The sequence below is a fragment of the Streptomyces corchorusii genome (genome assembly GCF_001514055.1).
GTDB lineage: Bacteria > Actinomycetota > Actinomycetes > Streptomycetales > Streptomycetaceae > Streptomyces > Streptomyces olivaceoviridis.
Genome location: NZ_KQ948384.1, coordinates 1 through 44190, shown reverse-complemented (window position 1 = coordinate 44190; position 44190 = coordinate 1). Strand labels below are relative to the sequence as shown.

The 44190-nt window shown below is 72.1% G+C and carries 39 protein-coding genes; 18 read left to right on the top strand and 21 right to left on the bottom strand.

All coding sequences use genetic code 11. The features are described 5' to 3' along the window. Window positions 1-117: 117 nt before the first annotated feature. The gene (locus AQJ11_RS44040; protein ID WP_059267250.1) at window positions 118-1008 is read right to left on the bottom strand and encodes an NADP-dependent oxidoreductase; all 891 of its coding nucleotides are present in this window, start codon (window positions 1006-1008) and stop codon (window positions 118-120) included. A gap of 134 nt (window positions 1009-1142) precedes the next feature. Here AQJ11_RS44040 and AQJ11_RS44035 point away from each other — a divergent pair, with 134 nt between their 5' ends. The 4 genes from AQJ11_RS44035 to AQJ11_RS50240 all read left to right on the top strand — a co-directional run bounded on the left by AQJ11_RS44035 (window position 1143) and on the right by AQJ11_RS50240 (window position 3146). Then, a complete protein-coding gene (locus AQJ11_RS44035; protein ID WP_014674212.1) occupies window positions 1143-1547 on the top strand; it encodes a winged helix-turn-helix transcriptional regulator in 405 nt (134 codons plus the stop codon). Between the two features lie 251 nt (window positions 1548-1798). After that, window positions 1799-2137, top strand: coding sequence for a YnfA family protein (locus AQJ11_RS44030; RefSeq protein ID WP_059267249.1), 339 nt, complete (start codon window positions 1799-1801; stop codon window positions 2135-2137). 74 nt (window positions 2138-2211) lie between these two features. Then, the gene (locus tag AQJ11_RS44025) at window positions 2212-2988 is read left to right on the top strand and encodes an SDR family NAD(P)-dependent oxidoreductase (protein ID WP_014674209.1); all 777 of its coding nucleotides are present in this window, start codon (window positions 2212-2214) and stop codon (window positions 2986-2988) included. Continuing rightward, complete coding sequence (locus AQJ11_RS50240) at window positions 2985-3146, top strand: hypothetical protein (RefSeq protein WP_014674208.1); 162 nt, start codon at window positions 2985-2987, stop codon at window positions 3144-3146. The genes AQJ11_RS44025 and AQJ11_RS50240 overlap by 4 nt, the downstream gene beginning before the upstream one ends. Before the next feature lie 10 nt (window positions 3147-3156). Here AQJ11_RS50240 and AQJ11_RS44020 read toward each other — a convergent pair whose 3' ends face one another. Beyond that, window positions 3157-4002, bottom strand: coding sequence for an SDR family oxidoreductase (locus tag AQJ11_RS44020; protein WP_059267248.1), 846 nt, complete (start codon window positions 4000-4002; stop codon window positions 3157-3159). An 81-nt stretch (window positions 4003-4083) separates the two neighbouring features. Between AQJ11_RS44020 and AQJ11_RS44015 the strand changes: the two genes are divergently transcribed. Beyond that, window positions 4084-4677: a TetR/AcrR family transcriptional regulator gene (locus AQJ11_RS44015; RefSeq protein ID WP_244218667.1), complete on the top strand. Its 594-nt coding sequence runs from the start codon at window positions 4084-4086 to the stop codon at window positions 4675-4677. Here the strand turns inward: AQJ11_RS44015 and AQJ11_RS44010 are convergent. After that, window positions 4667-5860: an RtcB family protein gene (locus AQJ11_RS44010; RefSeq protein WP_059267246.1), complete on the bottom strand. Its 1194-nt coding sequence runs from the start codon at window positions 5858-5860 to the stop codon at window positions 4667-4669. The two genes, AQJ11_RS44015 and AQJ11_RS44010, sit on opposite strands and share 11 nt — an antisense overlap. A 213-nt stretch (window positions 5861-6073) precedes the next feature. On the opposite strand from AQJ11_RS44010, the gene AQJ11_RS44005 reads away from it, so the two are divergent. The 3 genes from AQJ11_RS44005 (at window position 6074) to AQJ11_RS43995 (ending at window position 9374) form a co-directional block, all read left to right on the top strand. After that, entirely contained in the window at window positions 6074-6961 is an 888-nt protein-coding gene (locus AQJ11_RS44005; protein ID WP_059267245.1) for a hypothetical protein, read from the top strand. Between the two features lie 126 nt (window positions 6962-7087). After that, a complete protein-coding gene (locus tag AQJ11_RS44000) occupies window positions 7088-7987 on the top strand; it encodes a DUF3558 family protein (protein ID WP_175252231.1) in 900 nt (299 codons plus the stop codon). 142 nt (window positions 7988-8129) lie between these two features. After that, a complete protein-coding gene (locus tag AQJ11_RS43995; RefSeq protein WP_208616768.1) occupies window positions 8130-9374 on the top strand; it encodes a DUF2637 domain-containing protein in 1245 nt (414 codons plus the stop codon). Between the two features lie 52 nt (window positions 9375-9426). Here AQJ11_RS43995 and lysS read toward each other — a convergent pair whose 3' ends face one another. Further along, a complete protein-coding gene (lysS, locus tag AQJ11_RS43990) occupies window positions 9427-11166 on the bottom strand; it encodes a lysine--tRNA ligase (protein WP_014674199.1) in 1740 nt (579 codons plus the stop codon). 128 nt (window positions 11167-11294) lie between these two features. Here lysS and argS point away from each other — a divergent pair, with 128 nt between their 5' ends. The 4 genes from argS to AQJ11_RS43970 all read left to right on the top strand — a co-directional run bounded on the left by argS (window position 11295) and on the right by AQJ11_RS43970 (window position 21080). After that, window positions 11295-13058, top strand: a complete 1764-nt coding sequence (argS, locus tag AQJ11_RS43985) for an arginine--tRNA ligase (protein WP_059267244.1) — start codon at window positions 11295-11297, stop codon at window positions 13056-13058. Between the two features lie 226 nt (window positions 13059-13284). Next, entirely contained in the window at window positions 13285-18756 is a 5472-nt protein-coding gene (gene fxsT, locus AQJ11_RS43980) for an FxSxx-COOH system tetratricopeptide repeat protein (protein WP_059267243.1), read from the top strand. Between the two features lie 6 nt (window positions 18757-18762). Next, window positions 18763-20034, top strand: a complete 1272-nt coding sequence (locus tag AQJ11_RS43975; RefSeq protein ID WP_014674196.1) for a CHAT domain-containing protein — start codon at window positions 18763-18765, stop codon at window positions 20032-20034. Further along, window positions 20031-21080, top strand: a complete 1050-nt coding sequence (locus AQJ11_RS43970; protein WP_237280910.1) for a hypothetical protein — start codon at window positions 20031-20033, stop codon at window positions 21078-21080. Before AQJ11_RS43975 ends, AQJ11_RS43970 begins: the two co-directional genes overlap by 4 nt. Here AQJ11_RS43970 and AQJ11_RS43965 read toward each other — a convergent pair. Beyond that, the gene (locus tag AQJ11_RS43965; protein WP_059267242.1) at window positions 21055-22053 is read right to left on the bottom strand and encodes a helix-turn-helix transcriptional regulator; all 999 of its coding nucleotides are present in this window, start codon (window positions 22051-22053) and stop codon (window positions 21055-21057) included. The genes AQJ11_RS43970 and AQJ11_RS43965 overlap by 26 nt on opposite strands. A gap of 73 nt (window positions 22054-22126) precedes the next feature. On the opposite strand from AQJ11_RS43965, the gene AQJ11_RS43960 reads away from it, so the two are divergent. Next, window positions 22127-22516, top strand: a complete 390-nt coding sequence (locus tag AQJ11_RS43960) for a VOC family protein (protein WP_014674193.1) — start codon at window positions 22127-22129, stop codon at window positions 22514-22516. A gap of 80 nt (window positions 22517-22596) precedes the next feature. After that, window positions 22597-23421, top strand: coding sequence for a DUF4253 domain-containing protein (locus AQJ11_RS43955; RefSeq protein WP_059267241.1), 825 nt, complete (start codon window positions 22597-22599; stop codon window positions 23419-23421). A 10-nt stretch (window positions 23422-23431) separates the two neighbouring features. On the opposite strand, the gene AQJ11_RS43950 is transcribed toward AQJ11_RS43955, so the two are convergent. After that, entirely contained in the window at window positions 23432-24844 is a 1413-nt protein-coding gene (locus AQJ11_RS43950; protein WP_059267240.1) for a helix-turn-helix domain-containing protein, read from the bottom strand. 201 nt (window positions 24845-25045) lie between these two features. Between AQJ11_RS43950 and AQJ11_RS43945 the strand changes: the two genes are divergently transcribed. After that, window positions 25046-25771, top strand: coding sequence for a DUF4232 domain-containing protein (locus AQJ11_RS43945; protein ID WP_059267239.1), 726 nt, complete (start codon window positions 25046-25048; stop codon window positions 25769-25771). On the opposite strand, the gene hemB is transcribed toward AQJ11_RS43945, so the two are convergent. The 6 genes from hemB to AQJ11_RS43915 all read right to left on the bottom strand — a co-directional run bounded on the left by hemB (window position 25761) and on the right by AQJ11_RS43915 (window position 32797). Beyond that, window positions 25761-26771, bottom strand: a complete 1011-nt coding sequence (gene hemB / locus AQJ11_RS43940) for a porphobilinogen synthase (protein WP_014674189.1) — start codon at window positions 26769-26771, stop codon at window positions 25761-25763. The genes AQJ11_RS43945 and hemB overlap by 11 nt on opposite strands. A gap of 322 nt (window positions 26772-27093) precedes the next feature. Next, the gene (locus tag AQJ11_RS43935; protein ID WP_014674187.1) at window positions 27094-28803 is read right to left on the bottom strand and encodes a bifunctional uroporphyrinogen-III C-methyltransferase/uroporphyrinogen-III synthase; all 1710 of its coding nucleotides are present in this window, start codon (window positions 28801-28803) and stop codon (window positions 27094-27096) included. Continuing rightward, the gene (gene hemC, locus AQJ11_RS43930; RefSeq protein ID WP_014674186.1) at window positions 28800-29771 is read right to left on the bottom strand and encodes a hydroxymethylbilane synthase; all 972 of its coding nucleotides are present in this window, start codon (window positions 29769-29771) and stop codon (window positions 28800-28802) included. Before hemC ends, AQJ11_RS43935 begins: the two co-directional genes overlap by 4 nt. Beyond that, a complete protein-coding gene (locus tag AQJ11_RS43925; RefSeq protein WP_014674185.1) occupies window positions 29768-31462 on the bottom strand; it encodes a glutamyl-tRNA reductase in 1695 nt (564 codons plus the stop codon). Before AQJ11_RS43925 ends, hemC begins: the two co-directional genes overlap by 4 nt. Beyond that, window positions 31459-32235, bottom strand: coding sequence for a redox-sensing transcriptional repressor Rex (locus AQJ11_RS43920; RefSeq protein WP_014674184.1), 777 nt, complete (start codon window positions 32233-32235; stop codon window positions 31459-31461). The genes AQJ11_RS43925 and AQJ11_RS43920 overlap by 4 nt, the downstream gene beginning before the upstream one ends. Window positions 32236-32515: 280 nt before the next feature. Beyond that, on the bottom strand, window positions 32516-32797 hold the full coding sequence (locus AQJ11_RS43915; protein ID WP_208616767.1) for a glutaredoxin family protein: 282 nt from the start codon (window positions 32795-32797) through the stop codon (window positions 32516-32518). 117 nt (window positions 32798-32914) lie between these two features. On the opposite strand from AQJ11_RS43915, the gene AQJ11_RS43910 reads away from it, so the two are divergent. The 3 genes from AQJ11_RS43910 (at window position 32915) to AQJ11_RS43900 (ending at window position 36368) form a co-directional block, all read left to right on the top strand. Then, window positions 32915-33835: an HAD family hydrolase gene (locus tag AQJ11_RS43910; RefSeq protein WP_078611795.1), complete on the top strand. Its 921-nt coding sequence runs from the start codon at window positions 32915-32917 to the stop codon at window positions 33833-33835. Window positions 33836-34120: 285 nt separating this feature from the next. After that, entirely contained in the window at window positions 34121-34900 is a 780-nt protein-coding gene (locus AQJ11_RS43905) for an ECF subfamily RNA polymerase sigma factor, BldN family (protein WP_014674181.1), read from the top strand. Between the two features lie 235 nt (window positions 34901-35135). Further along, window positions 35136-36368: a DUF5667 domain-containing protein gene (locus AQJ11_RS43900; RefSeq protein WP_014674180.1), complete on the top strand. Its 1233-nt coding sequence runs from the start codon at window positions 35136-35138 to the stop codon at window positions 36366-36368. Between the two features lie 72 nt (window positions 36369-36440). Here the strand turns inward: AQJ11_RS43900 and AQJ11_RS43895 are convergent, their stop codons facing one another. The 9 genes from AQJ11_RS43895 to AQJ11_RS43860 all read right to left on the bottom strand — a co-directional run bounded on the left by AQJ11_RS43895 (window position 36441) and on the right by AQJ11_RS43860 (window position 44179). Continuing rightward, window positions 36441-37505: a lysophospholipid acyltransferase family protein gene (locus AQJ11_RS43895; RefSeq protein WP_014674179.1), complete on the bottom strand. Its 1065-nt coding sequence runs from the start codon at window positions 37503-37505 to the stop codon at window positions 36441-36443. A 14-nt stretch (window positions 37506-37519) separates the two neighbouring features. Then, window positions 37520-38581: an NAD-dependent epimerase/dehydratase family protein gene (locus tag AQJ11_RS43890; protein WP_014674178.1), complete on the bottom strand. Its 1062-nt coding sequence runs from the start codon at window positions 38579-38581 to the stop codon at window positions 37520-37522. A gap of 187 nt (window positions 38582-38768) precedes the next feature. Then, complete coding sequence (locus AQJ11_RS47830; protein WP_003948845.1) at window positions 38769-38867, bottom strand: 30S ribosomal protein bS22; 99 nt, start codon at window positions 38865-38867, stop codon at window positions 38769-38771. A 136-nt stretch (window positions 38868-39003) separates the two neighbouring features. After that, on the bottom strand, window positions 39004-39216 hold the full coding sequence (locus tag AQJ11_RS43885; RefSeq protein WP_121791081.1) for a helix-turn-helix domain-containing protein: 213 nt from the start codon (window positions 39214-39216) through the stop codon (window positions 39004-39006). A 129-nt stretch (window positions 39217-39345) separates the two neighbouring features. Further along, on the bottom strand, window positions 39346-40161 hold the full coding sequence (locus AQJ11_RS43880; protein ID WP_059267238.1) for a phosphatase: 816 nt from the start codon (window positions 40159-40161) through the stop codon (window positions 39346-39348). Window positions 40162-40255: 94 nt separating this feature from the next. Further along, window positions 40256-41428 (bottom strand): acetoin utilization protein AcuC, encoded by a 1173-nt coding sequence (locus AQJ11_RS43875; RefSeq protein WP_078611794.1) that lies wholly within the window; start codon window positions 41426-41428, stop codon window positions 40256-40258. Next, window positions 41379-42596 (bottom strand): MFS transporter, encoded by a 1218-nt coding sequence (locus AQJ11_RS43870; protein WP_107120980.1) that lies wholly within the window; start codon window positions 42594-42596, stop codon window positions 41379-41381. Before AQJ11_RS43870 ends, AQJ11_RS43875 begins: the two co-directional genes overlap by 50 nt. A 132-nt stretch (window positions 42597-42728) precedes the next feature. Continuing rightward, window positions 42729-43442 (bottom strand): VC0807 family protein, encoded by a 714-nt coding sequence (locus AQJ11_RS43865; protein ID WP_059267236.1) that lies wholly within the window; start codon window positions 43440-43442, stop codon window positions 42729-42731. 92 nt (window positions 43443-43534) lie between these two features. Continuing rightward, a complete protein-coding gene (locus AQJ11_RS43860) occupies window positions 43535-44179 on the bottom strand; it encodes an HAD family hydrolase (RefSeq protein ID WP_059267251.1) in 645 nt (214 codons plus the stop codon). Window positions 44180-44190 lie beyond the last annotated feature (11 nt).

Sequence of the window (44190 nt, the reverse complement as noted above, 5' to 3'; positions counted from 1 at the left end):
TGCATGGTCGCTCACCCTCCAGGTTGTTGACCGTTCAACTATACCCCTCCAACGGCCACCCCACCCCGCGTATTCCAGCCCCCTCCCCCGCACCCTCCCGCGCGCCCTCCTCGACCCCTACGGCACCAGCACCACCCGCCCCCGCACCCCGCCCTCCGCGAGCCGGGCATGCGCCTCGACCGCGTCCTCCAGGGCGAAGGTCCCGGCCACCCGCAGGGTCAGCACCCCCTCGTCCACCAGCCGCACCAGCTCCGCGAGCCGGGCCCCGTCCGCCGTCACCGCCACGGCCCCCGTCCGCACCCCGCGCACCGACGCCGGGTACGCCCCGGGCCGCACCCCCATGTACACGCCCCCGTCCCGCACCCACTCCAGCGCCGGCTCACCGAGCACCGCCGCGTCCAGCACCGCGTCCACGCTCCCCGGCCCGACGCCCTCGGCCGTGAAGTGCGCGGCCCCCAGCGACCGCACCAGCTCCTCGTCGCCCGCCCGGGCGTGCCCGGTCACCTCGATCCCCCGGTGCGCGGCGAGCTGCACGGCGAAGGCGCCGACCGCACCCGCCGCCCCGGTCACCAGCAGCGACGCACCCGGCGCCAGGCCCAGCAGGTCCAGCGCCTGGACGGCGGTCAGCCCGTTCAGCGGCAGGGTCCCCGCGTGCACGGCGTCCACCGTGGCCGGCGCCTTCGCCACCGCGTCCGCGTCCACGACGACGTACTCGGCGTGCGCGCCCAGCGGGTCGGACACCCCCGGCACCAGCGCCACCACCGGGTCGCCCACGTGCCAGGCGGCGGCCACCCCGACCGCGTCCACCGTCCCGGCCGCGTCCCAGCCGAGCCCGAGCGTCTTGCCGGCCCCACCGAAGAACCCGGCGCGCACCCCGGCGTCCACGGGGTTCAGCGCGCCCGCGGCCACCTTGATCCGCACCTGCCCGGCCCCCGGCTCCGGCACCGGAACCTCGGCGATCTCCACCGCGTCCGGACCGCCGAACGCCCTCACCACAGCAGCACGCATGACAACTCTCCTCAGCCCTAAGGCAGTTGACGGATTCCGCGGCACCGTTCCGGCCGCACGACCCACCGTAGGAGAGCTACTATCCACAGGTAAGTAGTTACCTGAGAGTGCGTAGCCGACCCGGAGGAGAGCCCATGGCGACCATGTCCGCCGCCCAGCGCCGCGAACAGGCCCGCGCCGACTACGACGCCTTCCTGCGCAACTGCCCCACCAACCAGCTCCTCGGGCGGCTCAGCGACAAATGGGTCAGCCTGGTCGTCGCCGCCCTCTCCACCGGCCCCCTGCGCTACAGCGACCTCGGCCGCAAGATCGCCGGCGTCAGCCCCAAGATGCTCACCCAGACCCTGCGCACACTGGAGCGGGACGGCATCGTCAGCCGCACGGTCACCCCGTCCGTCCCGGTCCGCGTCGACTACGCGCTCACCCCGCTCGGCACCGGCCTCGCCGGCCTGCTCACCGCCGTGAAGACCTGGGCCGAGACCCACTTCGACGAGGTCCGCGAGGCCCGCGAACGCTACGACGCCGAGAACCCCGCCTGAGCCGACGGAGGCTCCCGCAGCCGGACCGTGACGGCGGTGGGGCTGTTGTCGCGCGGAAAAAGCAGCGCCTCCACCTTGTCGCCACCCAGGCCCGCATCCGCCTGGCCTCACCCCTCCTCCCCCGTGACCGCACCGCCGTATCCCCGGCCGCCGTACGGATGCCTGCCACGCGGGCCGCCCGCCGGGCACCCTCCCACCAGGTGACGCGCCCTCCCCCCGGTGACGCGGAAACGGCGTGCGAAGCTGCCCCCATGCCGATCCTCCGCTCCGCCGCCCTGTTCGTCGTCGCCGCGCTGTTCGAGATCGGCGGCGCCTGGCTGGTCTGGCAGGGCGTGCGGGAACACCGGGGCTGGCTGTGGATCACCGGAGGCGTCCTCGCCCTCGGCGCGTACGGCTTCGTCGCCACCTTCCAGCCGGACGCCCACTTCGGCCGCATCCTCGCCGCCTACGGCGGGATCTTCGTGGCCGGCTCGATCCTGTGGGGCGTCGTCGCGGACGGCTACCGCCCCGACCGCTGGGACCTCACCGGCGCGCTGATCTGCCTCGCCGGGATGGCCGTCATCATGTGGGCGCCGAGAACCGGCGGCTGAGGCTCACTTACGCTGGACGGAACGCTCGACCGAACCGCTCGACCGACCGCCCAGCCGCAGCCCCAGGAGCAGCCATGGCCACCTCCGCACCGTCCGCCGCCTCCCGCATCGCCGTCGTCACCGGCGCGAGCAGCGGCATCGGCGCCGCCACGGCCCGGCAGCTCGCCGCGGCCGGCTACCGCGTCGTCCTCACCGCCCGCCGCAAGGACCGCATCGAGGCCCTGGCCGAGGAACTGACCAAGGCCGGCCACTCCGCCGTGGCCTACCAGCTGGACGTCACCGACCGCGCCGCCGTGGACGAGTTCGCCACCGCCTTCGAGACGATCGGCGTCCTGGTCAACAACGCCGGCGGCGCCCTCGGCGCGGACCCGGTGGCCACCGGCGACCCGGCGGACTGGCGCACGATGTACGAGACGAACGTCATCGGCACCCTGAACCTCACCCAGGCGCTGCTGCCGAAGCTCGTCGCGAGCGGCGACGGCGTGGTCGTGGTCGTCTCCTCCACCGCCGGCCACGGCACCTACGAGGGAGGCGCCGGCTACGTGGCCGCCAAGCACGGTGCCCACGTCCTCGCCGAGACCCTCCGCCTGGAGATCGTCGGCCAACCGGTCCGGGTCATCGAGATCGCCCCCGGCATGGTCAAGACCGACGAGTTCGCGCTCACCCGCTTCGGCGGGGACACCGAGAGGGCCGAGAAGGTGTACGAGGGCGTCGCCGAGCCCCTCACCGCGGACGACGTGGCCGAGACGATCACCTGGGCGGTGACCCGCCCCAGCCACGTCAACGTCGACCTGCTGATCCTGCGCCCGCGCGCCCAGGCGTCCAACACGAAGGTGCACCGGGAGCGGTGACGGACGAGAACTCCCCGGCGGAGGACACCTTCGAGAAGCGGCGCCTGGCACAGGAGACGAAGAACGAACGCCAGGTCTGGTACTTCCTGGCGTACTTCCTCTTCGGCATCCACTTCATCGCGTTCATCATGATCTACGCCGTACGGCACGCGAAGTAGCCCGCCGGGCCTAGGCAAACGCCGGCAGGTTCCGCGCGACCCACGCGGCGAAGGGTGCGGCCGGGCGCCCCAGGACCGCCGCCACGTCCGGGCTCGCCCTGCGCTCGGCCGGCAGCGGTGCGCCGAGGACGTCCAGGGTGCCGGCGACGACCTGCTCCGGCAGGAACCGCGCCATCCCCGCGTGCGCCGCCTCACGGGACAGCTCGACGAAGGCCACCTCCTCGCCGAGGGCCGCGGCGATGACCCCGGCCTGCTCGCGCGGACTGATGGGCTCGGGCCCGGTCAGCTCGTACACCCGGCCGGCGTGCCCGTCCTCGCGCAGTGCGGCGGCGGCCACGGCGGCGATGTCCGCCGGGTCGACCACGGGCAGCGCGACATCGCCGAAGGGGGCGAAGACGGTGCGCTCGGCGCGGACCGCATCGGCCCAGGCGAGGGCGTTGGAGGCGAATCCGCCGGGGCGCAGGATGGTGAACTCCCGCCCGGACGCGCGTACCGCGGCCTCGAAGGCCCGCAGCCGGGCGTGCGAGGGCGCGTCGGGCCGGGTGGCGCTGACCTGCGAGGACACCAGCACGATCCGCTCGGCCCCGGCGTCCGCGACCGCATCGAGCAGGGCGTCGGGGCTCTCCCCCCGGAAGTTCAGCTCGCCCCCCAGGACGAGGAACACGGCGCGGGCACCGTCGACGGCGGCCCGCAGGCCCGCCGCGTCCCCGGCCCCGCCCGGGACCCACCGCACCCCGGGCGCGGGCGGCGCGCTTCCCGGCCGCCGCGACACGGCCACGACCTCCTCACCGGCCCCCGCCAGCAGCTCCACCAGCACACGCCCGACGTTCCCGGTGGCACCGGTCACAGCGATCATCGTGAACTCCCTACTGAGTTAGTCAGCTAACTAACCGGGAACCTAGCAGATCCCCACCCCCGGCTGTCTATAGTCAGTCAGGTGACAAACTCAGTGGACCGGCGGGCACAGGCGTCACAGAAGCGCCGGCGACTCACGGCGGCGGCGGCCCGCGTCCTGCACGAGCAGGGCGTCGAGCGCACCACCCTCGCCGACATCGCCCACGAGGCCGGCGTCCCGGTCGGCAACGTCTACTACTACTTCAAGACCAAGGACGAACTGGTCCGGGCCGCACTCGCGGAACACCGCGCCCACCTCGACGAACTCACCGCCGAACTGGACCGGTTGGCGACCCCCCGCGACCGCCTCAAGGCCCTGGTCGAGGCCTGGACCGCCCAGCGCGAGACCGCCGCCCGCCACGGCTGCCCCACCGGCACCCTCGCCGTCGAACTGGACAAACGCGCGGACGGCACACTGGACGCGGAGGCCGGCGCGGTGATCCGCCGCCTCCTGGACTGGACCGCCGGCCAGTTCCGCACCTGGGGCGTCCCCGACCCCGACGACCACGCCCTCACCCTGATCGCGGCCTACCAGGGCATGTCCCTCCTGACCAACGCCCTGCGCGACCCGGACATCATGACGAAGGAGGGAGCCCGCCTGCTGCGCTGGCTGGACTCCCTCCAGGTCACCCCTTGACGCAGACGACCTGCTTGAGCTTCGCCACGACCTGGACCAAGTCCCGCTGCTGGTCGATGACCTGGTCGATCGACTTGTAGGCGCCCGGGATCTCGTCCACGACACCGGAGTCCTTGCGGCACTCCACGCCCCTTGTCTGCTCTTCCAAGTCCTTCGTCGAGAAGCGCCGCTTAGCCGCGTTGCGGCTCATCCGTCGACCGGCGCCGTGCGACGCCGAGTTGAATGCCTTCTCGTTCCCGAGCCCCTTCACGATGTACGAGCCGGTACCCATCGAACCCGGGATGATCCCGTACTCGCCGGAGCCGGCCCGGATCGCTCCCTTGCGGGTCACCAGCAGGTCCATGCCGTCGTACCGCTCCTCCGCCACGTAGTTGTGGTGACAGGAGATCTCCGGCTCGAAGGTCGGCTTCGCCTTCTTGAACTCCTTGCGGATCACGTCCTTCAGGAGCGCCATCATGAGCGTGCGGTTGTACTTGGCGTACTCCTGCGCCCAGAACAGGTCGTTGCGGTAGGCCGCCATCTGCGGGGTGTCCGCGACGAAGACGGCGAGGTCCCGGTCGACGAGACCCTGGTTGTGCGGGAGCTTCTGAGCCACACCGATGTGGTGCTCGGCGAGTTCCTTGCCGATGTTCCGGGAGCCGGAGTGGAGCATGAGCCAGACCGAATCATCTTCGCTTATGCAAACTTCTGCAAAGTGATTCCCGGATCCAAGTGTCCCCATTTGTCCGATTGCTCGACTCTTGCGGAAGTGCACCGCCTCCGCCACCCCCTCGAACCGCCCCCAGAATTCCTCCCACCCCGCCGTGGCCAGCCCGTGGAAGTCCCCCGGCTCCACGGGATCCTGGTGCATCCCCCGCCCCACTGGAATCACCTGCTCGATCCTCGACCGCAGTCGCGACAGGTCCCCGGGGAGGTCGTTCGCCGTCAGGGACGTCCGCACCGCCGACATCCCGCAGCCGATGTCCACCCCGACCGCCGCCGGGCACACCGCGCCCCGCATCGCGATGACCGAGCCGACCGTGGCGCCCTTGCCGTAGTGCACGTCCGGCATCACGGCCAGGCCCTTGATCCACGGCAGGGTCGCCACGTTCTGGAGCTGGCGCAGGGCCACGTCCTCGACCGTCGCCGGGTCCGTCCACATCCGGATCGGGACCTTGGCGCCCGGCATCTCCACGTACGACATACGTTCCCCATTCCCCCGGAAGCGATAACAAAAGACTGAAAGCGACAAAACGCAAAAGCGGCGCCAAGGTCGATGAAAAGGGACAAGGGACCGGCGTCCACGGCAGTGCGTGCGATACACATTGTCTCCAGGGGACGCCCCGCCGCGGCAAGCGAATAACCAGCGGGGACACTGGAGCACCAGCGATCACAGACCGTCGAGAGGAGCCCGACCGTGCAGCGGAAGGCGTACGTAACCGGCACCGCCGCCCTCCTCGCGGCGCTGCTGGCCGGCTGCACGAGCGGCTCCGGGGACGAGGGGCCGACGGACAACGCCAACCCGGGCGACGCCGGCTCGGCCACCGCCGCCGCCCAGCCCGGCAGGTACCGCACGCTCCCCGAGCCCTGCGGCGCGGTCGGTCACGACGCCCTGGACGCGCTGCTGCCCGGCATCCAGCAGATCACCGACCCGGCGCAGCGGGACAAGGCGTACCAGGGCGAGGCCGCGCTCACCTACGACACCGATCGCAAGGTCGGCTGCCGCTGGAAGGTCGAGTCGGCCGAGGCCACGGACCGGCTGTCCGTCGACTTCGAGCGCGTGGTGTCGTACGACAACACGGTCAGCGACGACGACCAGGCGCAGAGGCTGTTCCTGGAGAAGGAGACGGCCGCCGACCTCCCGGCGCCGGCGACCTCCTCGGCGCCGCCGCCCTCGTCCCCGACGCCCACCGCGTCCTCGTCCGCGTCCGCGTCCTCGTCGGCGAAGGGCTCCCCGGGTGGTGCGGCCTCGCCGGGCTCGGCGACGTCCTCTTCCGCCAACTCCCCCGCCTCCTCGGGCTCCTCCGGGCCCTCCGACGCGTCGTCCGGTGCCGCGCTCAGCGACCTCCAGCCACGCGTGCTGACCGACGTCGGTGACGAGGCGTATCTGGACGACCAGCTCAGTACGTCCGGTTCGACGGCCGAACAACGGACGGTGACTGTGGTGTTCCGCACGTCCAACGTCATCGTCACCCTCCAGTACGAGGAGCAGCCGATGGCCATGGGAACGGTCCCCGACAGCAAGGAAATGCAGGACAGGGCCCGTAATCTGGCCTCTCGGCTGGATGACGCGCTGGGCGGCTGACGGTCTCGCCGGTCCCGTCCGCCCGCGCCCGCGGAGCGCGCGAACGAAGACCGCACAGGTCCTTCACCGCGTACCGTGGCCCCGCAGGAACCCGCACGAACACCGAGCGTCATGAGTGAAGGAACCATGCAGCGAGCAGCCCAGCGAGACGACCGTGCCCAGCGACACCAGCGAGCCATGCGCCTGCGCCGCGTTCTTGTCTGCGCGGCAGCCGTTCCCGCGGTGCTGATCACCGCGGCGTGCTCCTCCGACTCGGGTGACTCCAAGCCGTCGAGTGGCGGCAGCGGCGGGCAGTCGGCGGGGAGCAGCAGTGCGCGGCCGTCGGTGAGCGCGTCGCCGACGGTGCGGGCGGCGGCGTACGGGAAACTTCCCGACGCGTGCGCGGTGCTGTCGAAGAAGACGCTGGGCGATCTGGTCCCGAAGAGCGGGAAGTCCGGCAAGAAGGGCAGTTCGGACGAGCCGTCGTCGCGTGCCTCCTGCTCGTGGAACAGTCTGGACAACAACGGCGTCAAGGGCTCCCAGTTCCGCTGGCTGAACGTCTCGCTGCTCCGCTTCGACTCGGACGTCACGCGCGGTTCCGGTGACGAGCAGGCGCACACGTACTACGCCCGGCAGGTGAAGGACGCGCAGGCGGTGGACGGTGCGAAGGACACCAAGGCGATACCGCTGTCCGGCACCGGCGCGGAGGCGACGGCGGTGCGCTACGACCTGAAGAAGAAGGAAGGTCTGTTCAAGCAGCAGACGGTCGTGGCCCGGGTGGAGAACGTCGTCGTGACGGTCGACTACAACGGTGCCGGTCTCGCGGGTGAGAAGACGCCGGACGCCGACGACCTGACGAAGGCCGCGGAGAAGGCGCTGAAGGAGGCCGTGGCGTCGGTGTCGTCGGCCAACGGGGCGGGTGGTACCGCTACTTCGCCGGCGTCTCCCTCGAAGTCGGCGTCGTCTTCCGGGGCTCCTTCGAAGTCCCCTTCGAAGTCGGCCTCCGCCGACGCGTCCGCGTCCGCGTCGGCCGCGAAGGACAGCTGACCGGAGGGCTGTGGCGCGGCTGGCGGAGGGCCGTGGCGGCTGACCGGCACCACGTTCGCCGTACACGTGTGCCACTCTGTTGCGCGCAACAACACGCAAGGGGAGGGGAGTACGAGTGGCCGCGCCACTGCAGCTGACTCGGATGCACCGCGTGCTGATCGGTGTGGTCGTGACCGGCGCGTTGATCATCGCCGGCATCGGCTTCGCCGGTTCGTACGCGGCCGTCCGTGCGCTGGCCGTCAAGAAGGGCTTCGGGAACTTCTCCTACGTGTTCCCGGTGGGCATCGACGCGGGCATCTGTGTCCTCCTCGCCCTGGACCTGCTGCTGACCTGGATCCGGATTCCCTTCCCGCTGCTGCGCCAGACGGCGTGGCTGCTGACGGCGGCGACGATCGCGTTCAACGGCGCCGCCGCCTGGCCGGACCCGCTGGGTGTCGGGATGCACGCGGTGATCCCGGTGCTGTTCGTCGTGGCGGTCGAGGCGGCCCGGCACGCGATCGGCCGGATCGCCGACATCACGGCCGACAAGCACATGGAGGGGGTCCGCCTCACCCGCTGGCTGCTCTCCCCGGTGCCCACGTTCCTGCTGTGGCGCCGTATGAAGCTGTGGGAGCTGCGCTCCTACGACCAGGTCATCAAGCTGGAGCAGGAACGTCTCGTCTACCAGGCCCGTCTGCGGTCCCGTTTCGGCCGTACCTGGCGCCGCAAGGCCCCGGTGGAGTCCCTGATGCCGCTGCGGCTGGCACGGTACGGCGTTCCCCTGGCGGAGACGGCTCCGGCGGGTCTGGCGGCGGCGGGCATCGAACCGGTCCTGCTGCCTCCGGCTCCCCAGCCGCAGCTGGAGGCGGCGGCGCGCACCGCGGTCGCGGGCCCTGGTCCCGCCGGGGCGGCGCCCGTCCCCCGGCAGGCCGCGCCGCCGAGCGAGCGGCACCCGGACGAGCCTGCGGTGGACGAGCAGAGCCCCTGGTTCCAGACCCCCCGGGAGGTCGAGTACCACGGCGGCTACGACCCCACCTACGATCCCATGCTCCAGGAACCCCAGTACGCCCCCGAGGAGCAGTACGAGGACTGGTACGAGGACCAGCCCCCGGAGCAGTTCCAGCAGCCGTCCCCGGAGGAGACGGGCAGCTTCCCCATTCCGGTGGGTCCGAACCGCACGCGTGAGCTGGGCGAGGGCGGGGGCACCCCCCAGCCGGACCCGACGGAGGAGGACTACTACCAGGTCTTCCGCAAGTCGATCGACGGCAGCTTCCCCACTCCGCACCAGTTCGGCGAGGCGGTGGAGGCGACGTACGGGATCACGCTGCCCCCGCGCGACGCGGACCGCATGGTCAACCGCTTCACCAACCGCTTCAACGCGGAGCTGGAAGAGGACCACATCGCGTGACGGCATGAAGAAGGGGCCCTCCGCCGGCGGAGGGCCCCTTCTTCATGCCGTTCTACTCGCCGAGCAGGCGCCGCACCCGGTCCTGTCCCACGGCCAGCAGCAGCGTGGGCAGCCGGGGCCCGGTGTCGCGGCCGACGAGCAGGTGGTAGAGGAGGGCGAAGAACGTCCGCTGAGCGGTCTTGATCTCGGCGGGCAGTTCCTTGGGCGTGGCGTCGGCGGAGAACCCGGCCTGCACCTTGGGCACGCCGTACACGAGGTGGGTCAGTCCGTCGAGCGACCAGTGGTCGGCGAGTCCGTCGAGCAGCAGGCGCACGGACTGCTGGGAGGCCTCGTCGAGGGACTTCAGCAGCTCGGCGTCGGGCTCGTCGCGCACGATGGTCCGCTGGTCGGCGGGGACGTGCGTGTTGATCCAGGCTTCGGCCCTGTCGTACCGGGGCCGTACCTCGTCCAGGGAGGCCAGCGGCTGCTCCGGGTCGAGCTCGGAGAGGATGCGCAGGGCCTGGTCCTCGTGTCCGGCGGTGATGTCGGCGACGGAGGCGAGCGTGCGGTACGGCAGCGGTCGCGGCGTCTTCGGCAGTTCACCGGCGGCGGTGCCGACGGCGCGGGTGTACGCGGCCACGTCGCCGGGCAGAGCGGAGCCTTCGGCGACCTTGGCGGCGAGCTTGTCCCACTCGTCGTAGAGCCGCTGGATCTCCTGGTCGAAGGCGATCTTGAAGGACTGGTTGGGGCGGCGGCGGGCGTACAGCCAGCGCAGGAGCTGCGGCTCCATGATCTTCAGCGCGTCGGCCGGGGTGGGGACCCCGCCCCGCGAAGAGGACATCTTCGCCATGCCGGAGATGCCGACGAAGGCGTACATGGGGCCGATGGGCTGCTCGCCGCCGAAGATGCCGACGATCTGGCCGCCGACCTGGAAGCTGGAGCCCGGCGAGGAGTGGTCGACTCCGCTGGGCTCGAAGATCACGCCCTCGTAGGCCCAGCGCATCGGCCAGTCGACCTTCCAGACCAGCTTGCCGCGGTTGAACTCGCTGAGCCGGACGGTCTCGGCGAAGCCGCAGGCGGTGCAGGTGTACGACAGCTCGGTGCTGTCGTCGTCGTAGGAGGTGACCGTCGTCAGGTCCTTGCCGCAGTTGCCGCAGTACGGCTTGTACGGGAAGTACCCGGCGGAGCCGGAGCTGCCGTCGTCCTCGGACGCGGCGCCGGAGCCCTCCTCGGCCTCCAGTTCGGCCTCGTCCCGGGGCTTCTGCTGCTGCTTCTTCGGGGCCTTCTTCGTGCGGTACTGGTCGAGGATCGCGTCGATCTCGTTCCGGTGCTTCATGGCGTGCAGGATCTGCTCGCGGTAGGCGCCGGAGGTGTACTGCTCGGTCTGGCTGATGCCGTCGAACTCGACGCCGAGCTGGGCCAGCGACTCGATCATCGCGGCCTTGAAGTGCTCGGCCCAGTTCGGGTGCGGCGAGCCCTTCGGCGCCGGGACGGAGGTCAGCGGCTTGCCGATGTGCTCGGCCCAGGACTCGTCGACGCCGGCGACGCCGGCCGGGACCTTGCGGTACCGGTCGTAGTCGTCCCAGGAGATCAGGTGCCGGACCTCGTGGCCGCGGCGGCGGATCTCGTCGGCGACGAGGTGCGGGGTCATGACCTCGCGGAGGTTGCCGAGGTGGATGGGACCGGAGGGGGAGAGTCCGGACGCGACGACGACCGGTTTGCCCGGGGCCCGGCGCTCCGACTCCTCGATGACCTCATCCGCGAAACGGGAGACCCAGTCGGTGGTCTCGGTGCTCTGAGCCACGATCGGCACGTCCTTCTTTCTGAACGGGGTGACACTCCATTCTCACAGACCGGATCGCGCCCGGGAAAACGGCTTTACCCCCCGTGGGATACTGGGCGGGTCTATCCATCCCCACGAGGAGAACGGCACCCATTCCTATGGCCTCGGTCACGTCCCTCAGCGACAACGTCCAGCAGCACCTCGCGTCCGCCCTCTCGGCCACCCTGCCCGAGGCCGCCGGCGCGGACCCGCTGCTGCGACGAAGCGACCGGGCCGACTTCCAGGCCAACGGCATCCTGGCCCTGGCCAAGAAGGCGAAGGCGAACCCCCGGGAGCTGGCGGCCCAGGTCGTCTCCCAGGTGGTGACCGGTGACGTGATCGAGGACGTCGAGGTCTCCGGGCCCGGCTTCCTGAACATCACGATCGCGGACAAGGCGATCACCGGGAACCTGGCCGCGCGGTACGCGGACGAGACGGGCCGCCTCGGTGTGCCGTACGCGGAGCAGCCCGGTACGACGGTGATCGACTACGCGCAGCCGAACGTGGCGAAGGAGATGCACGTCGGTCACCTGCGCAGTGCGGTGATCGGCGACTCGGTGGTGCAGCTGCTGGAGTTCACCGGCGAGAACGTGGTCCGCCGGCACCACATCGGCGACTGGGGCACCCAGTTCGGCATGCTCATCCAGTACCTGGACGAGCACCCGCACGAGCTGGACCACAAGGACGCCCGGGTGACGGGTGAGGAGGCGATGTCGAACCTCGACCGCCTCTACAAGGCCGCGCGGAATAAGTTCGACTCCGACGAGGAGTTCAAGACGCGGGCCCGGCGCCGGGTGGTCGACCTCCAGGCCGGGGACGAGCACACGCTCGCCATGTGGCAGAGGTTCGTGGACGAGTCGAAGATCTACTTCTTCTCCGTCTTCGAGAAGCTGGACATGGAGATCCGGGACGCGGACATCGTCGGCGAGTCCGGTTACAACGACATGCTGGCCGAGACGTGCCGCCTCCTGGAGGAGTCGGGCGTGGCCGTCCGCTCCGAGGGCGCCCTCTGCGTCTTCTTCGACGACATCAAGGGCCCGGACGGCAACCCGGTCCCGCTGATCGTGCAGAAGTCGGACGGCGGCTACGGCTACGCGGCCACCGACCTCTCCGCGATCCGCGACCGCGTCTTCAACCTCAAGGCGAACACCCTGCTGTACGTGGTGGACGCCCGGCAGGCCCTGCACTTCCGGATGGTCTTCGAGACCGCCCGCCGGGCCGGCTGGCTGAACGACGACGTGACGGCGGTGCAGCTGGCCTTCGGCACGGTCCTCGGCAAGGACGGCAAGCCGTTCAAGACCCGTGAGGGCGAGACGGTCCGCCTGGTCGACCTGCTGGACGAGGCGATCGACCGCGCCTCGGCCGTGGTCCGGGAGAAGGCGCAGGACCTGTCCGAGGAGGAGATCGCCGAGCGGGGCGCCCAGGTGGGCATCGGCGCGGTGAAGTACGCGGACCTGTCGACGTCGGCGAACCGGGACTACAAGTTCGACCTGGACCAGATGGTCTCGCTGAACGGCGACACGTCCGTCTACCTCCAGTACGCGTACGCCCGTATCCAGTCGATCCTGCGCAAGGCCGGCGAGGTCTCCCCGGCGGCCCACCCGGAGCTGGCCCTGGCGGACGCCGAGCGCGCCCTCGGCCTGCACCTGGACTCCTTCGCGGAGACGGTGCGGGAGGCGGCCGCGGAGTACGCCCCGCACAAGCTGGCGGCGTACCTGTACCAGGTGGCGTCGCTGTACACGACGTTCTACGACAAGTGCCCGGTGCTGCGCGCCGAGACCCCCGCGCAGGTGGAGAACCGCCTCTTCCTGTGCGACGTCACGGCCCGCACCCTGCACCGGGGCATGGCCCTGCTGGGCATCCGCACGCCCGAGAAGCTCTGACGTTACGCGCGCTCGGCCCCGCGTCCCGCGATCCCCGGGGCGCGGGGGCGGGGCTACCGGCCGTGACAACTCGCAGCCGTTTCAGTACGGTTGGTTGCCCGCCGGGAGACTCTGGCGGGCGTGGGGCGGTGGCGTCGGGGGGCTCGTTGGTCGTGGTGATCTCGCCTGAATCAGGTTCCGTTCGTCCCGGGACCTCCCTGTCGGTCATGGACGGCACTGGGGTCCGATGACCGCGATGATCGCCGCCCAGGGCTCGCTGACCGCCGAGAACCTGCTGGGGCAGGCCGATGGGGCGACCGCGCTGTGGCGTGTGAAAGCGATCGAGGCGGGCGGCAATCCGCATCTGGAAGAACGCGCGGTGGTGCTCCCCGCCGCGGCGAGGGCGGCCATCACCTGGTTGTCCGCGCCCGAAGGGCTGCACAACCTTCCGGCCGCCGGGGACGGTCTGATCGGCCGGACGGACGCTCTGCGGGGGCTCCGTGAGTCGCTGACGTCCGGCGCGGGCGTGATCTGCCAGGCGGCGGCCGTTCACGGTCTCGGCGGTGTGGGCAAGACGACGCTGGCCCTGCACTACGCGCACGCGCACCTTGACGACTACTCGTTGGTGTGGTGGATCACCGCCGAGAGCGAGGAGCAGATCGCTTCGGCTCTTGCCGATCTGGCCGTTCGCGTCTACCCGGACTGGGCGCTGGGCGCCGGTGCCAGGGAGCGCACCGAGTGGGCCGTGAGGTGGCTGCAAGCCCACCCCGGCTGGCTGGTCGTCTATGACAACGTCAACGAGCCGCTCCACGTCAACCCCTACCTCAGCCGGCTCTTCGGTCGCGGCCACCAGCTCGTCACGAGCCGCCGACGGGCCGGATGGCGGGCTGGTACGCACCTGGTGAGCCTCGATGTGCTGTCCCCGCACCTGGCCGTCGACCTGCTGTGCACCGTGGCGTTCCCCGATCGCCGCCCGACCGCGGCGGAGCGGAGGCAGGCCGGCCTGCTGGCGTCGGATCTGGGGTATCTCCCCCTGGCCCTGGCGCAGGCCGCGGCCTACGTGCGCGAGACCGGCACGTCCTTCGCCTCCTACCGCTCGCAGCTGGTCGCCGCTGCGGGCGACGCACTGGAGACGACGGCGCCGTCCGAGGGACTGGACCGGGCCATCACGCAGATCTGGCTGACCAGTTCGCGAGCGATCGGCGAGCGCTGCCCGGTCGCTGTGGACCTGTTGATGGCACTGGCCTGGTACGCGCCCGAGGCGCTCCCGGTGCGGGTGCTGCTGTCGTTGGCGGACAGCGAGGCCGAGGCACGGACCGCCGTCGAGATGCTGGCCGACTACAACCTGGTCAGCGTGGGCGGGGACTCCGTCTCGCTGCACCGGCTGATGCAGAAGACCCTCCGTGCCGCGGCCTCCGTCAGGGCGGCCGACATCCGCGGTCGTGCCGAACGGGCCCTGGCCAGGGCGCTCCCCGACACGTCCGCCATGGACGGCGAGGCGGAGCGGGGGGTCTGGCAGCGGTGGCTTCCGCACGTGCAGGCGCTGGCGAAGACCGGGCCTTCGAGCACTCCGCGTCACGAAGTGACCGAGATGTACCGGCGCGCAGCCGACGAACTCGTCGCCCGTGAGCAGCATGTGCTGGCCATCCCCCTGGTCGAGCGCGTGGTCGAGAACCAGCTTCGGCTGCCGGCCGCGGACGACAGCGCCATCCTCGCCGACCAGGACCGTCTGGCCGAGCTGCACGCGAAGGCCGGTGACCCGGCCAGGGCCGTGCGGCTGTGCCAGGAAGCCTTCCGCGACCGCTTACGGTTGTCGGGCGGGGACGCGGCGTCAACGCTGGCCGGCAGGCACAGGCTCGCGTACGCGTACCGGAAGGCCGGCGACGTCCTGGCCGCCGTGCGCGAGTTCGAGGCCGTGGTCGCGGACCGCCGGCGCGTCCTCGGCGACGACCATCCCGACACCCTCACCAGCCGCAACGACCTTGCCTACGCGCGTCAGATGGCAGGTCGCCACCGGCGTGCGGTGGAGGAGTTCGAGGCCGTGGTCGCGGACCGCCGGCGCGTCCTCGGCGACGACCACCCCGACACCCTCACCAGCCGCAACAACCTGGCCTACGCGCACCTCAGGGCCGGCGACCACCGGCTCGCACTGCGGCTGTACGAGCAGGCGGTGGCCGACCGGGAGCGGGTCCTGGGCGCCGACCACCCCGACACCCTGACGAGCAGGGGCTGGCTGGCCTCCGCCCATGAGGCGGCGGGCGACCAACAGCAGGCCGTCTCCCTGTACACGGCCCTGCGAGCCCAGCGCGGACGCATCCAGGGCGAGGACCATCCGGAAACGCTGAAGACCCGCCAGAGCCTGGCCTACGCCCTGATGGACGCCAAGGGCCCCGCCGCGGCCCTCCCGGAGTTCGCCTCCCTGGCCGAGGACAGCGAACGGTGCCAGGGCCCCGACCATCCCGACACGCTCGACTACCGCGAGGACATCGCCTACGCCCACCGGGTCCTCGCGGACTACGCGCAGGCGCTCGCGGAGTACGAGCACCTGGTCGAGGACTACGCCAGGGTCCGGGGCCCGGAGCACCCCGAGACACTGTCCACCCGCAACGCCCTCGCCTACGCCCGGCAGCTGGCCGGGGACCACCCCCGGGCGATCGTGGAGCTCCAGGACCTCCTTGACGACCGCACCCGCGTTCAGGGGGAGGGCCACCTCGCCACACTGACCGCCGCCGAGAACCTCGCCTACGCGTACCAGGCCGCCTCCGAGTACGACCAGGCCATCGCCCAGTACGAGCGTGTCCTGCGCGACCGGACCCGGATCATGGGTGACGACCACCCCCGGGTCCTCGACACGCGGTGGAGCCTGGCCCGCTGCCGTCAGCTGGCGGGTTCCCCGGAGCGTGCCGTCTCCGAGCTCCGCGCCTTGGTGGCGGACCAGGTACGCGTCCTGGGCCCCGGGCACCGGGAGGTGTACCTCACGCGCCGGGCGCTGGGCGGGGCGCACTCCGCCGCCGAGGACCACGCCACGGCGATCAGCCTGTACCGGGAGCTCCTCGAAGAGATGGAGCGGGCGCTGGGGGCGGATCACCAGGACGTCCTCAACACCAGGGGCTGGCTCGCCGAGGCGTACCGGCTGGCCGGCGAGTACTACCGTTCGATCTCCGCGTGGGAGGCACTCGTCGCGGACCGTCGGCGGATCCAGGGAGCCGACCACCCCGCTGTGCTGGAGGCCAGGCACCAGCTGGCCTGGTCGCTGCGGTCCGCCTGCGAATACCGGCGGGCGATCGAGATCCACGAGGACGTCCTCAGGGACCGCGTCCGGCTCCACGGCGCGGACAGCCGGATCACCCTGATCGCACGCAACGAGGTGGCGCTCGGCCACAAGTACGCGGGTCACCACCAGCGCGCGATCGACGAGTTCGCCTCGCTCCTGGCCGACTACCGGCGGGTGTTCGGCGAAGACCATCCCGACACCCTCGTGGTCTGCGCGAACCTCGCCCACGCGTACGCGGCGGCCGAGCGCCACGGTGAGGCCAGGTCCCTGTTCGAGGACGTGATCAGCCGATGGACCCGCCTCAAGGGAGAGGACCACCCGCAGACGCTGGACGCCCGTCGAAGCCTCGCCCAGTCGTACGGCGAGGCCGAGGAGCACCGGCTCGCGCTCGCCGAGTTCGAGGCGATCTGGACCGCCCGGACACGGCTGAACGGAGCCGATCACCCCGACGCCCTCGACGCCCTCGACGATCTCGCCGCCGCCTGCCGTGACGCGGGCGAGTACCGGCGGGCGGCGCTCCTGTCCCAGCGGATCGTCGACGACTGGGGGCGGCTGCGGCACCCGGACCATCCCAAGACGCTGCTCGCCCGCAGGTGGCTGGCCTTGGCGCACCAACTGGCAGAGGAACACAGCCGGGCCGTCGCCGAGTCCGAAGCGCTCGTGGCGGACCGCGAACGCGTCCAGGGCCCCCTCCACCTGGCCACGATCGTCGCCGGTGAGAACCTCGCCAACGCCTGCCGGAGCGCGGGCGAACACGAACGGGCCGTTCGGGTCCGCGAGCAATGGCTGGCCCGGCGGCTCCAGGTCCAGGAACACGACCATCCGCAAGTCCTCACCTCACGGCACTGGCTGGCACGCACCCGGCTCGACGCCGACGACTTCGCGGGCGCCGTGCGCGATGCCGTGGCAGTGGTGGAGGACCTGGAACGCACACTGGGGGCTTCCCACCTCGACACGCTCAACGCCCGGCTCTCCCTCGCCCTGGTGCGTCAGCGGTCGGGCGAGACCGCGGAGGCCATCCGTCTGTCCGAACGGCTCGTCGCCGACTGCGTCCGCTTCCTGGGACCTGATCACCCGCTCACGTTCACGGCACGGGGCAGGCTCGCGTTCGCCCACCGCGCGGCCGGGCACTTCGCCCAGTCCGTCCGGCTCCAGCGGGAACGGCTGGCCGATCTCCTACGGGTGCGGGACGCCGACCACCCCAGCGTGCTCAGCGCACGTGACGCGCTCACCCGGGTCCTCCGGCTCCGCGGTGCCTACAAGGAGGCCGTGGGCGAACTGGACTCGCTGGTCGCCGACGGCTTCCGGCTGCACAGCCCCCTGCACCCCAGTACCGTCGAATGGCGAGTGGACCTGGCCTTCGCGTGCCGGGACGCGGGTGATCACTGGCGGGCGATCGCGGTCATGGAGGAGTTGCTCCGCGACTGCCGTACCGCCCTGGCGGAGGACCACCCCACGACCCTGCACGCCCGCGCCCGTCTCGCGCTGCTGGCCACCGAGTTCGGCCCGCCGAGGCGAGCGGTGGCCCGGTTCGAACGGCTCGTCGAGGACGCGGCGAGGGTGTACGGCCCCCGCCACCGCGTCCCGCTCCAGTTACGGGACCACTTGGCCTACGCGCTGCTCCAGGCGGACGACCCCGAGGGGGCCCTCGCCGTCCAGCGGGCGTCGCTCGCCGACCGGGCCCGGCTGCTGGAACACTCGGGGTTCCCCGGCACTCCCGAGGGCATCGCCGAGGCTCACCGGCAAGCGGCGGACGGCAGCGCCGACGACCGTGCCAGGTCGGTCGTCATGGTGTGCCTGGAGCGTGCCGACGACGGCTATCCCACCTGGACGGAGAGCCTGGCCCGCGCGATGGCCGAAGCGGGCGACACCGAAGGAGCCGAACGGCTGCTGCGGGCGGTGCACGCCGGACGCGAACACGTCCTCGGTCCCGATGCTCCGGAGACGCTGGACAGCCTGACCATGCTGGCGTTCGTCCGCGCGGAGGCGGGACAGCACGACGCGGAGCCGTCCCACGACGAGTTGCTGACGCGCTGGGAGCGTGTGCTCGGGCCGGACCACCCACGCCTGGAGGCGCTCCGCGCCCAGCTGGCCCGGCTGCGGCCCGCCTGGCTGCCGCGCATGACCCTCCTGGACGACCCGGGCGTCGGAACGGAAGCGGCCATCGAGGTGTGGCTGGAACGCTCCGGGGGCACGGCGGCGCCGGAACTGCCGCCGCTGCTGTTGGTGGCGGGAGCGCGCACGGCAGCGGTGATCGAGCCGGCCGCGCAGGAGTACACGGCCGGGGGCGAGCCGGCCCGGTTCGGCTTCACCGCCAAGGAACCCGGCGCGCATCGCGTCCGTTTCACCGTCTACGACCAGGAGTACGGCTTCGTGCTACAGGACCTGGAGGCGACCGTCCACGTCCCCGCACCCCCTGTCCCGAGTTCCCCGGGGAGAGACTGACCGACCATGCCCCAGGACCTGACCGTCGACATACGCAGCAATCCCTCGCTCGACTACACGGTGCTGCCGCGGCAGCGCACCGGCTCGGACAAGAACCCCTCGCGCAGTGAGCCGCTGGACCTCAGCGTCGTGCTGCGCCAGGACCACGGAGGCGACCTCGATCTGCTGATCCTGGGATCGGCCGTGCCCCGGGTGCGCACCCGGTCGCCCCGTGCCTCCCTGTCCATCACGGCCCCGACCCTGGTGCGGAAGGCCGCGAGACTGCGGACGATGTGGCGGGACCGCCTGGTCGGCCACACGGAGACGATCGACGGAGAGGTCCGCTACCCGCTCGCCGAGTCCGCGGACCTGTCCGCGCACGCCGGTCTGATGGACCGGCTGACGGGCGAGATGGCCGAGGAGGGCGCCTACCTGCTCGACTGCCTGCTCGGCGGCGACACCCACGAGGAGCGCTCGCTGCGGGCCCTGTTCACGGACATCCTGGGCAGCGAGCGGTCGCTGCGGATCAGCTTCGACTCGGACATCTACCTGCCCTGGCCCATGCTCTCCCTGGACCCGAGGGACCACGGCGGGCCGTGGGGCTCCTTCCTCGGCCACCGGCACCAGATCGAACAGACCGGCGGCACCTGGCCGGAGTACGACTTCCCCTGGGGCGCCCGGGCCCAGGCGATCACCAGCCTCAACACCGACACCCAGCTGGACTCGGTCGGCAGAGCACCCGACGTGCGCAAACTGCTGGAGGAACGCTCCAGGCTGACCGTGCGCACCGAGGCCGGCCCGCTCCTGGAAGCGTTGTCCGGTGCGCATTTCGACGAGGACCTCATGTACTTCTGGTGCCACGGTCATTTCGTCGACAACGGTTCGCCCCATCCGCACCTGGTGCTCCGGCTCTCCGACGAGCAGCACATCGACGCCGACAGCATCGAACTCAGGCGCAGGCGCATCGACTACACCGCGCGCACCCGCTTCAAGCCGTTCGTCCTGCTCAACGCCTGCCACGCGGGACAGCCGGCGGCCGCTCCCCAGTTGGAACACCTCGGCCGGGCGCTCATCAAGTTCGGGGCCGACGGTGTGCTGGGACCGCAGATCGAGATACCCCAGGACTTCGCGAGCGAGTACGCGTACGAGTTCCTGAACCTCTACCTGAGCGGGAACCACACGGCCGGGGAGATCAGCCTGGAACTGGTGCGCCGTTTCGCCGAGGGCTTCCGCAACCCCCTCGCCCTCACCTACTCGCTGCACTGCGGCCTCGACAGCAGACTGGACCTCTCCTCGTGACCCGCACGCCGGAGAACCCCAGGCCCTTGCCACGGCCCGCGGAGATCGACCTGGACGAACAGGGCAGGATCCAGGTCCCGGGCACCCGCGTGCCGGTACCGGCCCCAAGGGTCCGCGAGCATCTGGAACGCCATCTGCGGATCCCCGCCTGGGCGAGCGACATATACGTGTACGTCCACGGCTGGCAGACCGCGCCCGGCACGGCGACCCAGACCGCGGCGCGGCTGCTGCGGCACGCGCTGGACCTGCGGTCCGCCCGGCCAGGGCTGTATCCGGGCGTGACCGCGGGCTACCGGCCCTGGTGCGTGGTGGTCCGCTGGCCCTCCTCCAGCCTGCCCTCCTTGCGGGGCTACCGCAGGATCCGGGACCGGGCGCACGCGATGAGCGCCCAGGGCGCCGGCCAGGCGCCCTACGTGCTCGCCCACCTGCTCGGCTACCTGGACGACCGGCGCGCCAATCCGGCCCACCCCTCGGTCCTGGCCAACCGCGCGGGGCAGTACCTGCACCTCGTGGGACATTCCTTCGGCGGACGGTTCCTGTGCGAGGCGGTGCAGCGGGCGGCCGAACGACCGCCGCGTCCCCCGGTCCTCGGCTGGAGCACCCCCCGGGACCCCCGGCAGCCCTTCACGGTCGACAGCATGCTGGTCTTCCAGATGGCCGCTCCCCGCGACGCGTTCCTCCGCCACTTCCCCAGGCTGTTCCCCTCCGGGGAGACCCTGGGCGCGCCGCTTCGGGGGCCGCTGGTCCTGACGCATTCCCGCTGGGACCGGGCCACGGGCTTCTGGCACCTGCGCGCGGAGGGAGCCCCCGGCATCGGGCACTCCGGTGCCGGTGCCGCTCCGGTGCCCCCGTTCCCCACCCGGCTGCTCCCCACGAACGCCGTGTATCCGCAGCAGGCACTGGACCACCGCATCGTCAACGTGGACGCCGGCTGGCTCTACCGGGGCGGCAGGCTCACCCGCCTCGCCCCCGCGGGCGCCCACTCGGACTTCCAGCGGGCCGAGTCCGCCCACCTGTTGCTCACACTGGCGGAACGCTCCCGCTGACGTCTGTCGGCCGCGCCGGTTCCCGGGCCGCGTTCTCCTCGGCGAGCTCCCGCGCCCGCCGCGCCAGCGCCTCCCGTACGGCGGCCGGGGCGAGGACGCGCAGGGGGGTGGCGAGGCTCAGCAGGTAGCGGGCGAGGCCGTCCGGGTCGGGGCCGCCGATGTCCACGACGGTGGCGTCGGGGCCGTCGGCGCGGTGGGTGCCGACGGTGGGGGGTACGACCCGCAGCGCGTCCGCCATGGGCAGCGGCAACCGGATCGTGGCCGACATCGGGTAGGGGCCGTTGGCGGTGTTGCGGGAGACGAGCCGGGCCGGGTCCGGCGGGTCGGTGATCTCCACGGGCCGGCCGGTGGGCTGGAGCCGTTCGACCCGGTCGGCGCGGAAGGTCCGCCAGCCCCGGGCGACGTCCCGGGCGACGAAGTACCAGCGCCGGCCGGTGTGGACGAGCCGGTAGGGATCGACGTCGCGGACCGTGTGCCGGTCCTGTCCGTCGCGGTACGACAGCCGGACCCGCTCACCGCGCCGGCAGGCGGCGGCCAGCTCCAGCAGCATGCCGGGCCGGATGCGTGGCTCCTCGGGCCAGTCGAGCCGTACGAGGGCGTCGTCCCACTGCGCCAGCCGCTCGGCGATCCGGGGCGGCAGCACCTGCCGCAGCTTCAGCAGCGCGGACAGGGCCGCCTGGTCGCCGCCCAGCGCGCCGCCGAGCGCCGCCTCCCGCAGCCCCACCGCCACGGCCAGCGCCTCCTCGTCGTCCAGGATGAGCGGAGGCACCCGCGAGCCCGCCCGGAGCCGGTAACCGCCCCAGGGGCCGGCGTCGGAGTCGACGGTGTACCCCAGTTCCCGCAGCCTGGCGATGTCCCGCCGGACCGTGCGGTCGGTGACGGCCATGTGCCCGGCCAGCTCGGCACAGGTCCAGGAGGGCCGGGCGGCGAGCAGCGCGAGCAGGCGGAGCAGGCGGGCGGAGGCGCTGAGCACGGGCGGAAGTTTTCCACACGGGTCCGCACGACCAGGACCGTATCTGTCCGGGTCACGTCCTACGGTCGTCCCCATGAGCACAGACACCGCTTCCGCACCCGTCTTCCGCTATGCCGCCGTCACCTTCGACTGCGCCGACCCGGTCGAACTGTCCCGTTTCTACGGCGAGATGTTCGGCCTCTCCGTCGCCTACACCTCCGACGACTTCGTCTTCCTGGGCGGCAAGGACGGCGCGCCGGGCCTGGGCTTCAACCGCCTGGCCGACTACCGCCGCCCCACCTGGCCGGACCCGGCCCAGGAGAAGCAGGCCCACATCGAGGTGGGTGTGGACGACCTGGACACGGCCGAGGAGCGGCTGCTGAAGCTGGGCGCGACCAAGCCGGAGACCCAGCCGCAGCCGGACCGCTGGCGGGTCCTGCTGGACCCGGCGGGGCACCCGTTCTGCATCACGACCCTGGTCTGACACCGGGCCGGACGACCGGCCCGCCAGGGCGACCGCGCAGCTCAACGGCGTTGTCAGTGGCGGGCCTTACAGTCACCGGTATGGCGACTCTTCCCAACCCGCTGCCCAAGCTGGCCACCGACCCCAGTGGGCGTTCCCTCGGCCTCCGGCTGCCGCCCGGCAGGCTGGTGGACGAGACGGACGACGGCCCCTGGCACGAGCCCCTGCTGTGGCACGCGGAGAAGCCCTCCTCGCCCGGCACCTGGAAGGCGCTGGGTGCGCCGGCGTCCCGTGCCGGGCTGCTGCCGGTGCTGGTGGACCTGGCCGGCTGCCGGGCCGGGGCCGAGGACTGGGTGCTGCTGCCGGGCGAGGCGTCGTACCCGGGGGACCACGAGGCCGAGGAGGTGCTGTCGGAGTACTGGGCGGAGGAGACCGACGGGTACGCCGGCGAGGAGACCGAGCCGTTCGGACTCCAGTGGCCGGGGCTCGCGTCCGCCGGACTCCTGGCCGCCGATCCGGAGAGCCGGGCCGCGCAGGTCGCCGACGCGCTGCACCAGGACCTGAGCACGTGGGCCGAGTGGGTGGAGGAGCCGCACCTCGCCCTCGTACCGGCCCGCCGGTCCGCCGACATACCGGCGGCGATCGGCTGGACCGGCACCCTGGACCACGACGGCGACGTGGCCCGGGTCTGCGCGGTGCTGCGGTCGTGGGAGGACCGGTTCGGGGTCCGGGTGGTGGCGCTCGGGCCGGACGCCCTGGTGGTGTCCGTCGCGGCGCCGCCCACCGCCCTCGACGTCGCCGAGGTGCTGGCCGCCGAGCACTACGCCCTGTGCCCGAACGCCGTGGTGCAGAGCGGCCCGGGGAGCGTGGGGGCGTACGCCAAGGAGCTGGTCGGCGCCACGAGCTGGTCCTTCTGGTGGGAGTGAACCGGCGGCGTCAGTTCGTCTCCGACGCCGGTCCCCATTTCTCGCCGCCGAGGGGGAAGGCGTAGGCGGGCCGGCCGTTGTTGCCGCTGGTGCGGAACGGCCGGCCGGCGTCGTCGACCACCAGCGTGCCGTGCCGGTCCCCGCTGGACCAGGACAGCTCCAGGTACCAGCTGACGTCGTAGGCGGACGCGTCCGCGGTGACGTAGAAGACCTCGGGGTCCGACCGGCTCACCTTGAACGGGAAGTCCTGGCTCCCGGCCTCCGGTACGGGCGCGGGGCGCATCGCGTCCAGGGCGACGGTGAAGGAGTGGGTCGGCACACCGCCGCCGCAGCCGACGCCGGGATAGCCCATGGCGTAGTCGTTCCAGGCGAGCGGGGACCGCTTGCCCGCCATGCGCACGGACAGCTTCTCCAGGACGACGGTCTCCTCGCCGGTGCCCTGCACGGTGAAGGTGACGAACTGCTCCCCCGCCGAGACCGCCTTGTGCACGTCCACCCAGGCGGGCGCGTCCTGCTCCAGCGGTGGCGGGGCGACGGCGGTGGGCGGCCGGTCGATCAGGTAGTGCTGGGAGCAGGGGCTCTCCCAGCTGAAGGGGTGCGTGGTGACGGTGAGGGGCGAGGCGGCCGTCACCCGGTCGGCCGTGGCGGCGGCCGAGCCGCCCGCCGGGGTTCCGCTGCGGGCAGCTCGGGCCTCGGGTGAGGGCGAGGCCGAGGCCGAGCGGGTGGCGGACCGGTGCGGCGCCGGGCTCCCGGCCGTCGGCGCCGGCGACGCGCTGTCCCGGGCGGCGGCCCCCCAGGTCGCCGCGGTGCCCTTGACGTCCCGGCCGTCCCGCTCTCCGTCCCCGGAGTGCCCGGAGGGCAGGTTCAGTACGACCGCCGCGGTGCCGAGCAGCGCGGTGACGGTCAGGGCGGCGAGGAGGGCGGCGGGACGGCGGCGCCGACGCGCAGCAGGCACCGCCACCGGCCGGGCTTCCGGTCCGGCCGCCGGGGCCCGCACCGCCTCGGGCTCGGGCTCGGGTCCGGCCACGGACACCGTCTCAGGTCCGGCGACGGGCTCAGGCCCAGGTCCGGGTTCAGCCACCGGCTCCGTCACCGCCGACGGCTCCGTCACCGCCGACGGCTCCGTCACCGCCGACGGCTCCGTCACCGCCGCTGGCTCCGTCCCCGGCGACGGCTCCTTCCGCCCCCGCCACGCGTCCGCCAGCACCCACCGCCGGTGCAGCTCCACGAGTTCCTCGGGCGTGGCCTTGCACAGCCGGGCGAGCCGCTCCACCGGCGCGTAGTCCGCCGGTACGGCGTCCCCGTTGCAGTACCGGTGGAGCGTCGACGTACTCATGTGCAGCCGCTTGGCGAGCATGCCGTAGCTGTGCCCGGAGCGGTTCTTCAACTCCCGCAACAGCTCGGCGAAACCGCTCTCGGACATGCCTCCCGACACCGTTTCTCCGTCCCCCTCGTCCCACCCCGGCGTTCCAGGGAGGGACTGTTCCCGCAGGTCAAAGCCGGTGTGGGCGTTCCAGCGTCCCGGATTCCCGGCCGCTGCTGGCCGCCGGGACGGACCCGCCCACAGGCTGTGGCCATCCAAGCACGTCAACCGGCCCAGCCCGAAAGAGGACTTGCCATGCGAATGCGCCATATCCGTCTGCTCGCCGCCACCGGCACCGCCGTCGCCGCCCTCGCGCTCACGGCGTGCGGCGGCAACGGGACCGGCACCGAGGACGAGGGCGCCGGCCTGCCGACGACCCCGACGGCGTCGGCGGAGCAGGCCGCGTCGAAGACGCCCCAGGCCGGCACCGGCGGCCGTACGGCGAACGGCACGCCCGTGACCCGTACCCACGCACCCGACCCACGGCCGAGCGCCTCCCCCGCCACGCGCGGCTCCCAGGGCGGCACCCGCGCCGGCACCTCCGGCGGCTCCGGCGCCTCGGTGGTGCTGTGCAACGGCGCGAACACTACCGTCACCGCGCAGCCGGTCGCCCGGCCCCTCAACCACATGCTCATCACCGTGAAGAACACCGGCGGCAAGACCTGCGAGCTGCCGTACTACCCGGTGCTCCGCTTCGACCAGATGCAGTGGGTGCCGCAGGCGGACCGGGACACCCAGCCGCAGGCCGTGGTGTCCCTGGCGCCCGGCGAGTCGGGGTACGCGGGTGTGCTGCTGTCGGCCGCCGACGGCAGCGGCACCGGCGGGATGACGGCCCGGAAGCTGACCGTGGGCTTCCAGGGCCTCACCCCGAACAGCAGCGGGGGCCCGTCCGCGACGCCGTCCCTGCCGGCCAAGGGCGTCTACTACGACAGCTCGCTGAAGGTGACGTACTGGCAGCAGGAGATGGACGACGCCCTCAACTGGTGAACGGGGAACGGCTCAGCTTCTGGGCCACCTCGGTGGCCCAGTAGGTGAGGATGTTGCGCGCCCCGGCCCGCTTGATGCCGGTCAGGGTCTCGAAGATCGCCCGGTCCCGGTCGATCCAGCCCTTCTCGGCGGCGGCCTCGATCATCGAGTACTCGCCGGAGATCTGGTAGGCGGCGACGGGCACGTCCACGGCGTCCGCGACCCGGGCGAGGATGTCGAGGTAGGGGCCGGCCGGCTTGACCATCACCATGTCGGCGCCCTCGGTGAGGTCCAGCTCCAGTTCCCGCAGGGACTCGCGCCAGTTGGCCGGATCCTGCTGGTAGGTCTTGCGGTCGCCCTGGAGCGAGGAGGCGACGGCCTCGCGGAAGGGGCCGTAGAAGGCCGAGGAGTACTTGGCGGTGTAGGCGAGGATCGCGACGTCCTCGCGGCCGATCTGGTCCAGCGCGTCCCGGACGACGCCGATCTGGCCGTCCATCATCCCGCTGGGGCCGACGACATGGGCGCCGGCGTCGGCCTGCACCTGGGCCATCTCGGCGTACCGCTCCAGGGTGGCGTCGTTGTCGACGCGCCCCTCGGCGTCCAGCACCCCGCAGTGCCCGTGGTCGGTGAACTCGTCCAGGCACAGGTCGGACATGACGAGCAGGTCGTCGCCGACCTCGGCCCGCACGTCCCGGAGGGCGACCTGGAGGATCCCGTCCGGATCGGTGCCGACGGTGCCCTGGGCGTCCTTCTTGGCCTCCTCCGGCACGCCGAACAGCATGATCCCGGAGATCCCGGCCTCCACGGCCTCCAGCGCGGCCTTCTTCAGACTGTCCCGGGTGTGCTGCACGACGCCGGGCATCGCGGCGACCGGCACCGGCTCGCTGACGCCCTCCCGGATGAACGCCGGGAGGATGAAGTCGGCGGGGTGCAGCCGGGTCTCGGCGACCATGCGGCGCATGACGGGGGTGGTGCGCAACCGTCGGGGACGCGTACCGGGGAAGGAACCGTACTTCGTCATGCCCTCTACGCTACGCCCGCCGGGCCTGCGCCTTTGCCGACGCGGTGTCGGACGCGGCAGCCCCCGGGCACGGTCGGGAAGGACACCGGACGGTCCGTCACCGAACACCGACCCGGTTCCGACCGGCCCGGAAACGCTGTCCTGTGACGACACCGCGAGGATCCGCACCGAGGTCACCGGCCGGGTTCACGGCGATGCCGGCGGCCAGGGACCGCGTCACCGACCCCGTCCCACGCCTCAGGGGCCGGCCACCGCCCACCTTCCGCGAGGTCGTACGACGGGAGGCGGGCCCGGGGTCCGGGGGGCCGAGCCCCCCGGTGCCTCAGGTCGTCGAGCGGCGTCTGCGCGCCCCCGGCCGGCGCTCGCTCGGGCGGGTCACCGGGTCGCCGGCCTCCAGCGCGGCGGCGCGCCGCTTCATGCCGAAGTCCGCCAGCGCCTCCGCCAGCTTGTGCACGGACGGCTCCGGGGCCATGACGTCGACCCGCAGCCCGTGCTCCTCGGCGGTCTTGGCCGTGGCCGGGCCGATGCACGCGATCACCGTCACGTTGTGCGGCTTGCCCGCGATGCCCACCAGGTTCCGGACCGTGGACGAGGACGTGAAGAGGACCGCGTCGAAGCCGCCGCCCTTGATCGCCTCCCGGGTCTCCGCCGGCGGCGGCGACGCGCGCACGGTCCGGTAGGCCGTGACGTCGTCGACCTCCCAGCCCAGCTCGATCAGACCGGCGACCAGGGTCTCGGTCGCGATGTCGGCCCGGGGCAGGAAGACGCGGTCGATCGGGTCGAAGACCGGGTCGTAGGGGGGCCAGTCCTCCAGGAGGCCGGCGGCCGACTGCTCGCCGCTCGGCACCAGGTCCGGCTTCACGCCGAAGGCGACCAGCGCCTTGGCGGTCTGCTCGCCCACCGCGGCCACCTTGATGCCCGCGAAGGCACGCGCGTCGAGGCCGTACTCCTCGAACTTCTCCCGGACCGCCTTCACCGCGTTGACGGAGGTGAACGCGATCCACTCGTAGCGGCCCGTCACCAGGCCCTTGACCGCCCGCTCCATCTGCTGCGGGGTGCGCGGGGGCTCCACCGCGATCGTCGGGACCTCGTGCGGCACCGCGCCGTAGGACCGCAGCTGGTCGGAGAGCGACGCCGCCTGCTCCTTCGTGCGCGGCACGAGCACCTTCCAGCCGAACAGCGGCTTGGACTCGAACCACGACAGCTCGTCGCGCCGGGCGACGGCGGAACGCTCGCCGACCACGGCTATCACCGGCCGGCCGCCGTCCGGCGACGGCAGCACCTTCGCCTGCTTCAGGGTCTGCGCGATCGTGCCGAGCGTCGCCGTCCAGGTCCGCTGCCGGGTCGTCGTACCGGCGACCGTCACCGTCAGCGGGGTGTCCGGCTTGCGGCCCGCCGAGACCAGCTCGCCCGCCGCGGCGGCGACCGAGTCCAGGGTCGTCGAGACGACGACCGTGCCGTCCGACGCGCCCACCTCCGTCCAGCACCGTTCGGAGGCGGTCCGGGCGTCCACGAACCGGACGTCCGCGCCGTGCGCGTCCCGCAGCGGCACACCGGCGTACGCGGGCACGCCGACCGCCGCCGCGACACCGGGGACGACCTCGAAGGGCACCCCGGCGGCGGCGCAGGCGAGCATCTCCTCCGCCGCGTACGTATCCAGTCCCGGGTCCCCGGGCACCGCACGGACGACCCGCCTGCCGCCCCGCGCGGCCTCCATGACAAGATGAGCGGCATCCCGGGCAGCGGCCGGGACGGCGACGGGTGTTGACGTGCCGTCAACGACCGTCAGCTGGGGCGTGCCCGTGCCCGGCGGGGGCACCGCGGCGGAGTCCGCGTCCGTCTGCACCACGGAGACGCCCTGCCGCGCGTGCGTCCGGATGACGTCGAGCACCTCGTGCTCGGCGACCAGGACGTCCGCGTTCGACAGCGCCTCCACGGCGCGCAGAGTCAGCAGTCCCGGATCCCCGGGTCCGGCACCGAGGAAGGTGACGTGCCCGTGTTCCGGACCGGCGGGAAGGGTGGTGGGGCTCAATGTGCTCGCTCCCCCATCAGACCGGCCGCGCCCTGGGCGAGCATCTCGGTGGCGAGTTCGCGACCGAGTGCCGTCGCCCGGTCGTGCGTCTGGGGCACGGGACCGGTGGTGGACAGCTGCACCGTGCGGGTGCCGTCGGTCGTACCGACGACGCCGCGCAGGCGCATTTCCTTGACAGTCTGCCCGTCGGCCAGAAGGTCGGCCAGCGCGCCCACAGGTGCGCTGCAACCGGCCTCCAGGGCGGCGAGCAGTGACCGCTCGGCGGTGACGGCGGCCCGGGTGAACGGGTCGTCGAGCTCGCCGAGCGCGGCGACGAGTGCGGCGTCTTGGGCGGTGTTCCCCGCCCTGCACTCGATCGCCAGGGCCCCCTGGCCGGGGGCGGGCAAAACGGTGTCGACCGACAGGAAGTCGGTCACTTCGTCGATCCGGCCGATCCGGTTCAGTCCGGCCGCGGCCAGTACGACCGCGTCCAGCTCGCCGGCGTGGACGTATCCGATCCGGGTGTCGACATTGCCGCGGATCGGGACGGTCTCGATGTCCAGGCCGTGGGTCCGGGCGTACGCGTTCAGCTGCGCCATGCGGCGCGGCGAACCGGTGCCTATGCGGGCGCCCCGCGGCAGGTCCGTGAACTTCAGCGCGTCACGCGCGACGATCACGTCCCGCGGGTCCTCGCGCACCGGTACGGCGGCCAGGACCAGCTCCTCGGGCTGCGTGGTCGGCAGGTCCTTGAGCGAGTGGACCGCGAAGTCGACCTCGCCCCGCAGCAGCGCGTCGCGCAGCGCCGTGACGAACACGCCGGTGCCGCCGATCTGCGCGAGCGCCTCGCGGGAGACATCGCCGTAGGTGGTGATCTCGACCAGCTCGACGGGCCGCCCGGTCACCTGGCGGACGGCCTGCGCCACCTGCCCGGACTGGGCCATGGCGAGCTTGCTCCGCCTGGTCCCCAGCCGCAACGCCTTCTCAGTCATGCCGGTCGGTCCTTCGTGTCTGTGCTGTCCCCGGCCCGGGAGACGGCGGCCACCGTCTCGGGGTCGAGGTCGAACAGGGTGCGCAGCGCGTCGGCGTACCCGGCGCCGCCGGGCTCGGCCGCGAGCTGCTTGACCCGTACGGTCGGCGCGTGCAGCAGCTTGTCGACGACCCGGTGCACGGCCTGGCGGATCTCGCCGCGCTGGCGTTCGTCCAGGTCGGGCAGACGGCCGTCGAGGCGGGCGATCTCACTGGCGACGACGTCGGCGGCCATGGTGCGCAGCGCGACGACGGTGGGCGTGATGTGCGCCGCCCGCTGTGCCGCGCCGAAGGCCGCGACCTCGTCGGAGACGATACGCCGGACCTGGTCGACGTCGGCCGCCATCGGCGCGTCGGCGGAGGCTTCCGCCAGCGACTCGATGTCGACCAGGCGGACCCCGGCCAGCCGGTGCGCGGCCGCGTCGATGTCGCGGGGCATGGCCAGGTCGAGCAGGAAGAAGAAGGGTGCGGGCCGCTCGGCGACCGGCTCGGGCCTGCGCCGCTCGGGGATCCGGCCGACGGTGGCGGCGGTCGCGGCGAGCGCGGTGATCAGCTCGGCGTCCGCCTCGGGCGTCCGGCGCTCCCGGCGGTCGAGGGTGCCTCCCGCGACCCAGGCCGCGTGCTGCTCCAGGGTGGCCGCGTCCATACCGGCCACGGCGGCCTCGCCCATCACGGAGAAGCCGGGCTGTACGGCGGCCAGGTCCAGGGGGCAGTTCTCGTCTGCGCCGGCGCCGGTGGACCGCGGGGGGGCCTCGGTCCGCACGGCCTCCGGCTGCGCGGCCGTGGCACCGGTGTCGGCGACGGGGGTGCCGGTACGGCCCTCGACCGCGTGCGCGACCGCCTCCGCCGTGAGCACCAGGCCCGTCGCCCCGGTACAGGAGACGACGACGTCGGCACGTGTCAGCTCGGCGGCCACCGCGTCCATGCGCACCGCGCGGGCGGTCACCTCGTTCTCGTCGGACCCGGTGAGGATCTCGGCGAGCCGCTCGGCACGCTCGAAGGTGCGGTTGGCGACGACGACCTCGGCGACCCCGGCGCGCGCGAGGGTCGCGGCGGCCAGGGACGACATCGATCCGGCGCCGATGATCAGCGCCTTCTTGCCCGCGGCCCACTCGGGGACGGGCGTCCCGACGGCCAGCTGCTCCAGGCCGAAGGTGACCAGGGACTGGCCCGCGCGGTCGATGCCGGTCTCGGAGTGGGCGCGCTTGCCGACCCGCAGGGCCTGCTGGAACAGGTCGTTCAGCAGCTTGCCGGCGGTGTGCAGCTCCTGGGCGCGGGCCAGCGAGTCCTTGATCTGACCGAGGATCTGCCCCTCGCCGACGACCATCGAGTCGAGCCCGCAGGCCACCGAGAACAGGTGGTGGACGGCCCGGTCCTCGTAGTGCACGTAGAGGTACGGGGTGAGTTCCTCCAGGCCGACCCCGCTGTGCTGGGCGAGCAGCGTGGACAGCTCGGCGACACCGGCGTGGAACTTGTCCACGTCGGCGTACAGCTCGATGCGGTTGCAGGTGGCGAGCACCGCGGCCTCGCCGGCGGGCTCGGCGGCGACCGTGTCCTGGAGCAGCTTGACCTGGGCGTCCGCGCTCAGCGCGGCCCGCTCCAGCACGCTGACCGGGGCACTGCGGTGGCTCAGTCCGACGACGAGGAGGCTCATGCCGGCATCACGGCGGGGACGTCCCCGTCGGGCCCCTGGTCGGCGGAGTCGTCGGCGGTCGCGCCCCGGGGAGCGGCGGCGGGCAGCGCGCCGTCGCCCGCGGCGGTCTCCTCACCGGCCTTGCGTTGCTCGTGGAAGGCGAGGATCTGGAGTTCGATCGAGAGGTCGACCTTGCGCACGTCGACGCCGTCCGGGACGGACAGCACGGTCGGCGCGAAGTTCAGGATGGAGGTCACGCCGGCGGCCACGAGCCGGTCACAGACCTGCTGGGCGGCGCCGGCCGGGGTGGCGATCACACCGATGGACACGCCGTTGTCCTCGATGATCTTCTCAAGGTCGTCGGTGTGCTGCACGGGGATGCCCGCGACCGGCTTGCCGGCCATCGCCGGGTCGGCGTCGATCAGGGCGGCGACCCGGAAGCCGCGGGAGGCGAAACCGCCGTAGTTGGCGAGGGCGGCGCCGAGGTTGCCGATACCGACGATCACGACCGGCCAGTCCTGGGTGAGGCCGAGTTCGCGGGAGATCTGGTAGACGAGATACTCCACGTCGTAGCCGACACCGCGCGTTCCGTAGGAGCCCAGGTACGAGAAGTCCTTGCGCAGCTTGGCGGAGTTGACCCCCGCCGCCGCGGCCAGCTCCTCGGAGGAGACCGTGGGGACCGAGCGCTCCGACAGTGCGGTCAGGGCTCGGAGGTACAGCGGAAGCCGGGCGACGGTAGCCTCGGGAATCCCTCGGCTACGGGTCGCCGGTCGGTGTGTTCGGCCAGTTGCCACGGTGCTCCTGCGGGTAGAGCGGGGCTGTAGGCGGTCATACGTCCCCAGACCGCCCCGTCGACAGCAGGCTATGTCTTTGTGAACGCGTGCACAAAGATGGTGTCCGATTTGCCCGGCAGAAGTGACCGGGGTCACGCAACTTTTGCGCCCTGGCCGGGAACCGGCGCATACGCACCGATGCTCCTTCGTTACTGGGGGCAAAACCGTACACACTCCTCACGAATCCCGCCCCCGAGACCAAACCGCCGTCGATCCTAAGCGACTTTCGGGCCGGTTTGGACTAGTCGGTCAGTGCCCGGCGCAGACGCTCCTCGTTCACGCGCCAGAAGGTGTGCTGTTCACCGTCGACCAGTACGACGGGGATCTGCTCCCAGTAGCGGTCGTGCAGCTCGGGGTCCTCGGTGATGTCCTTCGGCTCCCACGGCACGCCGAGGTCGCCGCACACCTTCTCGACCACCGCCTGCGCGTCGTCGCACAGATGGCAGCCCGGCTTGCGGATGAGGGTGACCAGCCGCGCGCGCGGCTCGGCCTTGCGTCGGAAGAGCGGACTCATACCGGCCATTCTCGCGCGCCCGGCGCCCGTTCCGGATCGCTTCCTTAACGACCCGGCCGCGCAGAGTTCACAACCTCCCAACCTCCGGTCGCCGGAACCACCGGGCGGACTGGCTATGCTCACGACATGGCCGCTCTCGGATGGCTCACTCCCCGTAGGCGCTCCGCCACGGCGCGGAGCGTGTTGGCAGGCGAGGCCTCGGCGGAGGCCGCCCGCAAGTCCTCGCAGGAAGCCCCGCGTGCCACGCCGGAGGAACCTCAGTTCCCGGTGATCGGCGACGACCGGGCCGCCGCCTTCTTCGACCTCGACAACACGGTCATGCAGGGCGCCGCGCTGTTCCACTTCGGCCGGGGGCTGTACAAGCGGAAGTTCTTCGAGACCCGCGACCTCGCCAGGTTCGCCTGGCAGCAGGCGTGGTTCCGGCTGGCCGGCGTCGAGGACCCCGAGCACATGCAGGACGCCCGCGACTCCGCGCTGTCGATCGTCAAGGGCCACCGGGTCGCCGAACTGGAGTCGATCGGCGAGGAGATCTACGACGAGTACATGGCCGACCGCATCTGGCCGGGCACCCGCGCCCTCGCCCAGGCCCACCTGGACGCCGGCCAGAAGGTGTGGCTGGTCACCGCGGCCCCGGTGGAGATCGCCCAGGTGATCGCCCGCCGTCTCGGCCTCACGGGCGCCCTCGGCACGGTGGCCGAGTCGGTCGACGGCGTCTACACCGGCAAGCTGGTCGGCGAGCCGCTGCACGGACCGGCCAAGGCCGAGGCGGTCCGCGCGCTCGCCGCCGCGGAGGGGCTGGACCTGTCCCGCTGCGCGGCCTACAGCGACAGCCACAACGACATCCCGATGCTGTCCCTGGTCGGCCACCCCTACGCCATCAACCCGGACGCCAAGCTGCGCAGGCACGCCCGCGAGAAGGACTGGCGCCTGCGCGACTACCGCACCGGCCGCAAGGCGGCGAAGGTCGGCATCCCGGCGGCGGCCGGGGTCGGCGCGGTGGCCGGCGGCACGGCGGCGGCGATCGCCCTGAGCCGACGGCGCCGATAGCCGCCACGGGGGTCCCGCGCGCACGAATTATGCCGCGGCCATTTCAACACGCGCCGCTCCTCACCGAAACCGGCCTCTTTACGGTCAACAAGCGATCATCTTGCGAAACTTGACCCACCATCAAACGGTTACGGATGCGACGCAATCGATGATTTGAGCAACTCGGTGTAGCAGGCCCTGCACGAAGCGTTATTCTCCTCAGACGCAAACCGGTACCCCTCCGTCGCTACGACGGGTGAAAGGTCCCGCACTGCACGTGATGGAAGCTCTGCCTCTGGGAGTCCCGTGTACCCACACGTCGGGGTTGACGCCTCGGGCCTGGCTAAGCTGCGCGCAACAGTCGCAACGGTCAAAGAGTCGCTGCGCGGCTTCGTCCCCACCGCGTACGCCGTCCCCGCCTTCGCCGCCGCCGCGCCCGCCGGCCCGTGCTACGCACTGGCCGACGGCAGCGCCGCCGTCGGCAGACGGGGGCGGGCCACCGGCGCGGCCACCGCCCGCCGCCCGGCCGCCGACAGCGACAGCGCCCGGATGATGGACCTGGTCGAACGCGCGCAGGCCGGGGAGGCCGAGGCCTTCGGACGGCTCTACGACCAGTACAGCGACACCGTCTACCGCTACATCTACTACCGCGTCGGCGGCCGGGCGACCGCCGAGGACCTCACCAGTGAGACATTTCTGCGGGCGCTGCGCAGGATCGGCACCTTCACCTGGCAGGGCCGCGACTTCGGCGCCTGGCTGGTCACCATCGCCCGGAACCTGGTCGCCGACCACTTCAAGTCCAGCCGCTTCCGGCTGGAGGTCACCACCGGCGAGATGCTCGACGCCAACGAGGTCGAACGCTCCCCGGAGGACTCCGTCCTGGAGTCCCTGTCGAACGCCGCCCTGCTCGACGCCGTACGGCGGCTCAACCCCCAGCAGCAGGAGTGCGTGACGCTCCGCTTCCTCCAGGGCCTCTCGGTCGCCGAGACCGCCCGGGTCATGGGCAAGAACGAGGGCGCCATCAAGACCCTCCAGTACCGCGCCGTACGCACCCTCGCCCGGCTGCTGCCGGACGACGCCCGCTGAACCACGTGACCCAGGGCGACGGTCAACTCACCGACGGTGAAAGTCCGTTGCCTTTCCGATCCGGTCATCCGCCGTCCGTAACCCAAGTGCCGCGCCAGTCGTTGTGCGGGATACAGGCTCCCTGTGGTCACGTCCTGGCCGACCCCGATCGCTCGATCGCGTGGAAGTGCCGGGGGCGTGCAACCCTCAGGACCCCCTGGGGAGTCGACCGTCATGACGAGAGGAGGTGCCGCCAGTGATCGCGAACGTATCGGCGCACCGGCGGGCGAACGCCTTCGCCCAGGCCCTGGAGGAGCAGTCCGACCGGGACACGGCGGCCGAGCAGTCCGTTGGCCAGGCGGGAGCACCGCCGACCACCGGGGAACGGACCGAGCAGGGCGAGCTGCTGGCCCTGGCGGAGGGTCTCGGCGCGCTGCCCAGACCGCAGCTCGACCCCGAGGTCAAGGTCGTCCAGCGGGCCCAGTTGGTGGCCGCGATGGAGGCCATGCTCCAGGAGGGGACCGGGGCGGCGGACGCGTCGGTACCGCAGCAGCGGTCCCACCGGGCCAAGGGCGCGCACCGGGCGAGCCCGCTGGGCAAGCTCCGCCCGCGCACGAGACTGACCAAGGGCCTCGCGGCCGGCGGGCTCAGCGTGGGCGTGGCCGCCGGGGCCTTCGGCGGAGTCGCCGCCGCCAGCTCCGACGCCCTGCCCGGCGACTCGCTGTACGGACTGAAACGCGGCATCGAGGACTTCAAGCTCAACTACCTGACCGACGGCGACGACCAGCGCGGCCAGACCTACCTCGACCAGGCCTCCACCCGCCTCAGCGAGGCCCGACGGCTGCTGGAGCGCGGCCGGGGCGGCCATCTGGACCACGAGTCCATCGGTGAGATCCGCCGCACCCTGTCCGGGATGCAGCACGACGTCACCGAGGGCCACCGCCTGCTCCACGCGGCCTATCAGGCCGACCCGGACTCGCTCGGCCCCATCCAGGCGCTGTCCACGTTCTCCCGGTCCCACCGCCAGGCATGGAGCGCGCTCAGCGACAAGCTGCCCACGCAACTGGGCGATGTGAAACAGCAGGTGTCCTCGGTCTTCGACGCCATAGACGAAGAGGTCGCCCCGCTCCAGTCCCTGCTGCCCCAGCCACCCGCACAGCCGGGCGACGGCAGGCACCCGGGCGGCTCCGGCCCGGCGTCCCCCGGCTCCTCCGGCAGCCACCGGTCCACCACGCCCAGCGCCGGGAACACCCCGTCCGCCGGCAAGCACACCGGCACCGGCACGCCGAGCGGCCCGGCCACCGGCAGCAGCGGCGACGGGCTCATCGGCGGTGACACGGGCGGTCTGCTCGACCCGCCGAAGACCGGGTCCGACACCACGTCCCCGTCCGCCGGCAAGTCCCCCACGGGCCAGCCGGACGTCACGATCCCCCCGCTCATCCCCGACCTGCTCCCGGGCCTGGGCATCGACGGGGAGAACGCGGACTGACACGACACGGCAACGGCATCGAGGGCGCCCCTTTTCCGAGCAGGGGCGCCCTCGACGCCGTTCACCGGCGGCTCAGAAGAACACCGAGCGCCGCTGCACCAGCAGCTTGTACAGCGTGTGCTGGATCTGCTCCCGCACCTGATCGGTCAGGTTGAACATCAGCATCGGGTCCTCCGCCGCCTCCGGCGGATACCCGTCCGTCGGAATCGGTTCACCGAACTGGATCGTCCACTTCGTGGGCAGCGGAATCGCACCCAGCGGCCCGAGCCAGGGAAACGTCGGCGTCAGCGGGAAGTACGGGAAACCCAGCACCCGCGCCAGCGTCTTGGCGTTGCCGATCATCGGGTAGATCTCCTCCGCCCCGACGATCGAGCACGGGACGATCGGCACACCCTGCCGCAGGGCCGTGGAGACGAAGCCGCCCCGGCCGAACCGCTGGAGCTTGTACCGCTCGCCGAACGGCTTCCCGATCCCCTTGAAGCCCTCCGGCATCACCCCGACCAGCTCGCCCTGCCCCAGCAGCCGTTCCGCGTCCTCCGCGCAGGCGAGGGTGTGCCCCAGCTTGCGGGCCAGCTCGTTGACCACCGGCAGCACGAAGACCAGGTCGGCGGCGAGCAGGCGGAGATGGCGGCCGGCCGGGTGGTGGTCGTGCACCGCCACCTGCATCATCAGCCCGTCCAGCGGCAGCGTCCCGGAGTGGTTGGCGACGATCAGCGCCCCGCCCTCGGCCGGGATGTTCTCGATGCCCTTCACCTCGACCCGGAAGTACTTCTCGTACACCGGCCGCAGCAGCGACATCAGGACCTGGTCGGTCAGTTCCTCGTCGTAGCCGAAGTCGTCGACCTCGTAGTCGCCGGTGAGCCGGCGCCGCAGGAAGGCCAGCCCGGCCGCCACCCGCCGCTCCAGGCCGCCGCCCCGCCCGTCGTCCTCCACGGCCTCCACCGGCTCCTCCTCGCGGCTCACAGGAGCATCCTCCCGCGCCCGCTCCCGCCCCGGCAGCGGCTGGACCGCGCCCATCTCCCCCGGCTCCCCGAGCGCACCGAGCCGGCTCCCCCCGCTCCGCCGCCGCGGCTGGCGCTGGGCGGCGCTTCCTCGGGACCGGTCGTCGTCGAACGGAATGACCTTGGCGTCCGCCATCGTTGCCGCTCTCCTCAGTTGGCGCTGTGCGTCTGGGGGTGGCCGCCCGCCCTCGCGGTCAGCGCGGCGACCCGGTCGACGGCCGCCGCCAGGCTCTGCGGCGGCAGCAGCCCGGCGCCCTGGCCGCGCGCGAAGTCCGCGAAGGTCCCGGCCGTCGTGTAGCGGGGCGTGAAGCCCAGCGTCTCGCGCATCTCGACGGTGTCCACCACCCGCCCGTGGGTGAGCAGCCGGATCTGCTCCGGCGAGAAGTCCGTCATACCGAGCGTACGCACCAGGGAGCCGGCCCAGGTGACCGCGGGCAGCAGCAGCGGCACGGTGGGCCGCCCGAGCCGCCGCGAGCACTGCGAGAGCAGCAGCACGCCGTCCCCGGCGATGTTGAAGGTGCCGCTGTTCAGGGTGCCCCGGCGCGGCTCGTGCGAGGCGATCCGCAGCACCTCGATGACGTCGTCCTCGTGCACGAACTGAAGCCGCGGGTCGTAGCCGAACACGGTCGGCAGGACGGGCAGCGCGAAGTACGAGGCGAGCGGGGTGTCCGCGGCCGGCCCGAGGATGTTGGCGAACCGCAGCACGCACACGGCGACGTCCGGCCGCCGCCGGGCGAACCCGCGCACGTACCCCTCCACCTCGACGGCGTCCTTCGCGAAGCCGCCGCTGGGCAGCGACTTGGGCGGGGTCGTCTCGGTGAAGACGGCCGGATCGCGTGGCGCGGAGCCGTAGACGTTCGTACTGGACTTCACCACCAGCCGCCGCACGGTCGGCGACTTCTGGCAGGCGCCGAGCAGTTGCATGGTGCCGATGACGTTGGTCTCCTTGACCGTGGCCCGGCTGCCGCCGCCCAGGGCCGTGCCCGTGACGTCCAGGTGGACGACGGTGTCCGCGCCGGTCTCGGCGAGCACCCGGGCGATGGTCGGCTGCCGGATGTCGGCCTGGACGAAGTCGGCGCCGCCCAGGTGGTGCGCCGGCGGCACCGCGTCCACGGCGATCACCCGCTCGACCTCCGGGTCCCGCTGGATCCGCCGCACGAACCGGCCGCCGAGCTGCCGGGCGACTCCGGTGACGAGCACGATCCGTCCCAAGACCAGTGCCTTCCTTCCCGCGTAACCGGTATCCCGCGTTCCCCGTGTGCGGCCAACCTAGCCGGTCGATGTTGCGCTGTGATGACCCCAGGTGCCACCGGCGACGGAAATTCCCCCATCGGTATATGCCTGTGGCCCCCCACCACTGCTGGTGGGGGGCCACAGGGCCACGCTCTCGCGGCGCCGCTTACTTCTTGTTACGGCGCTGAACGCGCGTGCGCTTGAGCAGCTTGCGGTGCTTCTTCTTGGCCATCCGCTTGCGCCGCTTCTTGATAACAGAGCCCACGACTACCCTCGCTCACTTCTCATCACTCGGTTGTTTGGGCGCCATGGGCCCACACGACCTACGAGGGGCTAGCCTACCCAACCGAGCGCCGAGGTCGTAATCGAGGGGGTCCCCCCGGGTCACCCGGGGGTCGTCGTCAGGCCGTCTCCACCCCCACATAGCTGTCGCGGAGGTACTCGTGTACCGCTTGTTCCGGGACGCGGAACGACCGTCCCACCCGGATCGCGGGCAGATGACCGCTGTGCACCAGGCGGTACACGGTCATCTTGGACACTCGCATCACCGAGGCGACCTCCGCCACGGTAAGGAACTGAACCTCGTTCAGAGGCCTCTCGCCAGCTGCAGCCATGACACACCTGAACCTTCCGCACTCGACGGCCACCGGCTTCCCCTTCCGGTGACTCTTCGTCGTTGCGTGCTCACTCCCCAGACTAGGGGCGGGTGATGCGAGTGGGGAAGAGGTGCACCCATCGGCGGCCTACTGTGACAGACACGCTCGATTGAGTACGTAGCGGATCAACGGCAGGTAGTGAGCAGACCGCACTGCGTCATCAACCGGAACGGCGACGGACACCCGCCCCTCGGCCTCTCCCACGAACAGCGCGGGATCATCCGTGTCGGCCAGACCGATGGCCTCAAACCCGAGCTGACCAGCACCGCAGACCCACCCGTGGTCCCCCACGACCAGCTCCGGCAGCGGCCCGCCGGCCTCCGCCGCGGCGTCCAGCGCGACCCGAACCGGGAGCGGCGAGTGGCTGTGGGCGCCCGGCTCACGCCCCGGGCGCCCGCTCGCCGGTTCCCGCACCAGGGCAACCCCTCGTACGTAGTCGAGGCGATGGGTACGTAGGCCGAACCGGGTCAATATGTCGACACAGCGACCCTGCGCCGGGGTGAGGACCTCACATCCCGCCGCCGACAAGGCGTCTGCGAGACCGGCGTAGAAACCGAGCAGCGGACGCGGGTGCCCGGTGCCCAGCAACACGGGCGCGCCACGCCGGGCCACCTCCCGGATCCGCCCGGCGAACGCGTCCAGCGCGGCGAGCGTCCGCTCCGGGTCGATCACATCCGGTCCGGAAATGTACCGGAGATCGGCCGAAACCCCGCACTTCTCCGCCATCAACCCGAGCAAGTCCCGGACTCCCCACGACCCTTCGGGATCGATCCCGATCAACACGCGTGGGTCCCGGGCGGCGAACAGCCGGTAACTCCGCAGGCTGTCCTCCCGCGACGTCGCCACCACCCCGGCCAGCCGGGCGGCCACCAGATGCGCGCGAAGACGGGCGGCGGTCGACACGGATGCGATGGTGGCCCATGGGGGGTGCGGACGGGACGGAAACGCCGGAAGTCCGCACGGTTGGCCTAACGCCGGCCAGGGGTGGGCGCGGTCGTCAGGGAAGGAGCCCGCGCAACGGGAACACGGCCCGGCGGGTCGCCAGCACCGCCTGGTCGACCCGGTCGGCGGGGTCGTACCCCTCCTCCCAGGACGCCCACGACACCGGCCACAGCCCGTCCGTCATCCGCCACGGCCCCGACTGCCGCGTCCGGGCGAACACGTCCTGCCGCCACGCCTCGGGGATCACCGCCTCCGGGGCGACCGGCTTCCCGGCCGCGATCCCCACCAGATGCGTCCACGACCGCGGTACGACATCCACCACCGCGTACCCGCCGCCGCCCAGCGCGAGCCACCTGCCCCCGGCGTACTCGTGCGCCAGGTCGTGACACGCCATCTGCACCGCCCGCTGCGCGTCCAGCGAGACCGCCAGGTGCGCGAGCGGATCCTCGAAGTGCGTGTCGGCCCCGTGCTGGGTGACGAGGACCTGCGGCCGGAACTCCGCGAGCAGCTCCGGCACCACGGCGTGGAAGGCCCGTACCCACCCGGCGTCCCCGGTCCCGGCCGGCAGCGCCACGTTCACCGCGGCCCCCTCCCCCGCGCCCGCCCCGGTCTCCTGCGGCCACCCGGTCTGCGGGAACAACGTACGGGGGTGCTCGTGCAACGAGATCGTCAGCACCCGCGGGTCCTCCCAGAACGCGGCCTGCACCCCGTCCCCGTGGTGCACGTCGACGTCCACGTAGGCGACCCGCTCGGCCCCCAGTTCCAGCAGCCGCGCGATGGCGAGCGCCGCGTCGTTGTAGACGCAGAACCCCGACGCCCCGCCGGGCATGGCGTGGTGCAGGCCGCCCGCGAAGTTCACGGCGTGCTCGGCGTCCCCCCGCCACACCGCCTCGGCCGCCCCCACCGACTGCCCGGCGATCAGCGCGGACACCTCGTGCATCCCGGCGAACGCGGGATCGTCGAGCGTCCCCAGCCCGTACGAGCCGTCGGCCCCCGCCGGATCGGCCGACGCGGCCTTCACGGCGTCGATGTAGTCCTCCCGGTGGACCAGCCGGAGCGTGGACTCGCCCGCCGGCTTCGCCGCGACGACCGCCACCTCCCGGTCGAGCCCGAAGGCACCGACCAGCCGGCGGGTCAGCTCCAGCCGGACCGGATCCATCGGGTGGTTCCGACCGAAGTCATAGCCCGTTACTGCCTCGTCCCACATCAGCTGTGCGCGGCCGCTCATGCCCGCCACCGTATCGGTCCGGTTGAGCGGAGAACGACCTGGCGTACCCCAGTGTCACCAGCACCAACACCATCGGCACGAGCATGGCCCCCCGGTAGCTCCACGCGTCACCGAGAGCGCCCACCAGCGGCGCGCCGACCAGGAACCCCACGTAGTTGAAGATGTTCAGCCGTGCGACCGCCGCGTCCGAGGCCCCGGGGAACAACCGGCCCGCCGCCGCGAACGTCTGCGGCACCAGTACGCACAACCCCAGCCCCAGCAGGGTGAACCCGAGCATCCCGGCCCACGCGCCGGGCGCCGCGGCCACCACCGCGAACCCGCCGGCCGCGACCACCGCCCCGAGCCGTACGACCGCCACGGCCCCGAACCGCCGCACCCCGAGGTCCCCGAGGGCCCGCCCCACGAGCGTGGTCACCATGTACACGTTGTACGGCACGGTCGCCAGCTGCTCCGAGCTGCCCAGCACGTCCTTCAGGTACTTGGCGCTCCAGTTGGAGACGGTCGAGTCCCCGATGTAGGCGAACATCATCACCAAGCACAGCGGCAGCAGCAGCTTGAAGACGACGGTCCCCTGCTCCGCGGTGGGCTCCGGAGCGGGCACGGGCTCCCCGTCGACGTACCACCGGCTCCCCACCAGCGCCGCCGGCAGCAGCACGGCCACCACCGGCAGGTACGACACCCACAGCGCGAGGTGCCAGTGCGCCCCCGCCCAGGCCAGCGAGGCCCCCAGGATCGCGCCCAGGCTGTAGACGGCGTGGAAGCCGAGCATGATGCTGCGCCCGTACGACCGCTGGAGGCTGACGCCGAGCATGTTCATGGACGCGTCCAGCGCGCCCACCGCCAGGCCGAACACGCCCAGTGCGACGGCCAGTACGGCCACCTGTCCCTGCCCGCCCGTCCCGACGCCGAGCAGCGCCAGCAGCACCACCGGCTGGGACCAGCGCAGCAGCCGGCTGGGCCGTACCCGCTTCACCAGGTGCTCGGTGCCCACGCTGCCGACCCCGGCGAGGATCGGCACGGCGGCCAGGAAGACCGGCAGCAGCGCGTCGGAGACCCCGTACCGGTCCTGGATGGCCGGGATGCGCGTCACCAGCAGGGCGAAGGCGACGCCCTGGGCGAAGAAGCCGAACGCCAGCGAGGCCCTGCCGCGCCGCAGCACATCAGTCATGGCGGCGAGAGTAGGGCCCCGGGCTACCGCTGGGTAGATCCAGCCAAAGGTGAATTCGCCTCAGCTTCGGTCCGGGCTTCGACTCGCCCGGCTCGGCTCGCCCGGCTCGACTCGCCCGGCTCGGCTCGGCGATCAGGCGGCCACGGCCACCTCGGGCCGTTCCGCCCGGCCGACCGCCACCTCGGCCGAGAGCATCCGCTCCATCGGCCCCGCCGCCAGCCCACCGCTGACCACGAAACCGATCACCATGGCGGCGACCATGACGACGGAGCCCAGCCACACCATGGTGTCCACGGGGACGGTGTAGGCACCCACGACCCGCACGACGCACTCGGCCAGCAGGACCAGCCCCCACACCACGGAGAACGCCCGCTCCCTGGACCGGAAGGCCACGGACTCGGCCGCCGCCCCGGACACCAGCCGCTGCCAGGCGGTTTCCCTGGCCGCGTCGCCCTTCACCACGAAGGGCTTCATGCCCGCGGTCATCATCGGCCTGCCGAGCCGGACGGACACCAGGATGCCGATGGCCACCGTGCTGCTGACCGCGCTGTCCTTGGCCAGCATCAGCCGCGGGTCACCCGAGACGAAACTCAGCAGCAGGGACACGACGTTCACGACGAGGATCAGACCCGCCAGCGCGTTGGTCCTGCGCTCCCTGACCAGTCCCCACGCGGTCCGCACCGCCGGTACGACACTGCTCCAGGCGAGCGCCGCGAAGGTGCTCATCCCGAAGGCGTCCTTGAAGAGGTAGTACGAGCCGAGCGGCAGCGCCACATCGATGAGCAGCGGCCCCAAGTTGTCCAGCACGCTCGGCTTCCGGCCCTGGTTCCCCGTGTTCTTCGTCATGCCCTCAGCTTCGCCCCCGGGCCGGGTCCGGCAGTAGGAACGTTCGTCCGGAGCTCCGCATGACATATGTCAGCCCGCAGGGCCGACCGGGGTCACACCAGCAGGTCGAGCAACTGGTCCATGCGGGAGAAGAGTTGACCGGCACCCGCGAGCTTCGCCGCCGGCGTCATCGCGGTGAACCCGCACACGTCCATCCCGGCCGCGACAGCCGCCTGTACGCCCAGCGGGGAGTCCTCCACGACCACGCACCGCCCGGGGGCCACGCCCATCCGCTCGGCCGCGTGCAGGAACAGGTCCGGCGCCGGCTTGCCCCGCCCGACATCCTCCGAGCTGAAGACGCGCTCTTCCGAGAACCACCGGTCGAGCCCGGTCGTCCGGTGCCCCACCCGGATCCGCGCATGGCTCCCCGAGGAGGCCACGCAGTACGGCACCCCGTCCGCGGCCAGTTTCTCCAGTACGCCGGCCACCCCGGGCACGGGCCGCAACTCCCGTTCGAACGCGGCGAACACCCGCGCGTGGAAGACCTCGTCGAAATCCACGGGCAGCCGCTGTCCCGTCCGCTCCAGGATCAGGTCATGGATCCGGTGCATCGCCGACCCCATGTAATCGCGGATGGAGTCCTCGTACGAGGTGGGGTGCCCCAGCTCGGTCAGATAGGCGGCCAGGAGCCGGTTGGATATGGGCTCACTGTCCACGAGGACACCGTCGTTGTCGAAGATGACGAGGTCATAGCGCATGAGTTCACCCT

Coding starts and splice junctions, on each gene's coding strand:
- AQJ11_RS44040 (WP_059267250.1), bottom strand. CDS start 1,008: ATGCGTGCTGCTGTGGTGAGGGCGTTCGGCGGTCCGGACGCGGTGGAG.
- AQJ11_RS44035 (WP_014674212.1), top strand. CDS start 1,143: ATGGCGACCATGTCCGCCGCCCAGCGCCGCGAACAGGCCCGCGCCGAC.
- AQJ11_RS44030 (WP_059267249.1), top strand. CDS start 1,799: ATGCCGATCCTCCGCTCCGCCGCCCTGTTCGTCGTCGCCGCGCTGTTC.
- AQJ11_RS44025 (WP_014674209.1), top strand. CDS start 2,212: ATGGCCACCTCCGCACCGTCCGCCGCCTCCCGCATCGCCGTCGTCACC.
- AQJ11_RS44020 (WP_059267248.1), bottom strand. CDS start 4,002: ATGATCGCTGTGACCGGTGCCACCGGGAACGTCGGGCGTGTGCTGGTG.
- AQJ11_RS44010 (WP_059267246.1), bottom strand. CDS start 5,860: ATGTCGTACGTGGAGATGCCGGGCGCCAAGGTCCCGATCCGGATGTGG.
- AQJ11_RS44000 (WP_175252231.1), top strand. CDS start 7,088: ATGCAGCGAGCAGCCCAGCGAGACGACCGTGCCCAGCGACACCAGCGA.
- AQJ11_RS43995 (WP_208616768.1), top strand. CDS start 8,130: ATGCACCGCGTGCTGATCGGTGTGGTCGTGACCGGCGCGTTGATCATC.
- argS (WP_059267244.1), top strand. CDS start 11,295: ATGGCCTCGGTCACGTCCCTCAGCGACAACGTCCAGCAGCACCTCGCG.
- fxsT (WP_059267243.1), top strand. CDS start 13,285: ATGACCGCGATGATCGCCGCCCAGGGCTCGCTGACCGCCGAGAACCTG.
- AQJ11_RS43975 (WP_014674196.1), top strand. CDS start 18,763: ATGCCCCAGGACCTGACCGTCGACATACGCAGCAATCCCTCGCTCGAC.
- AQJ11_RS43960 (WP_014674193.1), top strand. CDS start 22,127: ATGAGCACAGACACCGCTTCCGCACCCGTCTTCCGCTATGCCGCCGTC.
- AQJ11_RS43955 (WP_059267241.1), top strand. CDS start 22,597: ATGGCGACTCTTCCCAACCCGCTGCCCAAGCTGGCCACCGACCCCAGT.
- AQJ11_RS43950 (WP_059267240.1), bottom strand. CDS start 24,844: ATGTCCGAGAGCGGTTTCGCCGAGCTGTTGCGGGAGTTGAAGAACCGC.
- AQJ11_RS43945 (WP_059267239.1), top strand. CDS start 25,046: ATGCGCCATATCCGTCTGCTCGCCGCCACCGGCACCGCCGTCGCCGCC.
- hemB (WP_014674189.1), bottom strand. CDS start 26,771: ATGACGAAGTACGGTTCCTTCCCCGGTACGCGTCCCCGACGGTTGCGC.
- hemC (WP_014674186.1), bottom strand. CDS start 29,771: ATGACTGAGAAGGCGTTGCGGCTGGGGACCAGGCGGAGCAAGCTCGCC.
- AQJ11_RS43925 (WP_014674185.1), bottom strand. CDS start 31,462: ATGAGCCTCCTCGTCGTCGGACTGAGCCACCGCAGTGCCCCGGTCAGC.
- AQJ11_RS43915 (WP_208616767.1), bottom strand. CDS start 32,797: ATGGCCGGTATGAGTCCGCTCTTCCGACGCAAGGCCGAGCCGCGCGCG.
- AQJ11_RS43910 (WP_078611795.1), top strand. CDS start 32,915: ATGGCCGCTCTCGGATGGCTCACTCCCCGTAGGCGCTCCGCCACGGCG.
- AQJ11_RS43895 (WP_014674179.1), bottom strand. CDS start 37,505: ATGGCGGACGCCAAGGTCATTCCGTTCGACGACGACCGGTCCCGAGGA.
- AQJ11_RS43885 (WP_121791081.1), bottom strand. CDS start 39,216: ATGGCTGCAGCTGGCGAGAGGCCTCTGAACGAGGTTCAGTTCCTTACC.
- AQJ11_RS43875 (WP_078611794.1), bottom strand. CDS start 41,428: ATGAGCGGCCGCGCACAGCTGATGTGGGACGAGGCAGTAACGGGCTAT.
- AQJ11_RS43870 (WP_107120980.1), bottom strand. CDS start 42,596: ATGACTGATGTGCTGCGGCGCGGCAGGGCCTCGCTGGCGTTCGGCTTC.
- AQJ11_RS43865 (WP_059267236.1), bottom strand. CDS start 43,442: ATGACGAAGAACACGGGGAACCAGGGCCGGAAGCCGAGCGTGCTGGAC.
- AQJ11_RS43860 (WP_059267251.1), bottom strand. CDS start 44,179: ATGCGCTATGACCTCGTCATCTTCGACAACGACGGTGTCCTCGTGGAC.